Raw genomic sequence first — 57,671 nt, forward strand, 5'->3', positions numbered from 1 at the left:
AGCTTCATGTCGTGGTCGATGACGCAGACCGTGATGCCATGGCCCGGCAACTGGCGAACAAGGCCGACAAGGGCAGAGGTTTCGCGGTCGTTGAGGCCGGCGGCCGGCTCATCGAGCAGAAGCAACGACGGCCGCGTGGCCAGCGCCAGCGCGAGGCCAAGCAGGCGCAGGCTGCCGAAGGGCAGAACGCCGGCCTTTTCGCCGCCGAGCGCGCTCAAGCCGACGAAATCGAGCAGCGCCTGCGGCGTCGGCCAGGGATTGGCGGCGCCCCCTGCCCGCCTGTGCTCGCCGGCGATCTGCACATTCTCCAGCACGCCAAGCCCGGCAAAGGCCATGGCCTGCTGGAAGGTGTAGCCGATGCCCGCCCGCGATATGGCGTGCGGCGCCAGACCGGTGATGTCGCGCCCGCGAAACAGCACCGTGCCGCCGCTTGGCTTGTGGACGCCGGTGACGACGTTGAACAGTGTGGTCTTGCCGGATCCGTTCGGGCCGACGACACCGAGGATTTCGCCCTCCTCGACGGCGAGGTCGACGCCGGCAAGAGCCGTGACGCCGCCGAACTGCTTGCCGAGGCCGCTGATCGCCAGGATCGGGCTCATTGCCGCGCCTCCGAGGGGGCGGCATCGCGCTCCGCCTCCTGTTTCGGCTTGCCCGAAAATGCCACGCGGAGTGCTCGGACGATGCCACCGATCAACCCGTCGGGCAAAAGCATGATGACCGCGATCAGGCAGACGCCGTAGACGATGCGCGACTGCACCGGATCGAGGTTGAGCACTTCCGGCAGGAAGGCGACGAGGATGCCGCCGGCCAGCGGGCCCTCGATCAGCCTTGCCCCGCCGATCATCACCATCAGCGCCAGGTAGATGCTGGGGAAAGACGAGAATTGCGAGGGCGAGATGTGGCCGAGGAAATAGGCCAACAGCACGCCGGAGATGCCGGCAAAGACGCCGCTGACGACGAAGGCGCCGATCTTGTGGCGGCCGACATTGATGCCGAGCGAGGCGGCCAGCTTTTCGTTTTCGCGGATGGCGCGCAGCGTGCGGCCATAGGAGGAATGGATGATCGCCCAGCTCGCCACCGCCGCTGCCGTGACGAAAGCCACCACCATCAAATAGTAGCGCGTCAGATCGCTCATGTCGGCGCCGAACAGGGTGACCGGACCGGCGATGTCGAGCCCCGTGGCCGCACCGGTATAGTCGCCGCCATTGGTGAGCACGATGGCGAGCAGCTGGCCGAAGGCGAAGGTCATGATGACGAAGTGATGGCCGCCGACACGCAGCGAGGGAATGCCGACGATCATGGCGAAGACGGCACTTGCCAAGGCGGCCACCGGCAGTGCCGTCCAGAAGCCGACGCCGAAGTCCCGCGCGAGGATCGCCGCCGCGTAGGCACCGACACCGACCAGCGCCGCATGCCCCATCGACAGGATGCCGGTCTGGCCGAACAGGACCGACAGGCCGTAAAGCGCGATGACGTTGGTGCCGGCCGAAATCGCCAGCGACAGGAAGCGGTTCGAGGGCGAAAACAGCGGCACCGCCGCGATCAGCGCCAGGATGACCAGCACCGGCAGGAGCGACCGCAACGCATTGCCCGTCTTCATGACGCCATCCGGGGTCCGCTGGTGCCGCCGAACAGGCCGTGCGGCCGCACGATCAGCACCAGGATCATCAGCACGAAGGAATAGGCGTCGGTCCATTGCGAGAAGCCGTAGCCGGCGCTGAAGCCTTCGACGATGCCAAGGATGAGGCCAGCGGCGACGGCGCCATAGATGTTGCCAAGCCCGCCGATCAGGGCCACGGCGAAGCCTTTCATCACCATTGTGCCGCCGGTGAACGGCGTGATGGGGAAGAGAGCGATCAGCAGCGCGCCGCCGAGCCCGGCCAGCGCACTGCCGAGCACGAAGACGCCAGTGATGTAGCGGCGCACCGGAATGCCCATCAGGGCGGCGGTGTCGCGGTCCTCGACGCTGGCGCGCAGGGCGCGGCCATAGCGGCTGGCGGTGATCATGCGGAAGCTCAGCGCCACCACGGCAATGGTGATCAGAATGACCATGACGCGGACCGATGCGATGCGCACGCCGCCGACCTCCCACACCGTGGTCAGCGGCCGCGGAATGCTCTTCTGGTTGGGATTCCAGAACAGCACGACCACATGCTGCAGCACGACGATGAGGCCGAGCGAAACGATGAAGCCGTTGGTCGGCCGCTCCAGCGTGAAGCGGAACAGGCCGCGCTCGAGGATATAGCCCATCAGCCCGACCGCCAGGATCGCCAGCACCACAGCAATGGGGAAACCGAGGCCGGCGCTGACGGCGAGCCAGGTGACGATGCCGCCGATCATCAGGAATTCGCCATGGGCGAAATTGATGATGCCGGTCAGGCCGAAGATCAGTGTCACGCCGATAGCGATGAGCGTGATGACGCTGGCGATGGAAAGGCCGTTGAGGATTTGCTGGATGAAAATATCCACGGCGATCGAGACCTGTCTTGAAAAAAGGGAGTTGGCGGCTGATGCCGCCGCCAACCCTGGGATTAGGGGCTTAGCTCTTCGGCGCTTCGGCCGGCGGCTGCTGCATGGCGCAGGAGATGGCCCCGCCAGGTGCCGCGGCGCAGACTTCCGTTGCATGGGTGACCTGATGCGTCGGATTGAACGTCAGATCATCCGAGACGACGCCCTGGTGGTGGAGGTTGAGCAGCGCCTCGACCGTCTTGTCCGGATCGAAGCTGTCGGCCTTCTGCCAGGCTTCGACGAGGAAGTGCACATAGTCATGGTAGAGCAGCGACACCGACGAGGTCACGCCGTGCGGGGCGCCGGCGGCGAAGTAGGCATCGAAATAGGCCTTGGCCTTCGGGTTGGAGGACTCGCCCCAGCACACCGGCACGCAGCTCATCGCCACCGGTACGTCAGCCGAAAGCTGCTTTTCCTTCCAGATGCCGGGGTCGACGCCGAACAGGAAGTAGCTCTTAGCGGCGCCCAGTTCGAGCGCCTGCGGCAGTGCCGTCAGTGTTGAATCGCCATTGTACCAAAAGTGGATGATATCAGGATTGAGGCTCTTGGCCCGGGTCAGGAAGGGCGAGAAGTCGGTCGTGTCCGGCGGATAGAAGATGATGTCCGGGACATCCTGCCCTTCGGCCTTCAGCGCCTTGTAGTAGTAGGACGACAGGAACTGGCCGGTGGCATCGTTGCCGACGATCATCACCGACTTCTTCGGCTTGAAGCCAAGCAGCGGTTCGAGCAGGGACAGCACGCCGCGCGCGGTCGATCCGGAGCGCTGGAACTCCTGCGGTTCGGACTGGAAGAGATAGTGATCCTCGCCGCCCGGCTTGACGCTGTCGGGGTTGAGGATTTTCGCCAGCGTCGAATTTCCGGCGAAATGGATGATCTTGGCCGGCTGCGTGATCTTGGCCATGGCCAGCGTAAAGTCATGCGTTTCCGAGCCGAAGATCGCCTGCACCTTGACGTCGCGCACCAGTTCCTGGGTGGCGGCGATCGCGGTGGCGATATCGGTGCGGTCGTCGCGCTTGACCATTTCGAGCTTGTAGGTCTTGCCGCCGACCTTGAAGCCGCCGGCATCGTTGATCTGCTTGACGGCAAGGCCGACGCCCGCCGGCAAGGTATGGCCGGCGGACACGAACGAGCCCGATTCCGCCGCGACGACGCCGATCTTGACGATGTTGTCCTCGGCAAACGCCGGATGAGCGAACGCACCAAGGCACAAGGCCGCCGAGGCGGCCAGTTTAAGCACGGTTTTCAATTTGAGATCCTCCCGACTCCAAATCATTGCAGTCTTACCGGGTTGTCATACAACCCTGTAATCTGGTAAATCTTACGGACGGGGATGTCAATCGCATTGCCATGCGATAAGGCTGCCCGAAAATCAGAATCGCAGAGCCGGAATTGCCGGCGAAGCCGCAGTCAGGAACAGCAAGATGCAATCACGGAAATTCGGCCGCACCGGCAGATCAGTCAGCGAGATCGGCTTTGGCGCCTGGGCGATCGGCGCCGCCTGGGGCGAGGTCAATGACGACGATGCGGTCGCCGCCTTGCACGCGGCACTCGACGCCGGCGTCACCTTCCTCGACACCGCCGATGTCTATGGCGATGGCCGCTCGGAGAAGCTGATCGCCAGGGTGATGAAGGAGCGCGGCGGCGAGCGGCCGTTCATCGCCACCAAGGCCGGACGGCGGCTGCCGAAGCAGACCGTCGAAGGCTACAGCCTGGAAAACCTGACCGGCTGGATCGACCGCAGCCTGAAATATTTGGAGACCGACACGCTCGACCTGGTGCAGTTGCACTGCCCGCCGACCGACCTCTATTACCACCCGGAAGTGTTCGAGCGCCTCGACCGGCTCGTCGAGCAAGGCAAGATTCGCAATTACGGCGTCAGCGTCGAGCGTGTCGAGGAGGCCCTGAAGGCGATCCAGTATCCCAGCGTCGTCAGCGTGCAGATCATCTTCAACGCCTTCCGCCAGCGCCCGGCGGAACTTTTCTTCGCCGAGGCGAAGAAGAACGATGTGGCTGTTATCGCCCGCGTGCCGCTGGCCAGCGGTCTGCTGTCGGGCAAGTTCAAGGCCGACAGCAAATTCGAGCCCACCGACCATCGCCTGTTCAACCGCAACGGCGAAGCCTTCGATGTCGGCGAGACGTTTTCGGGCGTGCCCTATGAGGTTGGGCTCGCGGCGGTCGAGAAGATCCGGCCGCTGGTTTCGGGCGACGCGACGATGGCGAAATTCGCGCTGCGCTGGATCCTGATGTTCGACGCGGTGAGCGTGGTCATTCCCGGCGCCCGCAATCCGGCGCAGGCGCGTTCCAATGCCGAAGCGGCGGTGCTTGCGCCATTGTCCGATGATCTTATGGGCAAGGTGAAGGCCATATACGACCAGGACATCAGACCCTACGTGCACCAGCGCTGGTGATCGTCGACGCCATCGAGCCGGCCGCCCTTCCATCTGCCTCCGACGCCTCCCGTCACAATTCGCGAGAAGCCACCGCTACCTGATTTGACCGTCACGGCAGTCGGTCGGCGCGCCGGTGGGCGGCTCGGCGAAACCGATAGATGCCCGGAGTTATGACCGGAGCGGAATGGTCGGGCCGAGCGTAGCGCCTTGACCGAACGCATCTATTGCGTTCGGTGCCGGTATGGCCTCGCGTGATTGCGAGATAGCGATGGCATTGAGCGCAGTTTGCTACTTTATTATGCCGATCTTCCTGCGATCGATGGTGACGAAGACGGCACAAACCAGAACGGTCCCCTTGACGATATTCTGGAGGTACGGATCGACGCCGGCCATATTCATTCCATTCGACAGAAGCGTGATTATCAGAACGCCCAGCATGGTACCGACAACACTGCCGACACCTCCGGTCAACGGTGTTCCGCCGACCACCACCGCGGCTATGACGTCCAGCTCCAGCCCCTCCCCGAGTTGAGCGGTGGCGGCCATGGCGCGCGCGCCTTGCAGCAGGCCGGCAATGCCGCACAGGGCCCCGAGAAGCACATACATATAGATTTTCACGCGTGCGACCTGAATGCCCGTTAAAATGGCGACGCGTTCCCCACCGCCTATGGCGCGAACCTCGCGCCCGAACACAGTCCTGTTGATAATGCCATACGCGACAACCATCAGCACCAGGCCAATGATCACGGAATGCGGAATGCCCAAAGTCCGGTTGGTATAGACATTCAGGAATTGCTCGTCCTCGATCGAGACAGGAGCACCGCGTGTGAAAAGCAGCACGATGCCGCGATAGACCACCATCGCGCCCATGGTTGCGATGAAGGACGGCACCTTGCCTTTGGCCAGGAGAACGCCATTGACCAGTCCGGCAGCAGCACCGACAGCAATGGCGGGAATGATCGCCGCGGCGCCGAGGCTGTCAGCTGTCAACGCGGTTGCCAATGCCGCGAGCGCAACAATTGAACCGACCGAAAGATCGATTGAACCGGCCATGATGACGAAGGTCATGCCGAGCGCAGCAACTAGCAGCACCGTGCCCTGCTGAAGCACAATGAGAAAGTTGCTGAAGGTCAGGAAGCGTGGCGAGGCTATCGAGAAGGTCACAATGAGCAAGACAAGCATGGCAAGTGGAAAGCCGCGTTTGACGACTTCGAACCGGCTGGCATTGACGCCAGGTTCCCCGGTTGCGTTCGGTGTTTTGGTGGCGATCGAGGTCACGTTCGTTTCCATGGTCAGGCCATATGTCCAATGATGTCATGCTCGGTGGCATCGGCTGCCGTCTCGATGCGATGCGTAATTTGTCCTTGCCTGAGCACCAGCAAGCGGTCCGACATACCGATCAGTTCGGGCATGTCTTCCGATGACAGGATCACGGCGAGGCCCTGCGCCGCCTTCTGCCTTACGATGCGATAGATTTCCGTGCGGGCGCCGATATCGACCCCTCGCGTAGGATTGTTGAGCAGGAGCAGACGCGGCTGAACAGCCAGGCATTTGCCGATCACCACCTTTTGCAAATTGCCTCCCGAGAGTGACCGACAGGACGAATCGACGCTTTGTGTCTTGATGCCGATCTGGACAATGAGGTCACCCGCGATGGCAGTGGCAGCGGCGCGATCGAAGAACGGCCCATGATGCGGCGGGCGGGCCATCACCAGATTGTCGAGGATACTGAAGTCGGCGATCAGGCCTTCATTGTGACGGTCACCCGGCAGATAGGCCACGCCCTGTCCCCAGGCAGAAGTCGGGCTTGACGGCGCATATAAACTACCCGCAAGCGTCATCGAGCCACCACGCAAGGGCAAGTCGCCGCAAATGGCTGCGAACAGCGCTTCGGCGCCAGCGCCTTTCAACCCGGCAAGGCCGAGGATTTCGCCGGCACGCACATTCAGGCTGACGCCGCCGAGTTCGCGCCCGACGGCGACCTCGCAGGCTTCGAAGACAACAGGCTTGCTTGGATCTCCCGGCGGCCGCGGCGGATAGATGCTTCTCGCGAGCTCGCGCCCCACCATGCGGCGATGAATTTCATTGGGCTCGATCTCGGTCGTCCGATATGTTCCGACATATTGCCCGTCTTTCAGGATCGTCAATTCATCCGCGACGGCAAGCACTTCGTCGAGATGATGAGAAACGAAGGCTACGGTCATCCCCTGCCCCTTGAGTTCGCTGATGACGCGAAGGACAGCCTGAACCTCTCGATGATCGAGATAGGCGGTGGATTCGTCGAGAAGGAGGATTTTCGGATTTGTAGACAGCGCTCGGGCGATCTCGATGCATTTCAGCTCGCCGAGATTGAGGCGGCCTGTGTCGGCAGAGACCGGTATTTGCGCGCCGATCCGTTCCAGGATCGCTCGCGCCGCGGCTTCCATACGCCTGCGATCGATAAAACCGAGAGGGCCGGCGAACTGCCGCAGGCGATCGATGAAGATGTTTTCGGCGACGGTCAGCGAACGGTTGATCGTGATTTCCTGGTATACAAGCGATACGCCAAGGGCGGCCGCACCGACAACGCTTGGTGGAGCGTAGCTTGCTTCATCCAACGTCATGACGCCGCTGTCAGGCGGTTCTGCGCCGGCAAGCATACGCAAGGTCGTCGATTTGCCGGCTCCGTTTTCGCCGACGATGGCGTGAACCATGCCGGGCCGAAGCACCACGGATACGCCATCAACGGCACGTGTCTGGCCGTAGCTTTTGCGCAGGTCGCTCGCAGCAAGTGTCATGAATCGACTACGCCCAAATGCCAGGCAGAGCCTGCCTGCAACCGTGGGATTGCAGGCAGGCCCAATCGGACGTTCAGTTGCTATACTGCATCTCGAAAACGGCCGGCTTGGCGTCCTTGTTGTAGAAGCGGGAGTGCTGCCGGAAATCATATGTCGGCACGCCGCCGGGGAAGTCCTTCTCGAACTGCGCAACGCGATCCTTGGTCAGCGGCAGCAGCTTCAGCTTGACATTGTCGGCGCCCGCGGGAACCGGAATACCCTTGATCTGATCGAAAAGGGCGACAAGGGCGAAGCCACCCTGAAGCCAATGACCGCCAATATCGAAAAGCAGGTCGCCGGACTTTACCGCATCGACATTCTCGGGGTTGAGATCCATTCCGACGACCATAACGTCCTTGCCGGGCGCTTTCCCATGGTTCTTGAGCGCAGCCATCACGCCGGTCGCGGTGCCGCCATTCGCGGCCCAGACGCCGGTGATGTCCGGGTTGCCCTGGAAGAGGGATTCAAATGCGGTCTGTGACGTATCACGGACGAAATTGCCATCGACTTCGCCGGCGACGCGCACATCGGGCGCTTCCTTGAGAGCGTCTTCCAGCCCCTTGCGGCGATCAATGGCGACCGAGGTGCCGGCGGTGCCGTTCACCACGCCGATCACTTTCTTGCCATCAGGCCCCGGCTTGATCGCGGCGAACAGCGCCTTGGCCATTTGGTATCCGGCGTCCTCATCGCTCGGCCCGATAAAGGCGATGTAATTGGGGAAACGCTCGGTTTGAGGCGAAAAATCCGGATAGCTGTCGGTGAGGATGACCGGTATCTCGGCTTCCTTGGCCAGGGTAAGCCCGCGAGCGGCAGTGGCCCAATAGGGCGTGAAAACAATGCCGTCGACCTTCTGGGCCACCAAGTCCTCAAGCGACTTGACCATCTGGTCAGGCTTGTTGTCGGCATTGAGGACGACGAGCTTCACACCAAGCTCATCCGCTCCCTTCTTCATGAAAGCGACATAGCTGTTCCAGAATTGCGCATCCAGGGTCGGCACGACAACGCCGACCGTGGGTTCATCGGCAGCGACAGCCGCCGTTGACAAGAAGGCCGCGGCAGCGGCGCCGACAAGGGCCGATTTAAGCTTCGACAAGAAAGACATGGTTCCTCCAACCCGGTTCGCAACAGAGCCCAAACGCTCTGAATCGCTGACATAATTCCCATTTTTTTGACAAGAACTGCGCACTTGTCAGCGCCAATTGACGATGATTGACGATCATCGCTTATCACATATGGTCAAAATCAGTCAAAATAATTCTAATAAGGCCAAAAGCGATAGGAATTCGCTCATCGCCATGACAAACCAGTGGGCTCGCCGAATGAATTCGTGATATTCGCGATGCTGGGCTCGCCATGATTCCGGCGAGCGCGTTGCTTCACTGTGCGGAGATACGGACGTGGCAAGGAATGTTCGAAAATCAACGGTGGAAGATACCGGGCCCTCGGCGTCCGCCGGGTCATGGGAAGACGATGGCGGGCGTGGACGGGTCGATCTGATACCGGCCAAGCGCCATGCTTTCATTCTCGAATGCCTTAAACGGGAAGGAACCGTCGGCGTTCAGGAACTCATCGATCTCATCGGCGCGTCACCCTCGACCATACGGCGCGACCTCGAGACGCTTGAACGGCAGGGGGCATTGGAGCGAACGCATGGCGGAGCGATGCTTCAACGCACGGAACTCGCCACCTTCGAGCCAGATCTCGCCACTGCCGCACACTTCGCCAGGGCTGAGAAGGAGGCCATAGGCGCGGCCATGATGTCGGAACTTCGCCCCGGGCAAAGTGTCATTTTCGACGCAAGCACGACTGTCCTGGAAGTCGCCCGCGCCATCGCCGCCGCGCCCATCGCGCTTACGGCCGTCACCAACAGTCTCGCGATCGCGCAGATACTCGCAACCGTGCCGGGCGTACGCCTCGTCATGCTTGGAGGCACCTGCAAGCCGGGTTCTCTAACTCTGGTTGGCCAGCCTGGCGAGAATTTCCTGCGCACCATCCACGCCGATGTGGCAATTCTGGGCACTCATGCCATCACCGGGGACATGCTCACGGAGACCTCGCTTGAGGTCGCGGCGATGAAGCAGGCGATGATCGCCGCGGCGCGCCGGGTGGTCGTGCTTGCCGACAATTCCAAATTCACCACTCCCAATTTCTGCACCATCTGCCGCTTGGCCGACATCCACCAGATCATTACCGATGACGGCATCGATCAGGCCAACCTCACCAATCTTCGGACGCTCGATGTGAACGTCCGCGTCGTGCGCGTCAGCCGTTCGGGTTCTTCAGTTGAGCGTTCTTGAGACTGTGGATATCCGGATCATCGCGGACGACCTGACCGGCGCCCTGGACAGCGCGGTTTGCTTCGCCTCGCCAGGCCACGGTGTCGGCGTGAGCTGGCGACTGGATCGTGCGCTCTCGGGCCGTTTGGCTGTCGATATCGCCACACGTGAGGGTGCCGAGACAACGGCCGTCGCGAGACATTCGAGGTTCGCGTCGTGGCTTGCCGCCGGACAGCTGAGCTTCAAGAAGATCGACAGCCTTTTGCGCGGTCACGTCATCGCCGAAATAGAAGCCTGCATCGTCGAGGGCGGGTACCAGCGCGTTGTTCTGGCACCCGCGTTCCCCTTTCAGGGTCGCGTTACACGTCTTGGGCGTCAATGGCGGCTCGACCGGCCCGAAATGGTAGGTCCCGACATCGTCGCCGGCCTGGGTCAGCGCTTTTCGTCTGGCCGGTCGGTACCGGGCGCGCGGCCAGCTCATTTCATCACACTCTACGACGCCGAAACGGACAAGGACCTGGACGAAATCGTTGCAACGGCGAGCGCGCCGCGGACACTCTGGGTTGGTACGGGCGGCCTGGCTGCCGCGCTGGCACGGCACGTGGGCACGCCACACATGCCTGTTCCGGCATTACCCGTCCCGTTCCTGGGCCTTGTCGGCACAAATCACGAAGTCACGATGGCGCAGGTGGCCTGCTTTTCCGCCAGCCATGCGGACGCGCATATCGTCGTGGAACGCGACATCGACAAAGCGAAAAGGGATTTGGCCAAACGCATAAAGAGAGGCGCGCCATCGGTTGTCACCGTCGCCGCATCGGGTGATCGCCAAATGGTGGCGGATCATATCAGCAAGGTGTTTGCCTCGCTTCTCGACGGCTTGCCAATGCCTGGAACGCTGCTCGTCACCGGCGGTGAAACATTGCGATCGGTGTGCTCCAGCCTGGGCGTCGTCGAACTCACGGTCGAGAGCGAGATCGAGCCGGGGCTTCCGATCTCCAGAATAGAAGCCGGCGTTTTCAAGGGGCTGGCCACAATCTCAAAATCTGGCGCATTCGGCGACAGCGCCCTCTTCTGCAGGCTCGCGACTCCAGCCCATCGCTGATCAAGACCGTCGCCGATCAAAGGCATAGGGGGCAGATCATTCGCGCCGGTCAAATGACGTCAAACTACGGTTCAGCAGCCCGGGGATATGGGATCGCCCCTCGGAGCGGTTGAAAAACATGCGAATTTCCACCGCGCGGTTGATTACGAATGACCGCAAAAGAAAACTATTGCGCATTGATGGTTATAAGGATTAGAAGATGATCACAATTGACCGATTAGAGGCGTTCATGTCTGGTCCACGACTCGGCATCACAATGGGTGATCCTGCGGGCATCGGCCCCGAGATCATCGCAAAGGCATGCGCACGGCTGAAACCGCGCCTTGCCGACGGATCGTTGTCCCTTCTCATAATCGGCAGCGTCACCGCGATGCGTGCGATGGAGTCGATTTCCGGGCGCATCGAGGAGGAACAGCCGTCGGCTTCGGCCACCGGGGTTTTTCCGCCGGTAGCCATTCTCGAAGCCGGCCCCGAACGGACACCTATCGAGACAGGCGTCTTGTCGGCGGAAGGCGGGCGCCTCGCCTATCTGGCGATCGAAAAGGCCGTTCGCCTGGCGCAGGCCGGTTCAATTGCTGGTATCGTTACGGCTCCCCTCAACAAGGAAGCGCTCAATTTGGCCGGCTATCATTATGCCGGCCACACCGACATGCTGGCAGAACTGACAGGCGCCCGCGATTCCGTGATGATGCTTGCCCATGGCGATTTTCGGGTCAGCCATGTCTCGACCCATGTAGCGCTTGCCCAGGTTCCGTCGAAACTGACCGAACCTCGGTTGCGGCGGGTAATCCAGTTGACGGTCGAGGCATTGCGCGGCCTCGGCATTGCCCATCCCCGCATTGCGATCGCCGCGCTGAACCCGCACGCCGGCGAAGGCGGCATTTTCGGTCGTGAGGATATCGACATCACGACCCCGGTCGTCGCCTCCTACAAATCCACCGATTTTACGGTATTCGGACCCGTTCCCGGCGATACGGTTTTCGTCAAGCTGCGTGCCCGCCAGTATGACGCCGTGGTCGCGATGTATCACGATCAGGGCCATGTGCCGGTGAAGCTGCTCGGCTTCAACGTCGATCCCGCGACCGGTGAGTGGAAAGCGCTCTCCGGCGTCAATGTCACGCTCGGCCTTCCGATCATCCGCACCTCCGTCGACCACGGCACGGCCTTCGATATCGCCGGCAGGGGCATCGCCAATGAGGACAGTCTGGTCGAAGCGATCGAGTTCGCGGTCCAGATGGCTGCGGCGAAATCCACCCCTTAGGCGCCGGCACGCCTGCAACGCACGCAGAAGCGGATTGAACCATGGCAGTAGAAGACAAGAAATCCTATCTCATGTTGATCGACGGGAAGTTTGTCACCGGCGAAGCCGGTATGCGCCCGGTGATCAATCCGGCCAATGGCAAGGCCTTTGTCGACGTGCCCGAGGCAAGCCCGGATCAGGCTCGCCAGGCCATAGTAGCCGCCCGCAAGGCGCAGAAGGCCTGGGGGCTCAAATCACCTCTTGCCCGTGCGGCGATCATGAAGCGGATCGCGGTCCTGATCCGGCAGAACGCCCGGCATCTGGCCGAGGTGGTGGTCAGGGAACAAGGCAAACCGATCAATGAAGCAATCGGTGAAGTCGGCGGCGCGGCCGAGTTCTTCGACTACCACGCCGAGTTTGCCCGTCGCATTCAAGGTGAGATCCTGCCGTCGGACTACGCGGGAGAACAGGTCTGGATACAGCGTGTGCCGGTAGGCGTCGTCGCCGCCATTATTCCATGGAATTACCCGAGCGCTCTGGTCAGCCGCAAGGTGGCGCCGGCCATGATCGCCGGCGACACCATCGTCATCAAGCCGCATGAAGACACGCCCCTTTCGGCGCTCGAAATGGCCCGCATCTTTGTCGAAGCGGGCGTGCCGGCCGGCGTGGTGAACGTCATAACGGGACGAGGTGAAACAATCGGCGAAGTGCTCTGCACCGAACCCGGCGTCGACCTCATCACCATGACCGGAAGCGTACCGACCGGCAAGCGCATCATGGCGAATGCGTCGCGCAATCTGACGCCTGTTTCGCTGGAGCTTGGCGGCAAGGCGCCATTCATCGTCCTGGCTGATGCCGATCTCGAGCTGGCGGTTCGTTCCGCGGCCACGTCGCGCTACATGAATTGTGGACAGGTCTGCATATGCAACGAACGCACGCTCGTTCACCGTTCGATTTACGATCAGTTCGTCACACGCTTCGTGGAATTCTCCAAGTCGCTCGTCGTCGGCGATCCGATGCAGGCAAATACGGATATCGGCCCGAAAGTCAGCCGTGACGAGCTGGAAAAGGTCGAGGCGGTCCTTGCGGAAGCCGTCGCGGGCGGCGCGAGGCTTGCTCTCGCAGGCGGGCGCCCGACCAAGGCGCCTATCGATGGTGGCTACTGGCTCAATCCGACCGTGCTGACCGACGTCACGCCTGACATGCCGATAATGACGCGCGAAATCTTCGGGCCGGTCGTGCCGATCATGCCATTCGACACTTTCGAGGAGGCGGTCAGCATCACCAATGCCAGCAACTATGGCCTGTCGGCCTATCTTTTCACCAATGATCTGGGCCGCGTCATGAACGCAGTGAACGAGGTTTCGTTCGGTGAGATCTACGTGAACCGGATTGGACCGGAAATGCTGCAGGGTTTCCATGTCGGCTTCCGCGAAAGCGGCCTGGGCGGTGACGACGGCGTGCATGGGCTCGAGAGCTACATGCGCAAGAAGACGGTCTACGTGAATTACTCGGGTGCCGCCACGGCGGCGTTGATGCCTTACGGGCGCTGAACAGCGCCCGACCAGTACGACCAGCCAGGTCGCCACCGGCCGTTGCGGCCGTTTCATCTGATCGGGAGGAATGAAATGCACTATCGTGGATTTATGGCGGCCGCCTTGGCCTTGACGCTATCGGGATTGGCCGCATCGTCGGCGCTCGCCGATGACACCATTCCACCGGAAGCAAAAGCCCTGCTCGAGCCGCTGCCCTTGTCGCCGAGGGGCCAACCCGTCCCGGGCTTCCCGGACGGTCCGCCGGCGGTATCACCTGATGTGCTGAAATTCTCCGATCAGGACCTTGCCAAGCTCAAGGCGGGAAAATTTACCGCTGGCCTGGTGATGCACACCATGGATGCCGGCTGGCCTCAGTTGCAAGTCGCCGGAATCAGCAACACGCTCAAGGACCTGGGCATCGAAGTTGTCGGAACCACCGACGCCAAATTCCAGCCCGGGCAGCAGATCAGCGATCTGGAGCAGATGATCGCCCGCAAGCCGGACGTGATCTTCTCGATCCCGATCGATCCGAAGTCTGAGTCCGAAGCCTACAAGAAGGCGGCGGCGGCAGGCATCAAGTTGGTTTTCATGGACAACGTCCCGGTCGATATGGCGCCGGGCAAGGACTATGTGACCGTCGTCGCCTCCGACAACGAGAAGAACGCCTATTTCGCCGCGCAGGAACTTGTCGGGGCGATTGGCGGCAAGGGTGAGGTCGGCATCATCACGCTGGTTTATGATTATTACTACTCGGTCGCGGCCCGCAAGGTCGGTGCCTTGAAGGCGTTCGGTGAACATCCCGACATCAAGGTCGCCGATGTCGGCACCTTCACGGCGCCGGAGAAGGCTTACGAGGTCGCCACCGCAATGTTGACGGCGCATCCCGACATGAAGGGAATTTTCGTTGCCTGGGACACGCCCGCCCAACAGGTCGTGGCCGCGGCAAAGACGCTCGGCCGCGATATCGTCGTCACCACCAATGACATTGCAGCGGACAGCGCGCTGAACGTTGCACGTGGCGAATTTCTGGCCGTAGGCGCGCAGCGTCCCTACGACCAGGGCGTCGCCGAGGCCAAGGCAGCCGCGCTTGCATTGCTTGGACATGACGTCCCGCCATACATTTCGGTGCCGACATTGCGTGTCAAGAAGCTCGACCTTCTCAGTGCCCTCAAGGAGGTCACCAAGGAAGATGCTCCCGCCTCGGTGGTAAAAATCTGCAACGGCGAATGCTTCTAGCCACTTTTCGTCGGCGGGTCCCAGCTGCCCGCCGACGCTCACCAAGCGATCGAGAAAATCGTCATGGCCGAAGCCAAAACCTCAACGTCCCGGAACGCGATCGTAGCGATGCAGCGCATCAGCAAGTCGTTTGGCGCGAACCGTGTTTTGTCCAATGTTTCGTTCGAGGTCATGGCCGGTGAAACGCACGCGCTGCTCGGCGAGAATGGTGCGGGCAAATCGACGCTCATGAAGATCCTCATGGGAGCCTATCGAACGGACGAAGGCCGCATTCTGTTCGCCGGAGAGGACGTCACCGCCTTGTCGCTTCGCGAGAGGATCGACCGCGGCATCGCAATGATCTTCCAGGAACTGAGTGTCTTGCCGAACCGCTCGGTTGCCGAAAACCTGTTCATCCTTCGCGAGCCGCTCGCCTTCGGCCTGCGCGTCGACGCCAGAAAAATGGTTCGCGATGCCCAGGCTCTGATCGAGCGGTACGCCTTCTCGCTCGATGCGTCCGCGCGTGTGGGCGATCTGGCCTTCGCCCAACGGCAGATGGTCGAGATCCTCAAGGCGATCTCGCGCGGCGCCAAGCTGCTCGTAATGGATGAGCCGACTTCGTCTCTGACCATCCACGAGGAAGAAACACTTTTCCGCACCATCGGCCAGCTAAAGCAGAACGGGATCGGTATCGTTTACATCAGCCATCGCATGGCCGATGTGCTGCGGCTTTCGGATCGCATCTCGATCATCAAGGATGGGCGACTGGTTGGCCCGCTTGACCCGGACAGCACATCCATCGAGCAGATCGCTGCGATGATGTCGCGGCCAAAGGGCGAAGCGTCGTTGCCCACCGTGGCGGCGCCTGCGAAACGCCCGCCGGCAATGCCGGTCGGGACGCCGGCTCTTGAGGTCCGCGATCTGGCCACGTCGCGCAAGCTGTCAGCCGTATCGTTCTCGATCGATCCAGGCGAGATCGTCGGCCTTGCCGGGCTCGTCGGCAGCGGCCGCTCGACCTTGGGCAAGGCCTTATTCGGCATCCTCCCGGATGTATCCGGCCACATCACTGTCGCGGGAGAACCCGTTCGGCCGGGCAGCGTCAACGGGGCCATCGCTGCTGGTATCGCGCTTGTTCCCGAAGACCGTCGGCTCGAAGGGCTTGTCGGCGGGCGCTCGATCGAGGAGAACCTCTCCCTTCCCCGCCTTTCCGATTTCTCGCTGGCGGGTCCCTTTGGGCCGATGGCGAAGGCCCGGATAACCGCACTATTCCGACAATACCGCGACGACCTCAACATCCTGTGCCGCGGCCCCTTGCAGAAAGCCCAGGAGCTTTCGGGCGGCAATCAGCAGAAGATTGTCTTCGCAAAATGGCTGGCAATGAAGCCGAAGCTGTTGGTCCTCGACGAGCCAACCTCCGGGGTCGACGTCAATGCCAAGCGCGATATGCGCGAGCTTGTGCGCCGCACGGCCGGCGAAGGCGTCGCCGTGCTGCTCATTTCTTCGGAACTCGAGGAACTTCTGGATCTGTCCGATCGCATTCTGGTCATGGCGCAGGGGCTGATAACCCGCAGCATCGGCAGCGCGCACGACGAGGCTGGGCTGCGCGCGTTGCTGCAGGCCGAGGCCGCCAGACAAAGCAGCGCACGCGCCCAGGGAGTTGCAGCATGAAACCGTCCTCGATGCCGATGCGCTCAGCTGCGATGGATTTTTTCCGCGATCACATCACCTATGTGATCTTTCTGGCGATCACCCTCTATTTCGTCTTGTTCGCCCCCCACTTCGCGTCGGTCTCGACCGCAAGCGCGGTTCTGCGCATCACTGCCATCGTCTCCGTGATGGCGATCGGCATGACGTTCGTCATCATCTGCGGTGAAATCGACCTGTCGGTCGGGTCGGTTGCCAGCTTCTCAGGCATGATCGGAGCCTTGCTGCTCGATCAAAGTGTCCCGACCTATGTCGCCGCGCTTCTGGTGTTGGGCACCGGGGCCGCGATCGGAGCAGTGTCGGGCTTGCTGGTTACAAAACTGCGCATTCCATCGTTTCTCGTGACCCTTGGCATGTTGTCCATTTTTTCCGGGCTGGCGCTGACCATCACCGGCACCCGGCCAGTGTCGATCGTCGATGATGATTTTTCGAATCTGTTCTGGAACGGCAGTTTTCTGGCCGTTCAGGCACCGATCTGGTGGACGATGGTCCTTACGGCCGCCGGCTACTACCTGCTGCATCAGATGCCCTACGGCCGGCGTGTTTATGCAACCGGTGGAAATGCCGTCGCCGCGCGTTTTTCCGGCGTGCGCACGGACGGCGTCAAGATCTTCGCTTTTGTGTTGTGCGGCATGACCGCATCCCTTGCGGGCCTGATGCTCGCGGCCCGCTCCACGGCTGGCAATCCCAGCCTGGGAGCGGGTCTCGAACTGGACGTGATCGCGGCCGTGATCATAGGCGGGACAAGTCTCTTTGGCGGCTATGGATCAATCGTCGGCTCCGTCGTCGGCGCAATCTTCATAGGCATTCTCGGGTTCGGTCTTCTCGTGCTCGGTCTTTCGACCAGCATCCAGGAGGTCATCAAGGGAGCCATCATCATCATTGCCGTCTCGTTGAACCGGCGTTGAGGAGCGGATCCAATGATCGGACCACATGCACGCATTCCAGAATTCGGCCTCCGCGGCGGTAGCCGCGGCGCAGGAAAGTTCAGTTTCAGTTTGAAAACCAGCGTCGCTGGAGAAACAGGGAGGAAAGTGAAATGACCAGACGTATGACGCTTCTGATGTTGGGTGCTCTGGCTGCATCCACCGCAATGTTCACCAGTGCTTCGGCGCAAGACACCTACAAGCCCGGCTGCTATGCTCCTGCGCCAAACAGTGCCTCGGTGATCTCCTATCCGAAGAAGGCCGGACCCTACAAAATTGCCTTGGTCAACGGATATGTCGGCAACGATTGGCGTGCCAATTCCATTCAGACCGCCAAGGCCTGGGGCGCCCGTCCCGAAATCAAATCCAAGCTGTCCGAGCTGAAGATCGTTTCGGTTGGCAACGATTCCACCGCGCAGATCTCGGCGATCGACAACTTCATCGCCGCCGGCTACGACGCCGTGATCATCAATGCCGTCAATCCCACCGCCTTCGACGCAGTGGTCAGGCGCGCCAAGCAAGCCGGTGTGGTGCTGGTGACCTATGACAATGTGCTCGACTCCGACCAGGTCGTGCAGATCAACGAAGATCAGGTCGAGCTTGGCCGGATCAAGGCGCAGGCCGTGGTTGATGGCATCAAGGCCAAGAAGGGCAATGTTTCGGGTCAGGTTCTCGAAATCGACGGCGTACCGGGCAACAGTGTCGACCGTGACAACCAAGCGGGATTCAGCGAGGTCTTCTCCAAATATCCCGAGCTAAAGGTGGTCAAGGTCGAGGGCGACTGGGATGTGGGCACGGCCTCGAAAGTGACATCCGACGCCATTGCGACCAACGGCAATTTTGATGGCATTGTTGTTCAAGAGGGCTCGGTTGGCGCACTCGAGGCGATGGCCGCCGCGAAGCACCCGGTTGTCCCGGTCGGGTTCGATGCCGGCAACGGCACGCGCATGCTGGTCAACAAGGGTAAGTATCCTGGCATCACGGCTGCCCAGGCGCCGGCGCTGGCCGCTATGGCACTGGAGGCCTCGGTCGTGTTGCTGGAGGGCAATGCGCTGCCGCAGAAGGTGTTCCTGCCAATCCCCCAGAAGAACAATGCGGATCTGGCGGAAGGCAAGGATTTTTTCCCCGATCTGCCAAAGACCTTCTACACGGCCACCGGCTTTCCGCAGTGTTTCCCTGTGTTCACGCCCGATGAGCTGAAAGGCCAGACGGCCGAAAACGCCAATTGAGCCATGGCCCGAACCTGGCTGGCGTTTAGGCCGGCCAGGTCGGCAGCAACGGAGCAAGCATGGCCGATCGCTATGTTGAACTGAAATCGGTGTCAAAATCCTATGGCGGCGTTCCAGCGCTGACCGCAGTGGATTTCCGCTGCGAGCCGGGACGCGTGCACGCCATTCTCGGCGAGAATGGCGCAGGCAAATCGACTTTGATGAAGTTGTTGGCAGGTGTCATCCAGCCGGACGCGGGAACGATCTCCATCGGCGGGCAGACGGTGCGCTTCTCCTCCCCGCGGGAGGCGGCCGAACAGGGCACTGTCTGCATGTTCCAAGAGCTGTCGCTGATGCCGCATCTTTCGGTTGGCGACAATATCGTGCTTGCGGCCCCGCGCACCCGGATGGGGATGATAGAGCGCAGCGTTTATCGTGAAGCGCGCGAGGCCCTGGATCTTGTCGGGGCCAAGTCGATCCCGCTTGGCGCTCGCGTTTCGGGCCTGTCCCTGTCGGAACGACAGCTTGTGGAAATCGCCAAGGCCGTGTTCCGCAAACCTAAGCTTCTTATCCTTGACGAGGCGACGTCAGCGTTGACCAGCGAGCTCGTCGAAACGGTGTTCGGTGTCCTCAGAATGCTGAAGGAGCAAGGTGTCGCGATCCTCTTTATTTCGCATCGCATGCACGAGGTCGACGCCATCGCCGACCGCATATCCGTCTTCCGCAATGGCAGACATATCGAGACCTTCGACGTTGGCGCACGCACGACCGACGAGATCGTCGGCCTCATGATCGGGCGCTCGCTGGAAGAGCTCTTTCCACCACGCCGCGCGCCTGTGCCTGACACGGCGCCGGTCGTTCTGAATGTGTCGAACGTGAGCTGGGCAAGCCAGCTTGTCGATGTATCCCTGGCTGCGCGCGCGGGCGAAATTGTCGGGCTCGGCGGTTTGGACGCACAGGGCCAGCAGCAGATCATGCATGCCGTCTTCGGTGTACTGCGCGGCGTGACGGGCCGCATCACGCTCAATGGCAAGCGATTGAATGGTCTCAAGCCGCCGAGGGTGAAACAATCCGATATCGGTCTGGCGCTCGTGCCTGAGGATCGCAAGACCGAGGGGCTGATCCCCAGCATGTCTGTTGCGCAAAACATGCGCTTGGCGGTTCTTGGGCGGGCCCCCTTCGGCCTGCTTGACCTGGACGGCAGCAGCGAGGCCCGGCTGCAGGAACTGATCGAACGCCTGGCCCTGACCTACGGTTCGCTGGACGATCCCATCGCGACGCTGTCGGGCGGCAACCAGCAGAAGGTGGTGCTGGCCAAATGGCTTGTGCTGTCGCCCAAATGTCTGCTGCTGATGGACCCTACCCGCGGCATTGACCTGCCGACCAAGGCGCAGATCTACAGGCTGCTCACGGACTTGGCGGCCGAAGGAATGGCCGTGATCTTGCAATCAACCGACTATGAAGAACTCATCCACTTGTGCGATCGGGTGTACGTCTTCTACCGGGGCAGTGTGGCCAAGGAACTGACGGGGGATCACCTGACCGCCGATGCGCTCATAGCCGCCTCGATGAACGTGCACCTTCACGCCGGAGCCCAAGCATGATGACCTGGCTTCGCCAAAATGCCAGGGAAACGATCGCCGCGCTCGCGCTGGTGATACTGTTCGCTGGCTATATCGCCATTCATCCGCGCGGCTTTTCGACCTATGTGGTTACCATCTGGTCGAACCAGGGAACGCTGCTTGGGCTCGCCGCGATCGCCCAGTTCTTTGTCGTTTTGGTCAAGGGCATAGACCTGTCGGTAGGATCAATCATCGCGCTGACCAACGTGATGGGATCCTTCCTCCTCAACGGATCTCCCACGTCGATTGCCCTTGGTATGGCGGTGGTACTCACCGTCGGGGTGGCCTGCGGACTGGTCAACGGCATCGCGGTCGTCTACGGAGGGGTGCAGCCGATCGTCACGACCCTGGCGACGGGTGGCATATTCGGCGGCATCGCCCTGCTTCTGAGGCCAACGCCTGGAGGCAGCATTGATGAGACAATGTCGGACGCGCTCACCTATGCAGTGGCGGGCATCCCGGTCTCGGCGGTCATTCTTGTCATCGTTCTCGTCATATTGCTGATGCTTCTGCGCCGCACGGCCGTCGGCCTCGGCCTTTATGCTATCGGGTCGTCCGAACAGTCGGCCTATATGACCGGCCTTCGCGTGAACCGGCTTAAGCTCGTCGCCTATGGCAGCAGCGGCTTTGTCGCGGCTCTCGCCGGCACCTATGTCAGTATGGTTACGCTGACTGGCGATCCCAATATTGCGCCGTCCTACACGCTGAACTCGATCGCCGCCGTCGTGTTGGGCGGTGTTGCGCTAAGCGGTGGTGTTGGCAGCCCCCTCGGCGCGGTGATCGGCGCTTTGATCCTGAAGACCATCTCGTCGCTGATGTTCTTCTCCGGCCTGCCACCATTGGCGCAACCGTTCTTCGAGGGATTGATCCTCGCAACTGCAATTGCACTCGGCGCGCTCGGCGTTTTCCAGGTGCGCAGCCGGCTTGAGTTGTACCGCTGATGACTGATGCAACCGAGCGAACCGTCACCTCCCGCTGGCTCAACCGTGACCGCGTATCGGTGCTGCTGATCGGGCTGGGCTGCGTCGCTCTGCTGTTGGGCGGCTCCCTCTTGTATCCCGGCTTCCTGAAACCTGGCTACATCCTACAACAGCTTCAGATCGCCGCCTTTCTTGGCATCATCGCCACCGGTGCCATGCTGGTGATCCTGCTCGGCGAGATCGACCTTTCGGTACCGTGGACCATTACCGGCACGGCGATCGTCGTCATCTCGGCCTCCGGCAGCTCCAATCCCCTGGTCGCCAGCCTGGCAATTCCCCTGGGCCTATGCCTTGGCATTGCAGTCGGGCTCTTGAACGCCATCGGTGTTGCTGTCTTTCGCGTGCCTGCGATGGTCTGGACGCTGGCCGTCAACGCCATGCTGCTTGGCGCTGCGGTTTTCTACACGGGCAACAGCCGTCCCAACGGTGAGGTCCCCTGGCTGGCGACGCAGGCGGCGACCGGCCGGACCTTCGGCATCCCCAATGCTTTTCTCGTTTGGCTGGTGGTCGCCGCGATCACCGTCTGGGTTCTCAAACGGACCGTTTATGGAAACTATCTCTACGCACTGGGCAATTCGCGACGTGCCGTGTTTCTTGCCGGGGCTCGGGTTCGTCTGGTGATGGTGGCGACTTTCGTCCTTGCCGGGGTGTTTTCCAGTTTCGGCGCCATCCTCCTGCTGGGCTACACCAATCAGGCCTATCAGGGCATGGGGGACCCCTATCTCATGCCGGTAATCTCGGCCGTGGTGATTGGGGGGACCTCGATTCAGGGCGGCCGAGGGAACTATATCGGCACATTCGCCGGCGCGATCTTCATCACGCTTCTGTCGTCGATCCTGTCGGTTATGCAAATGCCCCCTGCAGCGCGCGAGATGATCTTCGGCGCGATCATCCTGGTCATGCTGCTGGTCCACGGTCTCACCAACAAGAAGGAAGGCGTCTGAAAGCCAATGGCGGTCAGCGATGCGCAGCATTCTCGCGACATTGAAATGTTCCATCAGGCCGAGTGCAAGCCCAAACGGCCGGTCGGCTGGCAAGGCAAACCCTAGCAAGCAAGGCCTGTCAAAATGACATACTACGAGGTTCTTGATGATCGCTTCCAGGATTTCATTATCTCTCTGTGCAGGCTCGAAAAACTCCATACTGGAATGCGCTGGGCCGAAGGGCCAGTGTACTTCGCCGACGGCCGCTTTCTGCTCTTCAGCGACATTCCCAACAACAGGATGCTGAAGTGGGATGAAGTGACGGAGACTGTTTCCGTTTTCCGCCATCCTTCGAATTTCTCCAACGGCAATACGCGCGACCGGCAAGGACGCCTGGTCAGCTGCGAACATGGGCAGCGGCGCGTCACGCGCACCGAGTACGACGGCAGCATCACGATCCTGGCCGATCGGCTCGAGGGCAAACGTCTCAATTCTCCCAACGATGTCGTGGTCAAATCCGACGATACTGTCTGGTTCACCGATCCGCCCTACGGCATCCTGAGCAACTATGAGGGCTACAAAGCACCCAGTGAGATCGGGGCCTGCAACGTCTACTGCCTTGATCCCAAGTCAGGTGCGCTGACGGTGGCAGCTGGCGACTTCGACAAGCCGAACGGCCTCGCCTTCTCCCCGGACGAGGGACGTCTCTACATCGCCGACAGCGGCCGTTCCCACGGCCGGGATAAACCGCACCATATCCGTTGCTTTGACGTGGGCGAAGACGGTCGCCTTTCGAATGGTTACATCTTTGCCGAGATCGATCCCGGCATCCCTGATGGTTTTCGGATCGATGTCGACGGCAACCTATGGGTGTCAGCTGGCGACGGCGTGCACTGCTTTGCGTCGGACGGCACGCTTCTTGGCAAGATTCTTGTCCCTGAGACTGTCGCCAATGTCTGCTTTGGCGGACCCCATCGAAATCGCCTGTTCATCGCCGCCAGCAGCTCGCTCTATGCCGTCTATCTCAACACAACAGGATTACAGTTCTGCTGAGCAAGGAAGATTCCATCCGCGCGGCGCCTGATCTCGTCAAGCAGCATGACCATCGGGCCCATCGCCACCTAAGGGATGGTGGACGTGTCATTACGATCGGCAGAAATGTCGCGATCCGTGCCGGTTCCGCTGGCGTCAGCGCCTACCAGATGAGCAAGGGTGCGGTCGCGGCTCTGGTTAAGGGCGTCGCGCATGATCTCGCGTCGCGCCGCGTTACGGTCAACAACATCCAGCCCGGCGCGATCGGGACGGACATGATCCACGGGGCGGCTGCAGGTGGCACCATCCTCAAGCGCACCGGCACGCCCGAAGAAGTCGCCGGGCTCATCTCATACCTCGCCCGCGATGAAGCGGCCTTTGTAACCGGCACCGGCATCACGATGGACGGCAGTTACGTCCTTTGAACACTCGGGGCCGTGCTGGCGCGGTAGTTCCGAAACGCGTCAGCAGGGCTTCGATCAGATTACAAGAGCGCTGCATGGTCACTGTCACGCTAATCTTGCCGAGTGTGCCCAGCACGACGTAAATTTCGCGTTCTTCAGGTCCGTCACCTTCTTCTCACGTGTTGAGACGGAATTCTGATCCCTCTGGCCACGCAGGCTGAGCGACGTTTTTCGCGTTGGCTTGGCTGGTTTGCCGGTTGAAGAAAATGCCCGGCGAGCAGCATCTGGCCCACGTGTCCTACCAGCGCGGGTGCGGCCAGGATTGTCCCGCGTATGTGGTTAGGCCTGGTGAATCGCTCCGGGCTGTTGCCGCTGGGTTACAGCCTACAACGGGAGGCGGTAGTAGGAGTATCCAGCGCTAGGTTCCTGGCTCTCTCTGGCGGGGGCATCTGGGAAACGGCGTAGTACGAGGAAATTGCCCGTCGACTTCGGTCGGCGGGCTTTTCATGTTCGATCAGTAGTGAAAATGAGCCGGAGCGTCTTCGTAGCATCAGGGTGATATGGCCAGAAAACTGACGCTTGTGTCTCGTATCACACCGGGTAGTCTCGGCGACACGTAGGCCAGACCGGCGAGGATCAGTGGTAGTAGATGCCGCCGTCGACGTTGAGCGACTGGCCGGTGACGAAGGCCGACAGATCCGAGGCGAAGAACAGCACCGGCCCGACGACATCTTCCGGTGCGCCGAGGCGCTTCAGCGCCGCGACATCTTCCCAATGGCGGATCGCCGCCTCGCTGCCGAGGTTGTTCTTGCCCATCTCGGTCAGGATGATGCCGGGGCAGATGGCATTGACGGTGACTCCGTCCATGCCGACTTCCTGCGCCAGCACGCGGGTGAGCGTGATCACCACCGATTTGGTCGCCGCGTAATGACCTTGCGTCGGCACACCCTGGCGGCCGGCGATCGATGCGATGTTGATCACCCTGCCCGATCTCCTGGCGCGCATATGCGGCAGCACGGCCTGGCACATCATCAGCACGCCCTTGGCATTGATGTCGAAATGCGCGTCCCAGCTGGTCTCGTCGAGGTCCTGGAGCAGGCTGGGCTTCAGGATGCCGGCATTGTTGACCAGCACGTCGATGCGGCCTGCCGCCGCAAGCAGCGCTTGCGCCATCGCCTCGATCTCGCGCTTCTTGCTGACATCCATCGTATAGACATAGGCCTTGCGGCCGGCGGCCTCGACCTCGGCCTTGGTCACGGCAAGCTCAGCCGCCTGCGACGGCAGGTCGGTGACGGCGACGTCGAAGCCCGCTTCAGCCAGCCCTTTCGCGAGAGCCCTGCCGATGCCCCGGCTGGCGCCGGTGACGAGAGCCGTCTTGCCCTTGGCTTCAGGAAGAATGGTCATGCTGCTTGCACCTTTGATGTCTTGACCGGCAGCGAGTTCATCGCCGAGACCGTGTCGTCGAATGAAACGAGTTTGCCGTCGGAGCCGAGGCCCATGGCCACCTTGGCGGCGACGGCGGTTGCGAAGCGCGCCGACTGTCTGAGGTCCCAGCCCTTGATGATGCCGACGATGATCCCAGCGGTGAAGGAGTCACCGCAGCCCGTGGTGTCGAAAACCTCGACGTCGAAGGCCGGCAGGTGGAAATCCTCACCATGCTGCGGCGAGACATGCACGCCGTCAGCGCCGAGCGTGATGATGCAGTTCTTCACGCCCCTTGCCTTGAAGAAGGCGGCAACGCGGGCCGGGTCGCGGTCATGCGCCATCTCGCCGGCCTCGTCGATGCTGGGCACGAAATAGTCGATGTAAGGCAGGCACGGCTCGACCAGCTTCCACGTCTCCGGCGTCGCCTGGATGAGATCGAAAGTGGTGATGCGGCCGAGTTCCTTGGCCCGCTTCAGAAGCTTGACCGTCGGCTCGCCATCAAAGCGCTTCAGCAGGCCTGTACCGCCGACATGGACGATGGTGGCGTCAAGCGCGGCATCGAGATCGGCATCGGCGACCTCGAACAAGGTCGCGGTGCCCGGCACATGCAAGGCGGGTCGCTCGCCGTTCGGCCGCACCGGCAGTATGGTGGAAGAGGTCTGAACGCGGCCGTCGCGCCGGACAAGGCTCGTCTCCAACCCGTACTTCCCGAGCTTGGCGAGGAACCAGTCGCCCATGTCGTCGGTGCCAAGCGTCGTGACGGCGCGTGTCTTCATCCCGAGGATGGCGCAGTCCATGCCGGTGGCCCCGGCGGTGCCGGCGACCGTCATGCGGATCTCTTCGATGAAGTCGGCACGCCCACCTTCGGGGATGCGCGACACCGGCCGGCCGAGAATGTCGAGGACGTAGAAGCCGATCGAGCTGACGTCGAATTGTGGCATGGGAGACGACCCTTTCGAACTCAATGCGAGGCGCGGCGCAGGCCGAAGCTTGCGGCCAGCACCAGGAAGACGAGCACGCCGATGCCGACCTGCTGCCAGTAAAAATTCCAGCCGACCAGCAGCAGCCCGTTCTTGACGATGGCAAGCAGCAGCACGCCGAGCAGCGTGCCGATCACCGAGGGCTTGCGCTCGCGGCTGAGCGTCGTGCCGATGAAGGTGGCGCCGATGGCGTCGAGCAGGAAGGCGTTGCCGGACAGCGGCACGTAGGACTTCACCGTCGCCGACAGCAGGATGCCGGTCACGCCGGCAAGCAGCGCGCACAGCACATGAACCATGGAAAGCTCGCGCGGCACACGAATGCCGGAATACCAGGCCACACCGGGCTGCGCGCCCATCGCCTGCACATAGCGGCCGAAGACCGAACGGTGTAGGAGAACATGGACCGCAACGGCCACGACGACAAGCACGATCACCGGCGTCGGCACGCCGAACAAATCGGTGCGGGCAATGGCGTTGAACTGGTCAGCGGCATAGCCGCTTGTGAGATAGATCGGCTGGCCGCCGCTTGTGGCAAGCTGCTGCGTGCTCTGACCGATGAACAGCACGCCGAGCGTTGCAAGGAACGGGCTGATGTTCAGCCTGGTGATGAGGATGGCGTTGAGGATGCCGACGATCAGCGCCGCGCCCAATCCGCCGCCGACGCCGACCACGCCGCCATAGCCGGTGGCAAGCAGCATCACGAAGACCATGCTGGCCATGTCTACGGAGACGCCGACGGAGAGATCGATGCCACCCGACGAGATGACGATGGTCAGCCCCAGCGCCACGATCGCCAGCATGACGACATTGTTGACCAGCACGTTGAAGAGGTTCGCCGGCGTCAAGAAGGTCGGGCTCGCCACGGCGAAGAAGATGACGATCGCCGCGAAGGCAATAAGCACGCTGTATTTGGCGAGGAAGGCGCGCAGGTTCATCTTGGAGCTGTCATTGGCCGAGACGCTCATCGTGAACCCTCCGAACCGCGGGCAAAGGATGTGATGGCGACCACCAGCAGGATCAGCGCACCCTGCACGCCATTGACCCAGTAACTGGAGACGTTGAGCAGCTGGAAGCCATTGGCGAGCAAGCCGATGAACAGCACGCTGAGCAGCGTGCCGCCCATGGTCGGCACGAAGCGGCGGGAAAAGACGGTGCCCAACAGTGCCGCCGCCAGCACCGACAGAAGCAGTTCGCCGGAACCGGGCGTGCTGGCTGACAGGCGCGAGACGGTGAGCACACTTGCCACCGCCGCGCAGAAGCCGCTCAGCACGTAGGTGAAGGAGACATAGAAGGGCACGCTGAGACCGGCCGCGCGCGCTGCTTCGGGATGGCCGCCGACCGCGTAGAGCCGCAGCCCAAACGCCGTGCCATGGATGATGGCGATGATGATCGCCGAGAACACGATCAACGCCCAGGCGAGTGCTGAGATGCCGAGGAAGCTGCCTGAGACCAGAAAGCCGAGCAGCGGGGAGGATGCGCCGACAACCGTGTTCTGGGTGAGCGTAAGTTCCATGCCGGCCGCGACGTTGAGCACGGCAAGCGTCGCCAGCAGCGGCAGGATGCCAAGACCGACAACGGCAAGGGCGTTCAGCGCGCCAACCGCCATGCCGACGGCGATGGCCGCGAGCACGGACAGGAAGTCGCCATAGCCCATCGACAACAGCGTCGCGTAGACAGCCGCGCATAGCCCCATATTGGCGGCGATCGACAGGTCTATGCCGCCTTCGGTGACATCGGAGCCGCCGCCAATGATGACGGACGTCATGCCATAGGCGAGCACGCCCAGGATCGCCGACTGCTCGACGACGTTGATGAGGTTGAAGGTCGAGGTGAAGCCCGGCGCGAAGACGACGAAATAGGCCATGATCGCGGCGAAGGCGGCAATCGCGCCGAGCCGCACGACGAGGGTGGCGAAGCGCCGGCCGGCACTTTTGCCGGTGGTGCGGGTTTCATCGGACGCGCCGGCCTCAGTGTGGAGAGTTGTCGCGCTCATGCCGCCATTCCATCAGCGTTCGAGCGGGCGCCTGAAGAGGCCGCGAGCAACGAGTCGCTGTTCATCGACGGGCCGGAGAAGGTGCCGGCAAGCCGGCCGCGATAAACAACCAGCACCCTGTCGCAGACGCCGACCAGTTCGAGCAGGTCGGACGACAGAAGCAGGATCGCCGCGCCCTCGCCCGACAGCCGGTTCAACAGATTGTAGATCTCGACCTTGGCGCCGACATCGACGGCCACCGTCGGCTCGTCCAGAACATAGACACGCGACTGGCAGCTCAGCCACTTGGCGATCGCCACCTTTTGCTGGTTGCCGCCGGAGAGTTCGCGCACCAGCGCGTCGCGATGCGGCGTCTTGATCGACAATTCCTTGATCAGTCCGTCGACCGCCTGGTTCTCGCTGTTGAGGATGACCAGCCCGCTCTTCGAATAGCGGCGCAGGCTGGCCAGCGAAATATTCTCGCGTACCGACAGGCCAAGCGCCACGCCATGCGCGCGGCGATCCTCCGGCAGCATGGCGATGCCGTCGCGTACCGCCTTGACCGGCGTCGACAGCGCGAGTTGCTTGCCCTCGACCGTGATCGAGCCGCCGTCGGCGGTCTTGAGGCCGAACAGGCATTGTACGATCTCCTTGGCACCGGATCCGAGCAGGCCGGTGAGGCCGACGATCTCGCCGGCGCGAACATTGAAGCCGATGTTTTCGAAACCGCCGCCGAGGCGCAGATTGGCGACTTCGAGCACCGGCGCGCCCAACGTGACAGAACGCTTGGGAAACATCTCGCCGACATCGCGGGCGATCATCATCGAGATGATCGCATCGATCGATGTCTCGCGCGGGTCGACTGTGCCTACATCGGTGCCGTTGCGCATCACCGTGACACGGTCGCAGAGCTTTTCGATCTCCTGCATGTAGTGGGAAATGAAGACCACGGCGATACCGTCGTCGCGCAGCCGGCGCAGCACGTCGAACAGGCTGTCGACCTCGCGCTTGACCAAGGCCGCCGTCGGCTCGTCGAGCACCAGCACCGAGGCTTTTTGCGCCAGCGCCCGGGTGATCTGCACGACTTTCTGCTGTGCCGTGGTCAGGTCCTTGACCAGGGTTCCCGCCGGCAATTCCATGCCGAAGAACCGCTTCAACAGATCGGCCGCCTTGCGCTCCATGGCGCGGCGGCTGACGAACGGCCCGAAGCCGATTTCGTGGCCGAGGAACACCGCCTCGCCGACCGTCGCGGTCGGCACCAGCAGCCTGTCCTGATGGATGAAATGCACGCCGAGCTTTTCGACCGATGCCGGCGACAGCGAGGTCACGGTCTCGCCATTGATGACGATGGTGCCGCTGTCCGGCTTGATGATGCCGGCCAGCACCTTGATGATCGTCGACTTGCCGGCGCCGTTCTGGCCGACAAGGCCGAGGATCGAGCCGCGCGCAATCTGAAGGTTCGCGTTCTCCAGCGCACGCACCGGGCCGAACCGCTTCGATATGTCCGTCATCGATACAGCAATTTCACGCTTTGCTGTCTGCATGGCCGTCAATCCTGGTTGATGATGGCGGGCAGCCACAAAGGCTTGGCTGCCCGCCGTTACGCTCAGCCTATTTAACGCCTGCCTTCTCGGCCGCGTCGAGGAAGGGTTTTCCCTTTTCGGCGGCATTTTCCTTGTTGATCAGCACCGCGGGCACGAAGGTGAAGGGCGCCACCTTCTGGCCGGCAAGATATCTGGCGGCATTGTCAACCGAAGTCTTGCCGATTTCATAGGGCTGCTGCGCTGCCACGGCACCGGCGGACGACTTCGAATCCATCACCATCTTGATGACTTCCGGGCTGCCGTCGATGCCGTAGGTCTTGACCTCGTTGCGGCCGGCCGCCTCGACCGCCTGCGTGGCGCCGATCTGCGGCACGTCCCAGCAGGCCCACACTGCGCCGATCGAACCCTTCTCGGGCGACTTGGTCAGCATGTCGGTGACGTTGGAATAGGCGCTCTGCACGGTGTTCGGGATGACGTCGCGTAGTTCCGGTTCGACGATCTTCACGTCGGGAAACGAGGTCAGCACATATTTCAGCTGGTCGTAGCGGATCTTGCAGACCGGCACGCTGTAGAAGCCGTTGAAGACCAGCACATTGCCCTTGCCGCCCATGTCGGCGACCATCTGCAGCGCGATTTCGGCGCCGATATTGTAGTTGTTGGAGGTGGTGTTGTTGATGGCGTGCGGTGTCGCGGTGTCGACGGTGAACAGCGGGATGCCGGCATCGCGGATCTTCTGCAGCCACGGGTTCAGCACTTCGAGATTGCCGAGCTGCTCGATGATGGCGTCTGGCTTCTGCGCGATCAACGTCTGCAACTGCGCGATCTGCTGCTGGTCCTTGCGGCCGGCGTCGAGCGCGATGACTTCGCCGCCCAGCTCCTTCACCCGGTCCTGGATGCCGCGGAAGGCCATCAGGTCCCAATAGTGATCGGTGCCGATAGCGGAGACGCCGATACGCTTGCCCTTCAGCGACAGTTCCTCGGCACTCGCGCTCGATATGGCAGCCAGGCTGCAAGCCGCCGCCAACCCCAAAGCGAGCGCCTTGACGAGGCCTTTCATGGATCCGGTCATTTCATTCCTCCCTTGTTGATCGCTCCGGGCCTTCCCGGAGGATTCTGCCAGATGACTGCGGCTCAGGCAGCAGCCTCCTTGTCGCGCAGGCCATAGCTGGCCATGCGCTTGATGACGTTTTCGATCTCTTCCTCGGACAGGATCGGCGGCTCGCCGATCTGCAGGGCGCCGTGATACTGGCGCGCCAGCGTTTCCACCTCGACCGCCAGCCACATCGCCTGGCTGAGGCTGGAACCGACCGCGATCATGCCGTGCTGTGCGAGCAGGCAGGCCTTGCGGTCGCGCAGCGCCTCTACCGCATGCGCCGAGAGCTCCGCCGTGCCGAAGGTGGCGTAAGGAGCGCAGCGAATGTCACTGCCGCCGGCAACCGCCACCATGTAATGGATCGCCGGTATCTTCCTGCCCATGATGGCGATGGTCGTGCAGTAGGTCGGATGCGCGTGGACGACCGCGTTGACCTCGGGCCGCGCCTTCATGATGTCGAGATGGAAACGCCACTCGCTTGACGGCGGCAGGCGCCCGTCGACCTCGCCGTCCCAGGCCATGAAGACGATGTCCTCGGGCACCAACGTCTCGTAAGGCGTGCTGGTCGGCGAGATCAGCATGCCTTCGCCATGGCGCCTGCTGACATTGCCTGACGTGCCCTGGTTGATGCCCAGCGCGTTCATCTCCAGGCAGGCGTCGATGATTGCCTGGCGTGCCTCTAGGTCCGAAACGGTCATGCGATATTCCAATCCTTGCTCGGCCCTCACCAGGCCGTGTAGCCGCCATCGATCGACAGGATCGCGCCGGTGACGTAGCTCGACGCCGGCGAGGCGAGAAACAGGATCGCCGAAGCGATCTCGTGCGGCTCGCCGAGCCGGCCCATCGGCGTCATGTCGATCCAGGTGTTGAAGAGTTCGGGCCGCTCGCGCATTTTCAGCGTCATCTCGGTGCCGACATAGCCGGGCGCGAGCGCGTTGACGCGAACGCCTGACTTCGCCCATTCGACGGCGAGCGCCTTGGTCATCATGTGCACGGCGCCCTTGCTCACCATGTAGGACGGCGCGGTCTGCGGACGGTTGATGATCAGGCCCGACATCGAGCCGAGATTGACGATCGAGCCCTTCTTGCGGGCGACCATGGACCGGCCGAAAGCGCGCGAGGCCCAGTAGACGCCGTTGACGTTGACATCCATCACCAGGCGCCATTCCTCGTCTGATGTGTCGAGCGCGGTGTTTAGGCGAGCGATGCCGGCGCTGTTGACTAGTATGTCGACCTGGCCGAAATCGCTGACGATCTTGGCGGCCTTCGCCTCGACGGCACGCGGATCGGTGACGTCGAGCACGCGGCCATCGACGCTTCCAACACCGGCCTTCTTAAGCGCCTCGGCGGCTGCATCCAGGCCCTGCGTATTCACGTCGAGCAGGACGATGCGCGCACCGCAGGTGCCGAGCGCCTTGGCGGCCTCCAGACCGATGCCGCTGGCACCGCCGGTGACGACGGCAACCTCGTCCGTCAGGTCGAATTGCGACCGGTAGTCCATGCAAATCCTCCATCAGGATCAGGCTTGGCGCGGGCAAAATCTTCCTCTCGCCGCCGAAGCGGCGTCGCAAGCCAGCCGGTCCTGATAATGCCTGGGTCAGGCTCCTCCCGGCCCCATGACGAGGACGTTACAGAAGCTTCCCTGGTCCGTCAATCTGGTTATAACCAGAAAACGGAATCTTTTTTGTGCTGTGAAAACTCAGGTGCGATCGACACCGTTCACCGTCGCGGACGGTTGCTCGACCGCCATGTGGATGCGGGCGACGGAGGAGTTGTAGAAGGCCTCGTAATATTCGAGCGCCGCACCGTCCGCGTCATAAGCAATCGACTCGATTTCGATCAGCGGCGTGTTGGCGGCAACGCCCATTTGCTCGGCCTCTTCCTTGGTAGGCAACGCCGCGCGCAGCCAGCGATCGGCGCGCTTCACCGTCAGGCCGAACACCGCGCGGATGGTGCCGAAAATCGACTGGTTTTCCGATAGGATGTTTTCGAGACCGGGCACCCGGTGCCCTGGCAGGCTGATGCGCGTCATGGTGATCGGCGCGCCGTCGGTCATGTAGACGCGGCTGATCCGGACCACGGTGCCATTGGCGGGAATGCCGAAGACTTTGGACTCCTTCTCGTTCGGCGGGCAGCGGTAGATTTCGAGCGTGCGCGTCGAGACCTTGTGGCCTTTCGCCGTCAGGTCGTCGAACACGCCGAGATTGGCGGTCATGAAGTCGACATGCTCGCGCGGTGCCGCGACGAACATGCCCTTGCGCGGCATCTTGATGATGCGGCCTTCGCTGGACAGCGAGCCGATCGCGGCGCGCACGACCGGGCGCGAGACGCCAAAGAAGTCGCACAGCGCCTGCTCGGAAGGGATGCGCGAATTGGCCGCCAGCAGGCCGGTGTTGATGGCTTCCTCGACCTGGTTACGCAATTGCACCCACAGCGGTGCGGCCTCGTCGCGATTCAGTTCGACCTTGGAACCGATCGTGCGGAACGCCTCGGCGGCTCCGGCATCTTCCTGGTCGTAGCGAGGACGCCCACGCATTCTGGTCGTTTGTTCCATTCAACCCGCCGCAAATCATTTTGCCGCGACTCAGAGAGCGGCAGCGTCCTCCCCTAGCGGAGGCCGCCTGCCATATTCACGCTCTCCGGCAAGTTTCGCAACCACAGCATGGCCGAAGCCCCCAGAAGCGGCCCGGGAACGAGCAGCAGGAAGGCCCAACGCCAGCCGCCGATGAGGTCGGCGAAGCGCGGTGTCAGCCAGATGGCCAGCACCGTCAGCGCGAAACCGGCACCGAGCTGCACCGACAGCGCCGTGCCGACGAAGCGGCGGTCGGCGAGTTCGGTGACGGCAGCGGAAAACTGCGCGGAATCGCCGACCACCGAAATGCCCCAGACGATGGCGACCAGCATGAACAGCCAGAGCGGCCCCGTGAACAGGAAGCCCATCAGGAGTGCACAGCTTCCCGAGACGATCATCATGCCGGCGGTGGTCGCCGTTCGGCCGATGCGGTCCGAGAGATAGCCTCCGAGCAGGCAACCGAGGATGCCGGAGGCCACGACGAAGAAAGTCGACAGCGAGGCGATAGCGGCCGTTCCAATCGCCTGCGCTTCGAAAGCGGCGCGCGTGTAGGCAAGCAGCCACGCCCACATGGCGTAGAGCTCCCACATGTGGCCGAGATAGCCGAGATTGGCGAGCAGCAGCGGCTTTTCGCGAAACACCTGGCCGATGCGCGACGGCTCGAACACCGCTTTGCCGAAGGGATAGGGTCCTTCCCTGGCAAACAGCAGGAACAGCAGCGCGCCGATGGCCGTCGCCAGGCTGGCGGCGGCAACCACCGGCCGCCAGTCGAGCGCGCTCAAGGCGGCACGGAAGAGATGCGGCAGCGCCGAGCCGATGGTCAGCGCGCCAATGACCGCGCCAAGCGCCAGCCCCCTGTCGCGCGTGAACCAGGTTGCGACCAGCTTCAGGGCCGGCGGATAGACGCCGGCAAGTGCCGTGCCGGTGACGATGCGCGCGGCAATGGCGCCGCCCGCATCGGGATGAAACAGCAAGCTGGCATTGGCGAGCGCGGCGACAAGTGCTGCGGCCGCCATCAGACGGCTGAGCCGCACCAGGTCGGGAAGGTTGACCAGGCTCGCCACCAGCGCGCCGATCACGAAGCCGACCTGGACACCGTTGGTCAGCCACGCCTCGGCGCCAGAGCTAAGAGCCAGTTCCTGCTTCAACTCCGGCAGGATGGCGGTTGCCGAAAACCAGGTGGTCAGCGACAGGACGACAGCCAGGCAAAGCAGCGACAGCACACGCCAGCGTTCGCTGTCGGCGGCCACGCCAGGACGGCTGTCGTCCATCGCGCTCATGCGCCTTGCAGCGGCACGGTGAACACCGTCGCGGTGCCGGTAAGACAAAGCTCGCCCTGGCCGTTGCGCACGGATGTCTCGATCTTGCAGATCGGCTTGTCGGGGCGCACCTCCTTGACCTCGACGCGTCCGGTGATCTCCTCGTCGACGCCGACCGCCTTGACGAACTTCCAGGCGACTTCGAGGAACACGGTGCCGGGTCCCGGCAGGTCTTCGGCGACCAGCGCGTTGAGGATGCCTGAGGTGACGCCGCCCTGGACGATCAGCTTGCCGAACACCGATCTCTCGGCGAGCGCGCGGTCATAGTGCAGCGGATTGCGGTCGCCGGTGATGTCGGTGAACGCTTCGATGTCGCTGGCGCGCGTGCGCCGCGTGCGTTCGGCGAAGGCGCCGACTTGCGGGCGGCCTTTCACCACGCCTGCCCAGCCGTCTTTCGTCTCGGTGCTCATTGCGGCTTCCTCCTCTGTTGCGGTTTCGACTGGTTTGAAGGCTGGCAGGACGCGGCCGCCGATCGCCGTCGGCGCTAGCTGCAACGCGTCCCCTGCCCTGGGCGGCTGTGCGCCAGGCAGGATGAAGCTCAGCATGGTCGGACCCTCGGCCAGTTCGACCAGCCCGACCACGTAAGGTGCCGCCGGCAACCAGCCGGCATGGCCCGGCTTGTGCACTTGCGAAAAGGATTTCAGCCTGCCCTTGCCCGACACCTCTTTCCAGACAAGGCGCTTGCCCCAGCAATGCGGGCAGATCGGGCGTGGATAGAACACGGCCTTGCCGCAGTCCTCGCAGTGCTGGATTTTCAGCCGCCCTTGCGCCGCCGCATCCCAGAATGGCTGGGTCAGCGCGGTGCTCGTCGGGGCCGGGGTCTTCAAGGCGTTGAAATCGATGGGCATCAGCCGGCTCCCAGCACGAGCGCGGTCGCCTCGCTCATCGTCGCGCCATTGCCGGTGACCAGCGCGAGGCCGGCCTTGCCAATCTGGCGTTCGCCAGCATCGCCGCGCAGCTGCCGCACCGCTTCGACGACATGGGTCATGCCGCCGGCAAGATCCGGCTGGCCGAAGCCGAGCTGGCCGCCATGGGTGTTGAGCGGCTTGTCGCCCCGGTGAGAGAGATCGTGGTCACGCAGCCATGCGCCGAACGCGCCCGCCGCGCAGAGCCCGGCATCCTCGATCGTCGTGGCGACCATGATCGTGTAGCAGTCGTAGAGCGACAGAAGATCCATCTCCTTGACGCCGGTTCCGGACTGCGCGAAGGCCCGGGCCATGGCGCTCTTCAGCGGACCGGAGGTCAGGCTGGGCGCCTGGCTGACCGCGCGATGCGTGACCTTCTCGCCGGCGCCGAGCAGATGCACAGGTCTTCTGGGCAGCGACAGCGCACGTTCGGCCGAGGTGACGATCACCGCCTCGCCGCCGGCAACCGGCATGACGATTTCGTAGAGATGCAATGGCGAGGCGATCATCGGCGAAGCCAGCACGGCGTCCGCATCCGCCGGTTTGCCGAAGAAGATTGCGTCCGGGTTGAGCTGTGCGTTGGCCCGTGCCGCCGCGGCGATCAGCGCGAAATCCCTGGCTGTCGAGCCATGCTGCGCCATATGGGCCTGCATCAGCAGCGCGTAGGAGATGTTGGCGCCCGAGGCGCCGAACGGCACGTCGAACTCGCGGATCGGATTGCGGTTGGGCGAGCGCGGTGCTGCCTCCTCGCGATTGTTGGCGAGCACGCACAGCACCGTCTCGCACATGCCGGCCTCGATGGCCGCCGCCGCGCGCCAGACCATCCCCGCACCCGAAGCGCCGCCGAGGTCGACGACATTGGCCATGGTCGGCGCCAACCCGAGATACTCGGCAATCGTTGCCGGGACATGTTGCGGCGTCTCGCCGACCTGCGGCCCGACCAGCAGCCCGTCGATCGCGCCCGGCTCCAGCCCGGCATCGAACACCGCCAGGCGCGAGACCTCCGCGATCATCTCCAGCGTCGTCACGCCGCTGGTCAGGCGCTGCGGCTTCAATTCGCCGATGCCGACGATCGCTCCCCTGGCCCGGCTCATGCCGCCTTGCTCCTGTCGAGCGCGCGGTATTCCTCGAGGCATGCAGGATTGGCAAGCGAAGCCATGTTCTTCACCGGCTTGCCCTCGAGCGTCGTTCGCGCCGCACCTTCCACCCTCTTGCCGTTGAGCGTGTAGGGCACGGCCCGCACCGCATGAATGCGATGCGGCACGTGGCGCGGCGATGCGCCTTCACGAATGGCGCGGCGGATCTGCGCGGCGAACTCAGGAGTCAGCTCAAAACCGTCGTTGAGCTTGACGCAAAGCACGATCTCCTCGTCGCCTTCGACCGGCGCGCCGAACACCAGACAATCCTCGATCTCGGCAAAGTCTTCGCAGGCGGCGTAGATTTCGGCCGTGCCGATGCGCACGCCGCCGGGCTTCAACGTCGTGTCCGATCGACCATGGATGATCCCCGAGCCATGCGGGGTCATCTCCGCGACATCGCCATGCGTCCAGATTTCCCGGCGTGCCGCGAAATAGGTGGCGTGGTAGCGCGCGTCGCCGTCCTTTCCCCAGAATGTCAGCGGCATGGACGGGAACGGTTCGGTGCAGACCAGGTCGCCCTGCCTGGCTATGACCGGCGCATTGCGCTCGTCCATGACAACCACCGCGAGGCCCAGCCCCTTCACTGTCAGTTCGCCACGGCGAACCGGATGGATCGGCGAACCGAGCAGGAAACAGCCGATGATCTCGGTGCCGCCCGAGATCGAGGCAAAGATCATATCCTGCTTCACATGGGCGTAGACCCAGTCGAACTGGCTGGGCGAGACCGGCGCACCGGCCGAGAGCAGGGAGCGCAGCGAGGACAGGTCGTGCAGACGTCCCGGCGCGTAGCCTTCGGCGGCCAGCGTCGCCAGATATTTCGGGCTGGTGCCGAAATGCGTGACGCTTGCACGCTGCGCCATTGTCCACAGCGGACTGGGGTCGAGGCCATCAGCGGTCTTCAGGATCGGCGCGCCGTCATAGAGCACAACAGCCGCGTCGCAGGCGAGGCCCGAGATCAGCCAATGATACATCATCCAGGCCGTGTTGGTGTACCAGCTCATGACGTCGCCGGGGCGGACATCGCCATGCAGCAGATGCTCCTTCAGATGCTGGAGCAGCACGCCGCCGGCGCGGTGGACGATCGCCTTGGGCGCACCCGTGGTACCCGAGGTGTAAAGCACATAGGCCGGATGATCGAAGGGCACGCGTTCGAAGGCCAACGGAGCGTGTGCGCCGAAATCCTCGAAAGCAATAGCCGCCGGCATGGCGGGCTTATCGTCGCCGGTCAGCACCAGCGTGGTCACCGTCGGCATCGCCGCGACGATCTCGGTTAGCCTGCCGGAGATGTCGTGCTCCTTGCCCGCATAGCGGTAGCGCGGTGCTGCGAACAACACCTTGACGCCGATCTGGCCGAGCCGGTCGACGATCGCCGCGGCGCCGAAATCGGGCGAGCAGGACGACCAGACAGCGCCGATCGAAAGCGTCGCCAGAAGCGCCACCAGGCCTTCGACCCGGTTGGGCAGGATGCCACCGACGCTGTCGCCGCTGACCACGCCGGCCGCGCGCAGGCCTTGCGCGGTGCTGGCGACGAGCCGACGCAACTCGCCAAGGGTGAAGGTGCGGAAATGGCCGCTCTCGTCGGCCTCGATGACCGCGACCCGATCATCGTCGCCCCGCAGCAGGTTTTCCGCGAGATTGAGCGATGCGTCCGGGAAAAACCGGCTCTGCGTCATCGGCTGCTGATCATCCCGCAGGAAAGATCGCGCGCCGGGATTGCCGATCACGCCGGCAAAGTCCCACACCGCCCGCCAGAACGCACCGGGATCACTGACCGACCAGCGATGCAGCGTCTCGTAGTCGCGCGGGTTGAAGCCGTTGGCCAGGCAAAAGCGCGCAAGGTTGGACGATTGGAACGCGGCTGGCGCCGGCGCCCAAAGCACGGATGACATGGATTTCCTCCCGGAATGCAGGCCGGCACGAAGCCGTCATCTTGTCTGCATGTTGCTTTCAGATTATTGGTTATAACCAGAATGTCAAGCGGCGAGCACAGCCTGTGTGCCGCGGAGGTGGAGGACGGGAAATTGCAGGATGCGGTGTATATCGTCGCGGCCAAACGCACGCCGATCGGCAAGCTCAACGGCGCGCTCGCCAGCCTCTCGGCGGCGGAACTGGGCGGGCAGCTCATTCAACCGATGCTCGCCGAAACCGGGCTTGCGCCCGATGCCGTCAGCGAGGTGATCATGGGCCAGGTGCTGACCGGTGGCGCCGGGCAGAACCCGGCAAGGCAGGCATCGCTCAGGGGCGGCCTGCCGGTCAGCGTGCCGGCGATGACGGTCAACAAGGTGTGCGGCGCCGGACAGAAGTCGATCCATCTTGCCGCGCAGGCCATACGCTGCGGCGACGCCGATTGCGTGATCGCCGGCGGACAGGACTCGATGACGTCGGCGCCGCATTTCATGTCAGGCATTCGCGGCGGCGTGCGCATGGGCGACCGGGTCGTCAAGGATTCGATCATCACTGACGGGCTGTGGGACGCCTTCCATCAGGTCCATATGGGCGTCACGGTCGAGTCCCTGGCGCAGCGCTACCAGATCACACGCGACGAGCAGGACCGTTTCGCGTTGCGCTCGCAGGAGAAAGCCGACGCCGCCATCCGCTCGGGAAGGTTCGGTGACGAGATCGTCCCTGTCTCGATAAAGACCAGGCAGGGCGATGTCATCGTCGGCCGCGACGAACATCCAAACCCCGCGACTACCCTCGAAGGACTTGGTCGACTAAAGCCGGTCTTCGATCCGGCGGGGACAATCACGGCCGGCAACGCCTCCGGCCTCAACGACGGTGCGGCAGCCGTACTTGTGATGTCGGAAACACGGATGAACGAACTCGGGCTAAAGCCACTCGCCCGCATCGCGTCCTATGCTTCGGCGGGGGTCGAGCCGATGGACATGGGGTTGGGGCCGGTCGCGGCCTCACACCTTGCGCTGGAGAAGGCCGGCTGGCAGGCATACGAGCTCGACGTCATGGAGATCAATGAGGCCTTTGCCGCGCAGGCCATCGCGGTCAACCGCGAGATGGGCTGGAACGAGGAGATCATCAACATCAGCGGTGGCGCCATCGCGCTCGGCCATCCGCTGGCCGGATCCGGCTGCCGCATCGTGGTGACGCTGCTCCACGAGATGACGAGGCGCAACGCCCGAAAAGGCCTGGCCTCACTCTGCATCGGCGGCGGCCAGGGCGTGGCGATCTGCCTCGAACGATGAAGCTGAACCTCTGCGCAGTTTTAGTCTGAGAAGAAACGGGCATGGTCTTGGCCACGCCGCCTATTAATTTCATGATCCGACGAACGGCAGCTTTGGTCAACGGCAAGGCTCAACTCTACGACCGACTTGCGGCGCAAAGTAGACCTGTCTTTGTGCACGCCGTTCTACGCTGTAGCCCTCTCCCCTTTCGAAGCGTCTTTACTCTGACCCGCCGCACCCACCGGTCGCTGAGATCGACGGAGATCTTGTTGACGTTGTCGTTCAATCCGGCGTCACGCGCGGTTCCGGTACGCCCAGCTATTGTCCCGACACGAGCGCCTCCGTCTCATCGGCGACGTTCGTGCCGGCCGAGCCAGATTTCCTTTTGAACAAAAGCTTAGACGTTCAAGCAACTGGATCGAAAGCCGCGGGAAAGGCAATTCTTTACGATACGTTAACCGCGTCGACACTTTGGCACGGATTTCCGTAACGGAAGCCAAAAACCAGGTGCATTGGTCGCCAATCCGTTTTAGTTTACATTCTATAAATGCGTTATTCGGCGAAGTTGAATTTGAATTAGCCACACTTTTTGTGGCCGATCCTCGCTGTAGCGACCCAATACAAAATTGAACTTGCAAAGATATTGCCTGTAAAGAGCGATGAGGCCGCCGCTCCGGTGGCCGGGGGGCTTTCGTGCATTTTCTTTTGCTCGTCTTGCTGAAGAAACACGTCTTCAATCCAGCGATCGCCCTGGCAGCGCTTCTTGTCTGCGGCGGAGGAACTAACCTTGCCGCAGCTCAGCAAATGTGCGGCCAGGCGCTGTCACAGTGCGACCTGCAGACCGACTCCGCATGCCTCGAACGCACTTATGCGTGCGGCGAATATGATACCGTTATCCAGTCGCTCTTCGTCGAGCGGTTCGAACCGACGCCCGACCAGAAATACTTCGTCGGTGCATCGTTTTACGGCCGCCACATCCGCGAGCGCGCCGCCGGCGTGCAGTGCGAGATGGTGAAGTTCGCGCGCGAATACCTGACCGACTACCTGTCCGGCGTTGAGGCCGAGTTCACCACCAGCGGCTCGTTCGGCACGATGCGCCAGATGGATCAAATCTATCATGCCGCGCAGATGCTGACCGACCTCGGCGACGTCACCGGCTGCCCGGAATCGGCGCTGACACGCGCCACGGTCGAGGACATCGCCCGTAGCGAGGCCGTACGCTATGCACGCTCGGTGTTCCTGCAGCCGCCGCCGGAAGCTCGTTCGTCGTTCGACACGCTGCAATTGGCGCTGAGAAGCTTCGTCAGTCGGGCGTCCGACCTCGAAACGGGGATCGCCCTGCGCCGCGTCGAAATCAAGTCGGCCGAAACGCATCTGAAGGCGATCCGCGCCATTTTCGCTGAGATCTTCGGACCGGTGACCGGGGCGGGCGCGACGCTGGTCGCCAACACCTCGATTCTCGACGGCCTGGCCGCGAATACGACGCAGATGCTGCGCTCGGTCGAAGTCTCGGAGGGAGAATTCAAGCGGGCGCTCGGCAACGTCACGCCAGAGCAATACGCCAATCTCAATCGCAACACGGTCGCCAGCGCGGAACATTTTCTCAAGGTCTCCGCCTTCCACATCAACATGATCGGAGTGCTGCTGCCCACCGATCCGGCAAAGCCCTTCTGGCGGCTGGACGCCGAGGTTCATGCCGACAACGCGGCCCAAGGGGCATTCAACGATCTCGCCAAGATAAAGGCAGACTGGAAGGCGCACGGTGCCGCGACCGGGATCTGCGCCCAGGCTGGCGCGGCAGACAGGGTGTGGTACTGCCGATGACAAGCCTCCGAGACATCGCGTTGTCTCTGATCGTCAGTTGCGTCCTGGCCGACGCGGCCAGCGCCGCATCGATCCTGGAGCGCGCCTACACTTCCGAGAAACTCGACGGCTTCTGGAACGCGACGCTCTCGAACGCAACGCCCGAGACGAGCCGGTTCAACCTGCTCGCCCCCGGTCCCGCCGCCGTCGAACCGAGCCACGAGGCAACGCAGCCCGATTTCGGCCTGCCCTTCGCCGGCGAGGTGATCGGCGAGGCGTCGGGCTCCTCCGGCGGCAGCCGCAGCGTCGGCTTTCCGATCATCCCGCTTTCGGCCGACGACGCCTCGGTGCTGATGCGACGGCTCGCGTGGTCGGAGATCTACCTAAGCCGCTACCGCTTCTTCGCCCCAATCTCGACCGATAGCGCCGAAGAGCTCGCCGCGCTCGTCGGCCGACAATACGCCGCCGCCGTAGAGGCCTATCTGATTACCGGGCGGCTTTACTTCTCCGGGGCCGACCTGCCGGAGAAATGCCGACACCTGACGCGGATGAACGAGATCAATGCTGGACCTTTGTCGGGCGCCAGCATGGATGCGCTGCCCGCGGCATGGCGTCCGCTGTTCCCGATCGTCGAGGCAGTGCGTGCTCGGCTCGGCTCGGACGCGCTGGCGAAACTGGTCTGTTCAGTCAGGCCGGTACGCGGCCGGGCCGAAACGACCGGCCTGATCGAGACGCGGGTGCGCGCGCAAATCGTCAAGGCGGTCAGGACGAAGGTCGACGACACGCTCAACCTGATGAACGCCGCTTCGACCGAATACCAGTCGCTGGTCAACGAGATGGACGTGTCGATCAAGTCGGCCGAGGTGATGGAGCTGGAGCGTGTGCTTGGCAACGCGCAGGCTAACATGGTCCTCGTCAAGGAGGATCAGCTGAAGGCAGCCGAGACGATCGCCGCGCTGCAGGCCGTCGACCTCTCCAGCCTCAACCAGCCGGAATCGCTAAAGGAGTTCGAAGACGGCAAGGCACGGATGACGCAGATCGTCGGGCAGATAGAAAGCGTCATGACGGCTCTGTCCGGGCTCGCGCATGTCGTCGACGATCCGGCGATCACCGCCGAGCTTTCTTCCTGCACAGGACTGGCCGGAGCGTATTCGAGGCTGGATCTCACGCTCGACACCGGTGCTCTGACCGCGAGGATCAACGGCCCCTACGAGGACTGCATCAACCATGCCCGGGCGGTGGTCGGGCGGTTCCAGAATCCATCGCTTTCCAAGGCGCAGATGGCCGAGCTTGCACGGCACGTGCGCCAGATTTCCGAGGTCTTTCTGTCGACGGGGCAACCATGAGACGGTTCTTCCTGCTTTGCGGACTGGTCGTCAGCATCGTTTTCGGCGCGGCGGGAATGGCGCGCGCGCAGGACTGCATGGCGCTCGATGTCGACGCGGCGGCCGGCCATGCCGGCGAGCTGACGACGCTGCTCAAGATCGCCAATTTCCGCGCCGACGTGAAATACATGGGTGAAGTCGCCACCGAGCTCGAACAGTTCCTGACGACCTGCGGCGACGAGGCGACCGGACGGCTGGCGATCGTGTGCGATTTCGACTGCCACCTGCAACTTGGACGCTATCGCCTGTTCCTCGCCGCCGACATGCCCTTCCTGTCGTCGGCAAGCGGCGTCAGCCGCAACGATACGCCCGTTTCGCCGCAATCGGCGCAGGAATTCGGCCGGCAAGGCATTGAGATCGTCGACCGAGGTCTTCGCATTCTCGCCCGACAACAAGGCGGTGACCAGGGCACCGCGGCGGGAGAAGATGCAAGTTACCGCACCTTCGTGCGGCAGCTGACGGCGCTGTCCTCGCTGAAGATCCAGCTGCTGATGAACACCGGGGACGTCTGGTACCAGACCGTCTCGGAAGCACGCGTCAAGGCGCTCGACTTCCTGGTCAACGATACGCTTGGCGCCGTCGGAGGCGCTGGCCTCGACAGCCAACCCAACCTCTCCAAGGCCTACACCAACTACGAGGCCGCGATGTGGGTGCTGGTCGAGACGCAGATGGATATTCCGGGCGAGTCCACCTACGACGACCTGCGCGCCGACCTGCTGCTGCAGCAGAGCGACCTCGATGCGCGCATGGACAGCGTGCGCAAGGGCTTCCTGTTCCTCAACATCGACCCGATGCAGTTCACGACGATTCCGTTCGAGGAACTGCAGCAGGCCCTGGCCGAGAGCGAGCAGCGGTTGACCGAGGTCGAGCGCAATGTCGAGGCGCTGGTTGAGCGGTGGTACGCCAACAAGGAAGGCGAAGCGACCCGCGCGCTCGACGAGGAGCGGACGATCCGCAGCCAGGAAGTCAACCTTATCGCCCACAAGATCGGCAAGCTGGAGCACGAGGCACAGACCTTCGCCACCACCGTCCAGCAAGAGATCAACGCGGTCGACGCCGAGAAGGACACGTTCGGCTATCGCCAGCAGATCAGATCGCTGGAAATCGAGCTCGGCACCAAGATCGCCGAGTTCGAAAACCAGCGCCGCCAGATCAATGACAGGCAGGAACTCGACCTGATCGTCCTCTCCAAGGAGGCCGAAGTCGAACGGCGCAACGAACTGCGCTGGCTGCTGAACTGGGAAATGACGCAGATGAACCTCGATCTGCAAATTTCCTCGCTCGAAAGCCAGATCACCGAATATGCCCGCCAGACCGAGCGCAACGCCAACCAGCTCGAACAGGCGGTTCGCCAGCGGCAGATCCTTCAAACGCAGATCACCAACAACCAGGGCGCGATCGCCCGCGCCAACGACACAATCACCGAACTGCAACTGCGCCAGACCGACCTCTATCAGCGGCGCCGGGCCGTCGACCGAGAGCAGCTTTGCGGCATCGAGAATCAGCTCGCCCTGATCGGAGATACAGCCGACCATCCGTTCACCCCGCTGCTCGCGGGCGAACAGCCATGCCAGACCGTGACGCCGGCCTTCACGCGCAACCAATACGTTGCCCAGATGTGCGGCCCGGACGGTCAGTCGGGCCTCCGGGCCCAGCTCTTGAACTCGCAGACACAAGCGAAAGCGTTCCTGATGAAGTGCGTCATCGGCAGTGCCGACTTCGCCGATGTCGAGCCGCTGATCGCCGACCAGCAGATGATCACGTCGAACATCTCCCTGCCGCAGGAACTTGCAAACGTCGATTGCGGTTCTTTTTCCCAGACGGAAACGGACTTCGCCAAGAAACTCTACGAAGCCGAGCGGGACCTCTACGCGAAGAGGAAGGCGGACCTTGAGGAGGCGCGCGACCAGGTCGACGGCCAGTTGTCGGAAGTGATCGCCTGGTTCGTGGCGTTCAACGGCACCACACAGGCCGCGCAGGTCATCCTGACTTCGGTGCAAGGTGCATATTCGATCGGCGCCGCGGTACCCGAAATCATCACCTGCGCCTGCGGTTTGGGCAGCGGGGTCGCGACTGTGGTGGACGTCGCCAAACCGATCAGGGCGGCGTTGGAGGCGGCCCAATCCATCCTGTCGACGATCATTAACACCGGCCAGATCACTCAGGCGAACATAAATGAAATCAATGCGCTGAAGCAGCGTCTCACGCAGCTCCGCCAGGCGATCGGGCAACTCGATCTCGACAAGGCGCTCAAGGCAAGGGCGCTGGTCGACACGCACTTCCAACTGGCCGGCCGGTTGGCGCAAGGGGCACAGGACATCAAGGAATTGGCGCTACAGGGCTCGATGGCGGCGGTCGACTGCCAGAGCCAGGATCTCAGCATCGACGAGCAGGTGGCGCGGCTCAAGTCCGACCACGAACGCATCCTCGCCGGGCTCGATCTTCAGGCGCGCGAGAACGACTTGCTGAGTTTCCAGATTACCGACCAACAGCGCACGATCGACCGGCTGACCAACGAGATCGCGATCCTCAATCTCGAACTAGACAAGCTGTCCCTGTCGGAAGCCCAGCTCAACCAGGACAACGCACGTGTCGCCGAACTGGTCGCGGCAACCAACAGCCGCATCGACCGCGTCCGCGCCGCGCAGACGACCGTGACAGGCCTCGCCGAGGAATCAAACGCCTCGACCAACCTGATCAATGAACTGCGCGACCGGCAGAAGGACAAAATGCTGGCGCTGAACGATGCCGAACTCGCCTTCGTCGAGCAGCGCATCACGCAGTCGCGCGGCAACACCGAGGAACTCGTCGCGGGTCTGAACCAGGCAAAGGATCTCGGTCTCAAGAGCCGCGCGCTGCAGGACAGCATCCTGAAATTCCAGAGCAACGTTCAGGCCGAGGTTACAAAGCAGCAGGAGGACATGACGAAGCTCGTCACACAGATCGACGATCCGGCGACGCGCAAGAATCTGTTCATCGCGACCCAGGACACCGTCGCCGATCTGATGAAGGGCATTCCCGAATATCTGGTGACTAAGCGGCGCGTGCTCGAGACCGCCAACCGGCTGATGCACCTGATGAGGCGCCGCTTTGAAGTGGTGCAGGCCTTCACCGGCGAGGCGGCGACAGTGCCCATGGTCTATGTGCGCAACGCAACCCAGCTGCAGGCGATGATCGACGACATCGTTGCCAAGCGCTTCTTCGACGAGCGGCAGATCAATATCGATGTCGCCCAGATCGTCGTGCCCGCCAATTCAGGTTTCGCCCGCAAGCTGGCGCTCGACGAGAATGTCGAGTTCGAGGTTTCGCCGTTCGCGTCGACCGAAGCGCTGATGAAGGCAAACGGCTATTTCGCGCTGTGGGCGCCCAACAAATTCCGCGAGCGCAAGAACCTGACCCTGATCGATGTCTTCGCCGGCACAGACTACCAGTGCACGGGAGCGCAGTGGAACCGCTTCGCCTTGCAACACCGCGGCAGCGGCTTGGTCTTCAAGCCGCTGACCAAGGGATCGAGCGAGGTCAGCGCAGACATTTCGGTTGGGCCGGAGCGGGTGGCGTTGCAGACCTTCTTCAACCAGGCCGACAGTGGCGACGAGATCAACCGGATCATCCGCTATTGGGTGCAGGATCGCTACCAAGCGCGCAAATTCCCGCGCGCGCCCGGACCGTCGAACGACACCAGCCTGATCCTGCCCTATCTCGGCGCGCCGCTGATCGGCTCGTACCGACTGTCGCTGCAGCCGAGCGATTGTCCGTTCGACGGCGCCGTGTTCACCCTCTATTTCATCTTCGCGAGCGCGCCATGAGAGCCGTTGGCGTCATAGCAGCGTTCGGCCTGGCGCTCAGCGCGACGGGAGCAGCCGCGCGCGACCTCTTCGTCGACAATCTCGCCGGCTATACGATCGAATCGCGCGTTCTCGACGCTCCCAACTGCGAGGGGCCGGCCATTCCGGACGGCATGCTGAAGACCTTCGAGCAAGGCCTCTGCGTCTTCCATCGCCCGGCCCGCAGTCCGGCCGACAGCCAACGTGCGGCCAACCTGATGCGGGAGGCGCAGACCCGCGGACTGCCGCCCGTCCACCAGCAACTTGCCGGGCTGATTTCAGGCTTGGCGAACTGTGCGGAGGCGACGCGCCATCTCGATGCCTACCGCGCTTCGGGCAACCAGAGCCGGATGGAGCAGACACTGTTCTGCCGCGACCGGCGCCACAGCCAGGCCGACCTGAACGCGATCGAATGGAACCATGCGCTGTTCGAATATGCCGACGGGCTCGCTTCGAACCGAACGCTCGATCAGAGGCTGGCCGAGATGAGCGTGTGCCAGGCCGGACCCTTGAGCGCCGATTTCGACGCCCAGTGCGGCCTGATCTCCAACCTGTCCGACACCGAGATCGATGCCTTCGCCGATGGGGCGGCGGGCAAGGTGATTGAGAGCTACTTCGCCAGCGTCGAGAGCCCGATCACGGCGATGTTCTCGCGCAAGCTGAAACGAGCCGAGGGCCTAGTGCAGAGTTCGCGCGCCGGCATCGATGACATCAATGCGGGCGCCGACACGGTGAACAAGGAATACGCCGCTTTGAACCAGGTCTATGAGGCGGCGCGCGACACCAAGATGGGGCCGATCTACAACGCCTACCGCGAGGCGATCCTGAGGGCGACCTCGATCCTCGACGAGTTCGACCGGTGGAAGGGCGGGCTGTTCATAACCTCGGAAAACATCAACCTGATGCCGAAGATCACCGAACGATCGGGCGAGATCGCGGGCGAGAAGACGCGCGTCGACGGCCTCGCCTTCGAGGCCAAGGCGAGCGCACTGGTCGGAGACATCAAGCGCATCATCAATGCCGATGCCGAGAACCGCGCCGCGGTGGCCGCCTTCTGCCGCATCTATTTCTGCGAACTGACCAACCGCCGCGCGATGGCCGACGTCATCCGAACCTGCCGTCGGCCGGCGCTCGCCAACAATCCGCTGTGCGTCGGCCAGAACGGGCAGATCACCAATGGAACTCTTACTGTCGACTTCCAAGGGCCGCATTCGATCACCGTCAAGGCGCTGTGCCAGTCAGCCGGCCTCGATCCGCTGATGACCGAAGTCAACATGGACCCCGCGCGCGCCGCAAGCTGCTTGAGCGAGTTGAGATGAGACGGGCGGTCGTATTGCTCACCCTAATCCTCGCAGGCGCGTCAGTGGCCCGCGCCGAGCCGCAGCTTGCCGCTTTCGTCACCGACCAGAACAACGACGTCTATGTCGCGCTTTTCGACGGCAAGGCGGTGGAACTCGCCGGCTGCTCCAGCGCGGGTCAGGCGAAAAGGTTGCTGCACCTGCCCGACACCGCTCTCGTCGCGGAGGCGACGCTCGCCAAGCTTCAGGCTGAAAACAGCTTTGGGGCGCAGCCTCGGCTGCCATGTCCTGGGACGGCGTTCAATATCGACTGGCAGGCGACGACCGCTATCTGGGCCGATGTCGAGGCATCCGGCAACTACTATCTCCCTTCCCCCTCGGGCACCGGCTATTTCGCCGTGCCCACCGCCTGCGCAGAGATCAAAGCGGCACTTGCCATCCGCGAGCGGCTGCAACTGCCGGGCGTACTCCAGGGTTTTGCCGCGCCGCCCAATGTCGGGACACCGTTCGTACTCGATTGCGGACGCGGCGATCTCGGGGGCCTATCGGATATTGCGGCGGCGAGCGTGGCCCGCTGGAGCCTGCACCGGTTCGAAACCTTCCTCAGCGCTGAAAGCATCGGCGACACGATCTATGTCGTGCGCTACACGCCACCGGGCGAAGGCGCTCGGCCCTCCTACCTGCCGATTGCGCGCCTCGACGGCAAGGCTACGCGCGACATCATCGCCGATGCGGCCGCAGCCGAAGCGGCGGAGACGAAGCTGCGAGCGTTCTTCGGTATCGCCGAGGCCGAGGCGGTAACCCTGCTCGGCGCCGACGCGGTAGCGGCGCTTCGTTCGGCGCCCTTCGTGGACCTGTGTCTGTCGAACTGCGATGGCTATCAGCGCGAGCACGCGGCCTTCGCGCAGCCGGGCATCGACCTCGGCCTGTCGCCGCTGTCCGCAGGCCTCTCCATCACCTCGCTCGACCCCCTCGGCAATGCGCGACTGGACTGGACTTTCGCGGAAGGGCGGGCGCTATCCTTCACGGGTTGCCCGCTTCTAACATCGGCGCTCGGCCTCTCCGCCCCCGGCATTGGCGACTGGATGGGCGAGACGGATCGCGCGCTGACCGCCGCTCCACCGCCGGGTACCAGCTTCGACTGTCGAGGGTCGGCCAGTGATACGTGCGTTCGCCGCATCAATGATGGCGGCACGCTGACGCTGGCGCAATTCTCCTCCGAGGGCGATTGCGCAGGGCGGGCGAATCTCAGGCTCGAACTGCCCGCATCGGTTAAGACGCCGCAGACACTGATCTTGAAGGGACTGCCGTTCAAGACGGTGCATATGGCGCCGGCCCCCGGCGTCGCCCGCACGCGGCTCGTCGGCACCGCCAACCGGGTGCCGGCCGGCACGTCGTCATGCATCCTGTCCGCCACCGGGGTGATCATCGTCGCGGACGGGTTGTCGCGGCTCGAACTCGAGCGGATCGACTTATCGCGGGCTGCCGATCAAGCGACGGATGAGGTCGTTGCCGTGATCGCTCAAAACGGCGCGGTCGCGCTCGACGATGTGACCATCGGCACCGTGGCGGATGGACTGTCGCCGATGGCGCGCGGCGCGTCGCTGTGCCTGGCCGACCTTTATGCGCGCGGGCTCAGGGTTGAAGCAGACATGCTGGCGATCCAGGGCGTTCGGGCGCGGCTGCTGATTTCGGCACAAGCGCCAGTCCGTTCCACCCTCGTCCGCGCGCGTTTCGGCGCGGTGCTCACCTCCGACAGCCTGATGCGGATGGACTTCACCGACATCGCCGCAGCCAATCCGCTGGTGCTGCGCGGGGCGGTCGTGGCGGGCCGCTCGGACGGGCTCGCGCCGACGGCGGCGGGCCTTGCGGTCGGCTCCGCTATCCAGCTCGAGCGCGGTTCGTCGGCGAATTTCACCACCTCTACGGTGTCCGGCTTCCGCTGCGCGGTCAGTTTCGCCGACAGCGCCTCCAGCGCCAGTTTCCTGCTGCCGGGCAACGACATCGCACACGACAACACCAGCCAAGCCTGCGGGCCAGGCCACTTCAGCCTGGTCGAATAGAGCGGAAGGGGAAAACCAGATGACCCGAATCGCCCAATCGCTGCTCCTGTTGGTGGCGCTGCTTGCGGCGATCACCGCAGGTCCTGCCCGTGCCGAGGAACCGAAGGTCGTCCTGTTCGAGGATCCGACGCTGAACGCCACTCGCTTGCACTATCCCCTGCTCATCTCCGAAGGACGCGGCTACCGCATCCGTTGCAGCGACCAGGCGGACGAAGAGGCGGTAATCCACGGACTAGGCTTCGCCACCGTGCCATCGCAAGTGCTGAGCGCCGTCGACAATGCGGTCGTCGCCGCCGACCCCGCCGCCAATCCGCTGTTGTGTCCATCCGCCGAGAACTACCCGATCAAGGTCTTCGCGCACGACGGAGGCAGCGGTATCGTCTACTACCTGCAGTTCCCGATCGATTTCGGGTCAACATCCTTTTCCGACCAACTTTACATTCCCGGCTGCGCGCCTTTGGTCGAGGGACTGGCGCTCAACCTCAACCAGGCGATCGACGCCGACCCCACCCCATTCTTCGCCGGAAAGGTCCATACCATCGCATGCGTCGCGGGACCGCCGCTTGTCGGACGGCCGACGACCTTTGCCAGTTGGTGCATCAAGGATAACCTTGATCCGGCCCAGAAGACGACGGTCGAGGAACTGCTCGAGCTGACACCTGGCGGTGCCTCCGCTCTTGGCAATCCGGCGGCGTGCGCAAGCGCGCAGGACTTTCTCGCGTCGAGTACGACACTCGACCTGGCCGGGCGACGGCTGACAAACCTCGAACCGCTGGCGACGCTTACCCATCTGACGCGCCTGACCTTGTCGGGCAATGAAATTGCCGACACGCGGGATCTGGGAAAGCTGACCAAGCTCACCTTTCTCGATCTGTCGCGAAACAGGATCAGCAACATCAACGTGGCGGCCGTGATGAAGGATCTGGCCGACGCCGACCTCAGTTCCAACCAGATCGCCGACCTGCGGCCGCTCGCCTCGGCACGGGCGCTGACACGGCTGGTTCTGGCCGGCAACAAGATCGTCGACGTGTCGCCACTGCGGTTTCTGCAAGAGCTCACCGCGCTCGACCTGTCGAAGAACCGGATCACGGATGCGCGTCCCTTGATGAGCCTGACCAAACTCGCCGCTCCGAACCTGCGCGCAAACCGCCTGGCCACGGCGCAGTCCGTCAGCGCCATCCTACCGTTCAATCCTTCGCTGGACGGCAATCCGGTCTGCATCAGTCGACCCGAGCAATCGACCACGGCCACCAGCAAGATTTTTGAAGCCTGCATCACGACGATCAAGGAGGGAGACGTGGTGATGGCCAATATGCAGACCGGCAAATGCCTGGCTGTTTCCGAGGGGCGCCTCGACAACAACGCGCCAGCCGTCCAGTTCACCTGCGACGGCGACCAGTGGCGTCGCTGGAAACTGGTCGAGACAGATGACGGTTTTCAGCTGCAGAACGTGCGGACCGGAAAATGCCTGACGATTTCCGGTGGGGTCAGCACCGGCAACAACATCCCGGCCCTTCAATTTGACTGCGACCGGGATCCGTCGCGGCGCTGGAAGCTGACCGCGACCGGCGATGGCTTCCAGGCTGAAAACGTGCAGACGGCGAAATGCCTGACCATCGCCGGCGGGGTGAGCACCGATGACAACGTCCCTGCCCTCCAGTTCAACTGCGACCGGGATCCGTCGCGCTTCTGGAGCATCCGGGCGGCTGACCCCGAAGTCATGTTGGTGAACCGACAAACCGAAAGGTGCCTTTCGGTTGCGGAAGGACGAACCGACAACAACGCACCGACGGTGCAATTCGACTGCAACGGCAGCAGTCAATGGCAGCGCTGGAGGCTGGTCGAGACAGGCGACGGCTCCCAGGTGGCGAACGTCCAGACGGGCAAGTGCCTGACGATTGCCGGCGGGATCAGCACCGAAGACAACATCCCGGCCCTGCAGTTCAACTGTGACAGCGATCCTTCGCGCCGCTGGAACCTGGTCGAGACCCGCGACGGCGTTCAGGCGGAGAACGTCCAGACCGGCAAGTGCCTGACGATTGCCGGCGGAGTCAGCAACTTGAACAACATCCCGGCCCTTCAGTTCAACTGCGACCGCGATCCGTCGAGCTATTGGACCATCAAGGCGGCGGACGAGAGGTAGCGCCGCCAGCGGTTCGGGCTGATTGAGCCTTGTCGATCAGCCTGAGCCTCGAAAGGAGACACAAGATGAACCGCATCGCCCAATTGCTCCTAGTTCTGGTCGTGCTCGTGGCCGCCGGGACTGGCATGGCTCGCGCGGACGAGCCGAAGGTCGTCCTGTTCGAGGATCCGACACTGGAGGCGAACCGGCTGCATTATCCGTTGCTTATCTCCGAAGGGCGTGGCTATCGCATCCGCTGCAGGGACCAGGCGGACGAGGAAGCGGTGATCCGTGGACTTGGCTTCGCGACAGTTCCTTCGGAGGTGCTGACCGCCGTCGACAGCGCGATCGTCGCCGCGGATCCGGCCGCCAATCCGCTGCTGTGCCCTGCGGGCGAGACATATCCGATCAAGGTGTTCGCCAACGACAATGGCAGCGGCCTTGTCTACTACCTGCAATTCCCCTCCGACTTCGGCGCGACGACATTTTCCGACCGGCTCTACATTCCCGGCTGCGCGCCGCTGGTCACCGAGCTGAAGCTCAATCTCGATCAGGCTCTGAATGCCGACCCCACGCCATTCTTCGCTGGCAAGATCCACACCATCGCGTGCCTCTCCGGCGCGCCGCTGGTCGACAATCCGACGACCTTCGCCAAATGGTGTGTCAAGGGCGACCGCACGCCGGCTGAAACGGCGACCGTTATGGCGGTGCTCGATTCAACGCCCGGCGGGGTCTCGGCGCTCGGCAACCCCGCAGCCTGCGCCGCCGCACAGACCTTTCTGGAATCGATCACGACGCTGAACCTGAACGGCAAGGGCGTGCAGTCGCTCGAGCCGATTGCAGTGCTGAAGAACCTCACCAGCCTGTCGATCGCCAACAACTCGATCGCCGACCCCGGGCCGCTGGCCAAGCTCAAAACGCTGACCTTCCTCGACATCTCCGGCAATCACATCAGCAACATCAGCGCGCTGACGCCGCTGACCGCGCTGACACGGGCCGACGTCTCCGACAACGACATCACCGACATCCGCGCGCTGTCGGCGCTGGCGTTGCTGACGAACCTCACGCTCGACGACAACAAGATCGCCAGCCTTGAGCCGTTGCAATTCCTGCAGGCGCTCTCGATCCTGTCCATCGCCAACAATGGCCTCACGGGCGATATGCTCGATCCGCTCAGCGCGCTCGGCGGCCTGACCAGCCTCAACCTCGCCAACAACAAGATCGAGACCTTCGCCAATCTCGGCAGCTTCCCTTCGACGCTGGCCATCAACCTCAGCGGCAATCCCATCGTCGCGAATGGCGGGCAGAGCTTCGTCGACCTGTGCGTGCTGCACCGCGACGCGGCGACTCCGCTTGGGCAAACCATCCGGGCCATGGTCGAGCTGGAGGGTAGCGGGACCTGCCTGGCGGTCGGCAACAAGCTGCTGGCGACCACCGCGCTCGACCTGTCGTCGAAGATCGTCAGCGACCTACGTCCGCTCGCCACCTTGCCGCAGCTCACCTCGCTCAACCTCTCAAGCAATGCCATCACCGACGTTTCGCCCCTTGCCGGCCTGACTAATCTCGGCACGCTCAACCTGTCGAAGAATTCGATCGCCAATGTCAGGCCGCTGGCAGCGCTGTCGGGGCTGATCAGTCTCGATCTTTCAGACAATCCCGTGCAGGCGAACGACTTCCTGTCGGCGTGCCTGATGCGCAACCAGACCGACTTTCTGACGCCCGCGCAAACTGCGGAAGTGAACGCGCTGCTGTCGATCTCTGGCAAGACCGTCTGCGGCAAGGCCTATGACGATCTCAATTCACGCCAGTTCGCCGATGCCAGGAACCGCGGGTTGACCAGCGTCTCGCTCTTCCCGGTGATGGGAAATCTGACCTCCATCGACCTGTCCGACAACCAGCTGTCCGACGTCTCGGCGTTGTCGGCGGTGCCGGGGCTGACGAAGCTTTGGATCCGCAACAACCAGATCCCGTCGATCCAGAGCGTGTTGCAGTTGCGCCGCCTAGAACAATTGAACATCGAGGGCAATCCACTGTCGAACCTGATCGGCATCGGGGTGCTCAACAAGCTGACAAAGCTCTATTTCTCGAACACGCACGTGCAATCCGTGACGCCGCTGGCGGACCTGCCGCTGCTCGACGACGCCGGCATGCGCAATCTGCCGCTGCAATACGCCAGCTTCGCTGAGTACTGTATCGTCTACCGGTTCGATTCGATTGCGCTCGGCGACGTGCGCGGCTTCATGGCGGCACTCGACAGCCGCATGCAGGCCGACCACGTCGATAGCGCCGATTGCAGCGCTGCGCAAAACTGGGCGCAGTCACTGAGCAGCCTGACGCTGAACAAGAAGTCGATCATCGCCGTAAACCCCGTGGTCTATTTCCGGGCGCTGGGCGAACTCAACCTGTTCGACAATGTGATCACCGACGTGTCCCCGATCGCTTCGCTGACGGGACTTCAGAAACTGAACCTCGCCACCAACCGGCTGTCGGCAATCCCGCGATTCGGCTCGAGCGGGCTCAAATACATCTATCTGAACGACAACCAGATCACCGATGTCGGCAATCTGTCGAACATGCCAGCGTTGTCGAATGTCGATCTACGCAACAACCGGGTCTTCAATGCGCTGCCGCTCGGCTCGCTTCCAGCGCTGTCGATCGTCGATCTGAGGGGCAACCGGATCGAGAACTTCGCCCACATCAATACGGTGATCGGAAAGTCCTATCTCGGCAACAATCCGATCTGCTCTTTCCCGCAACCGCTGGCGCCGCAAGTCGCCGAAGCCTGCAAACGCGAGCCGTTGCGCATCCTGGATGTCAACATTCATTTGCTCGACGAGATTGCCGTCCAGCCTTTGGTCGTCTGTCCGCGCCCCAACTGCCTGCAGCTTCAGCCGCACGTCATCGTGAGCCCGATCATTCATCAGTAATGCCTGCATACGGAGAGGTAGTCCCATGTTCGCAAAGACCCTTACCGCCCTCGCAGCCCTGACCGCCGCCACCGCAGTCCTTGGCTCCCCGGCCCGTGCAGAAGACAAATCCGCGACCTCGATCGTGCAGCTGCCCTCTGCGGGCGGCACAGTCACGCAGGAGGAAGGCAGCTTCGCGCTGAACAACAACACGGGATCGGCGAACTTCACCCTGCCGCTACCCACGCTGCCGACGCGCGGCCAGTTCGGGCCGCAAATGAGCCTCACCTACAGCCAGTTCGCGGGCGATACCGGCAACGGGCTAGGCATCGGCTGGCAGTTCAATACCCAGGCGATCGTCGTCAACGACGATCTCGGCACGGCCGTGCCCGGCACCAAACCGGGCGGCGATTTCTTCTCCCGCCTATCGTACATGGGCACGCGGCTCGTCTTCCTCGGCAACCAGAACGGCGTCTGGGAATACAAGCCCGAATACGCCGAGGATTTCGTCAAGATCCTCTACCACACCGGCGCGTTCGACGTCATTTCGCTCGACCTGTCAGGCGGCCTGCACACCGACACCATCCCCTCCGGATTCGAGGTGACCAACGCCGACGGAACGCGGCTGATCTTCAGCGGCGACCCTTCGGTGGCTGAAGGTAATTTCGACATAGCCAAGCCCTACGTGACGAAATGGCCGCTGGTGCTGCAGCTCAACGCCAACCGCGAAGCCGTCCGCTACGACTACCAGCGTTTCGGCGGACGCAGCTATCTGACGAAGACCAGCTTCGCTGGCGGCCAGAGCAGCTACCAGTTCGACCTGATCGAGACGCAGTCGACGCTCGTCAGCCACACCAATGGCAGCAAACAAGAGAACGCGCGACTCTACGGCAAGGTGACGGCCAAGTTCAAGGACACTGTCTACGCCCAATGGTGCATGGGGTATGTCGGCCGTGACACCAGTGACACCTCGAAGTTCGTCGTCCGGGCGCATCCGGACTGCCTGGCGAAGGCGCAGGCCGACCTGACGCCGCTCATCGACACGCAGTCGGTCAATGTGCTCGACCAATTGCGCGTGCTCTACCGCTATGGCGACACCAGCGGCGAGGCGCTGGCTCAATCGACGCTGAAGTTCCCGGACATCCATTTCGGCTATTCGTCGTGGACAAGCGCCGAACTGGCGTCGCGCCCCGTGGTGTTCGAAGCGCCGAAGATGGCGTTCGCCGGCGACATCCCTCCGCAGAATTTCGAATTGGCCGACCTCAACATGGATGCCCTGGTCGACATCGTGCAGACCAAGGATGACGGCGCGACCGTGCATCTCGGCAGCGGCGACCTGAACAGCGCCTTCGGCGACACAACCCAGCTCGTGCTGTCGCGTCCGACCGAGGCTGGACTGATGCGCCAGATCGCGCCCCGGCTCACCGACAATCGCTTCGCTTTTGCCGACATCCTTGGCGACATTTTCGTCGACATCGTCGAAATCGAAGACGGGCTGATGCACGTCTATGACGGCAAGGCCGACGGGACCTTCCCCTATCTCGGCCGCTCGATCCCGCTGCCCGGCGTCTCGCCGACGACATTCGCGGGCGGCAACGGCCGCTTCGCCGACGTCAATATGGACAGCCTGTCCGACATCGTCACGACGCGACTCAACGCTGATGGCCGCACCGAATGGCGAATATTCCTCAATCTCACCCGGCGCCAGGCCGATGGCGGCTACAACGTCAATTTCGGCGCGCTGACCAAGGCGTTCCCATTCAACAGCCAGGACGGCCAGATCCTCGGCCGCAACAATGTGCGGATGGTCGACATCAACGGCGACCGGCTGCCCGACCTCGTCGTCATCCGTCCAGCCGACCAAGGCTTCTGCCTCTACGAGAACCAGGGCAACATCTTCTCGACGGACCCGAATGCGCTGCTGTTTGGCGACGCCGCGATCAACGATCCGGTCTGCGGTCACGGCACCTTCTCGAAGATTGGCGGCATGCAGCCCGGCGATAACCTCGCCACGATGTGGTACATCGACGCCAATGGCGACGGCATCATCGATTTCGCGTCGATGGGCGAGCGCACCGACCAGATGCGCATCTGGCTCGGCTTCGGCGACGGGACTTACCTGAAGGATCCGCTCAGCATCGCGCTCAATCTGCGGGTTCAACTCGGCACGTCGACGCAGACCTTCGCCTCGCGCGTCGCTGACATCGATGGCGACGGCGAGAGCGAAATAATCGTATTCCAGAAACCGTCCGGCGACGAGG

At 62.8% G+C, this 57,671-nt stretch carries 43 protein-coding genes (2 of these 43 only partly in view); 23 read left to right on the forward strand and 20 right to left on the reverse strand.

Annotated features, from left to right (window positions below; genetic code table 11):
• From D3242_RS03040 to D3242_RS03055, 4 genes are all read right to left on the reverse strand, one after another.
• Positions 1–599 carry the 5' portion of an ABC transporter ATP-binding protein gene (locus D3242_RS03040; protein WP_019856605.1) on the reverse strand. It extends 124 nt beyond the left edge of the window, so 599 of the gene's 723 nt are visible here — the first part of the coding sequence; its start codon is at positions 597–599; the stop codon falls past the left edge of the window.
• Positions 596–1,600, reverse strand: coding sequence for a branched-chain amino acid ABC transporter permease (locus tag D3242_RS03045; RefSeq protein WP_064983458.1), 1,005 nt, complete (start codon positions 1,598–1,600; stop codon positions 596–598). Before D3242_RS03045 ends, D3242_RS03040 begins: the two co-directional genes overlap by 4 nt.
• A complete protein-coding gene (locus tag D3242_RS03050; RefSeq protein ID WP_019856603.1) occupies positions 1,597–2,469 on the reverse strand; it encodes a branched-chain amino acid ABC transporter permease in 873 nt (290 codons plus the stop codon). The genes D3242_RS03045 and D3242_RS03050 overlap by 4 nt, the downstream gene beginning before the upstream one ends.
• A 70-nt stretch (positions 2,470–2,539) precedes the next feature.
• Complete coding sequence (locus D3242_RS03055; RefSeq protein ID WP_223217943.1) at positions 2,540–3,745, reverse strand: ABC transporter substrate-binding protein; 1,206 nt, start codon at positions 3,743–3,745, stop codon at positions 2,540–2,542.
• A gap of 184 nt (positions 3,746–3,929) precedes the next feature.
• Here D3242_RS03055 and D3242_RS03060 point away from each other — a divergent pair, with 184 nt between their 5' ends.
• Positions 3,930–4,916, forward strand: a complete 987-nt coding sequence (locus tag D3242_RS03060; RefSeq protein WP_019856601.1) for an aldo/keto reductase — start codon at positions 3,930–3,932, stop codon at positions 4,914–4,916.
• Positions 4,917–5,186: 270 nt separating this feature from the next.
• Here the strand turns inward: D3242_RS03060 and D3242_RS03065 are convergent, their stop codons facing one another.
• Genes D3242_RS03065 through D3242_RS03075 form a run of 3 tightly spaced genes read right to left on the reverse strand, consistent with a single transcriptional unit; the run spans position 5,187 to position 8,816 of the window.
• Positions 5,187–6,176, reverse strand: coding sequence for an ABC transporter permease (locus tag D3242_RS03065; RefSeq protein ID WP_167470408.1), 990 nt, complete (start codon positions 6,174–6,176; stop codon positions 5,187–5,189).
• Positions 6,177–6,190: 14 nt separating this feature from the next.
• Positions 6,191–7,825 carry a sugar ABC transporter ATP-binding protein gene (locus D3242_RS03070; protein ID WP_081296042.1) on the reverse strand — a complete coding sequence of 545 codons (1,635 nt, stop codon included), beginning with the start codon at positions 7,823–7,825 and terminating at the stop codon, positions 6,191–6,193.
• Entirely contained in the window at positions 7,749–8,816 is a 1,068-nt protein-coding gene (locus D3242_RS03075; RefSeq protein ID WP_064983464.1) for an ABC transporter substrate-binding protein, read from the reverse strand. The genes D3242_RS03070 and D3242_RS03075 overlap by 77 nt, the downstream gene beginning before the upstream one ends.
• A gap of 322 nt (positions 8,817–9,138) precedes the next feature.
• Between D3242_RS03075 and D3242_RS03080 the strand changes: the two genes are divergently transcribed.
• From D3242_RS03080 to D3242_RS33855, 13 genes are all read left to right on the forward strand, one after another.
• Positions 9,139–10,011 (forward strand): DeoR/GlpR family DNA-binding transcription regulator, encoded by an 873-nt coding sequence (locus tag D3242_RS03080; protein WP_019856597.1) that lies wholly within the window; start codon positions 9,139–9,141, stop codon positions 10,009–10,011.
• A complete protein-coding gene (locus tag D3242_RS03085) occupies positions 9,998–11,092 on the forward strand; it encodes a four-carbon acid sugar kinase family protein (RefSeq protein ID WP_064983466.1) in 1,095 nt (364 codons plus the stop codon). The genes D3242_RS03080 and D3242_RS03085 overlap by 14 nt, the downstream gene beginning before the upstream one ends.
• Positions 11,093–11,321: 229 nt before the next feature.
• On the forward strand, positions 11,322–12,353 hold the full coding sequence (gene pdxA / locus D3242_RS03090) for a 4-hydroxythreonine-4-phosphate dehydrogenase PdxA (RefSeq protein WP_196774185.1): 1,032 nt from the start codon (positions 11,322–11,324) through the stop codon (positions 12,351–12,353).
• Between the two features lie 41 nt (positions 12,354–12,394).
• Positions 12,395–13,885, forward strand: coding sequence for an aldehyde dehydrogenase (gene aldA / locus D3242_RS03095; protein WP_064983469.1), 1,491 nt, complete (start codon positions 12,395–12,397; stop codon positions 13,883–13,885).
• Positions 13,886–13,960: 75 nt separating this feature from the next.
• Positions 13,961–15,103, forward strand: coding sequence for a substrate-binding domain-containing protein (locus D3242_RS03100; protein ID WP_081296043.1), 1,143 nt, complete (start codon positions 13,961–13,963; stop codon positions 15,101–15,103).
• A gap of 63 nt (positions 15,104–15,166) precedes the next feature.
• Positions 15,167–16,750, forward strand: a complete 1,584-nt coding sequence (locus D3242_RS03105; RefSeq protein WP_064983471.1) for a sugar ABC transporter ATP-binding protein — start codon at positions 15,167–15,169, stop codon at positions 16,748–16,750.
• Positions 16,747–17,694 (forward strand): ABC transporter permease, encoded by a 948-nt coding sequence (locus D3242_RS03110; RefSeq protein ID WP_064983472.1) that lies wholly within the window; start codon positions 16,747–16,749, stop codon positions 17,692–17,694. Before D3242_RS03105 ends, D3242_RS03110 begins: the two co-directional genes overlap by 4 nt.
• 131 nt (positions 17,695–17,825) lie before the next feature.
• Positions 17,826–18,941 (forward strand): sugar ABC transporter substrate-binding protein, encoded by a 1,116-nt coding sequence (locus D3242_RS03115; protein WP_064983474.1) that lies wholly within the window; start codon positions 17,826–17,828, stop codon positions 18,939–18,941.
• A gap of 59 nt (positions 18,942–19,000) precedes the next feature.
• Positions 19,001–20,524: a sugar ABC transporter ATP-binding protein gene (locus D3242_RS03120; RefSeq protein WP_064983476.1), complete on the forward strand. Its 1,524-nt coding sequence runs from the start codon at positions 19,001–19,003 to the stop codon at positions 20,522–20,524.
• Positions 20,521–21,483, forward strand: coding sequence for an ABC transporter permease (locus D3242_RS03125; protein ID WP_064983477.1), 963 nt, complete (start codon positions 20,521–20,523; stop codon positions 21,481–21,483). The genes D3242_RS03120 and D3242_RS03125 overlap by 4 nt, the downstream gene beginning before the upstream one ends.
• A complete protein-coding gene (locus D3242_RS03130; RefSeq protein ID WP_038644977.1) occupies positions 21,483–22,466 on the forward strand; it encodes an ABC transporter permease in 984 nt (327 codons plus the stop codon). The genes D3242_RS03125 and D3242_RS03130 overlap by 1 nt, the downstream gene beginning before the upstream one ends.
• A gap of 123 nt (positions 22,467–22,589) precedes the next feature.
• Positions 22,590–23,498 (forward strand): SMP-30/gluconolactonase/LRE family protein, encoded by a 909-nt coding sequence (locus D3242_RS03135; RefSeq protein WP_019856586.1) that lies wholly within the window; start codon positions 22,590–22,592, stop codon positions 23,496–23,498.
• Between the two features lie 14 nt (positions 23,499–23,512).
• Entirely contained in the window at positions 23,513–23,902 is a 390-nt protein-coding gene (locus D3242_RS33855) for an SDR family oxidoreductase (RefSeq protein ID WP_223217944.1), read from the forward strand.
• Positions 23,903–24,517: 615 nt separating this feature from the next.
• Here the strand turns inward: D3242_RS33855 and D3242_RS03145 are convergent.
• The 13 genes from D3242_RS03145 to D3242_RS03210 all read right to left on the reverse strand — a co-directional run bounded on the left by D3242_RS03145 (position 24,518) and on the right by D3242_RS03210 (position 38,719).
• Positions 24,518–25,285: an SDR family NAD(P)-dependent oxidoreductase gene (locus D3242_RS03145; RefSeq protein ID WP_064983481.1), complete on the reverse strand. Its 768-nt coding sequence runs from the start codon at positions 25,283–25,285 to the stop codon at positions 24,518–24,520.
• A complete protein-coding gene (locus D3242_RS03150) occupies positions 25,282–26,247 on the reverse strand; it encodes a carbohydrate kinase family protein (protein ID WP_019856583.1) in 966 nt (321 codons plus the stop codon). The genes D3242_RS03145 and D3242_RS03150 overlap by 4 nt, the downstream gene beginning before the upstream one ends.
• Positions 26,248–26,267: 20 nt before the next feature.
• Entirely contained in the window at positions 26,268–27,251 is a 984-nt protein-coding gene (locus D3242_RS03155) for an ABC transporter permease (protein ID WP_064983483.1), read from the reverse strand.
• Complete coding sequence (locus D3242_RS03160) at positions 27,248–28,279, reverse strand: ABC transporter permease (protein ID WP_019856581.1); 1,032 nt, start codon at positions 28,277–28,279, stop codon at positions 27,248–27,250. Before D3242_RS03160 ends, D3242_RS03155 begins: the two co-directional genes overlap by 4 nt.
• A complete protein-coding gene (locus D3242_RS03165) occupies positions 28,276–29,802 on the reverse strand; it encodes a sugar ABC transporter ATP-binding protein (protein WP_167470410.1) in 1,527 nt (508 codons plus the stop codon). The genes D3242_RS03160 and D3242_RS03165 overlap by 4 nt, the downstream gene beginning before the upstream one ends.
• Positions 29,803–29,869: 67 nt before the next feature.
• Positions 29,870–30,871, reverse strand: a complete 1,002-nt coding sequence (locus D3242_RS03170) for a sugar ABC transporter substrate-binding protein (protein ID WP_081296047.1) — start codon at positions 30,869–30,871, stop codon at positions 29,870–29,872.
• Positions 30,872–30,933: 62 nt separating this feature from the next.
• Entirely contained in the window at positions 30,934–31,593 is a 660-nt protein-coding gene (locus D3242_RS03175; protein ID WP_064983486.1) for an L-fuculose-phosphate aldolase, read from the reverse strand.
• A 26-nt stretch (positions 31,594–31,619) separates the two neighbouring features.
• Entirely contained in the window at positions 31,620–32,396 is a 777-nt protein-coding gene (locus D3242_RS03180) for an SDR family NAD(P)-dependent oxidoreductase (RefSeq protein ID WP_019856577.1), read from the reverse strand.
• Positions 32,397–32,594: 198 nt separating this feature from the next.
• Positions 32,595–33,431, reverse strand: coding sequence for a GntR family transcriptional regulator (locus D3242_RS03185; protein ID WP_064983488.1), 837 nt, complete (start codon positions 33,429–33,431; stop codon positions 32,595–32,597).
• Positions 33,432–33,502: 71 nt separating this feature from the next.
• The gene (locus D3242_RS03190) at positions 33,503–34,747 is read right to left on the reverse strand and encodes an MFS transporter (RefSeq protein WP_064983489.1); all 1,245 of its coding nucleotides are present in this window, start codon (positions 34,745–34,747) and stop codon (positions 33,503–33,505) included.
• A complete protein-coding gene (locus tag D3242_RS33860; protein ID WP_223217780.1) occupies positions 34,744–35,634 on the reverse strand; it encodes a MaoC/PaaZ C-terminal domain-containing protein in 891 nt (296 codons plus the stop codon). The genes D3242_RS03190 and D3242_RS33860 overlap by 4 nt, the downstream gene beginning before the upstream one ends.
• Entirely contained in the window at positions 35,634–36,785 is a 1,152-nt protein-coding gene (locus tag D3242_RS03205) for a thiolase family protein (RefSeq protein WP_064983495.1), read from the reverse strand. Before D3242_RS03205 ends, D3242_RS33860 begins: the two co-directional genes overlap by 1 nt.
• On the reverse strand, positions 36,782–38,719 hold the full coding sequence (locus D3242_RS03210; RefSeq protein ID WP_064983497.1) for an acetoacetate--CoA ligase: 1,938 nt from the start codon (positions 38,717–38,719) through the stop codon (positions 36,782–36,784). The genes D3242_RS03205 and D3242_RS03210 overlap by 4 nt, the downstream gene beginning before the upstream one ends.
• A 132-nt stretch (positions 38,720–38,851) precedes the next feature.
• On the opposite strand from D3242_RS03210, the gene D3242_RS03215 reads away from it, so the two are divergent.
• From D3242_RS03215 to D3242_RS03255, 9 genes are all read left to right on the forward strand, one after another.
• Positions 38,852–40,030, forward strand: a complete 1,179-nt coding sequence (locus D3242_RS03215; RefSeq protein ID WP_171880403.1) for an acetyl-CoA C-acetyltransferase — start codon at positions 38,852–38,854, stop codon at positions 40,028–40,030.
• A gap of 672 nt (positions 40,031–40,702) precedes the next feature.
• Positions 40,703–41,833, forward strand: coding sequence for a hypothetical protein (locus D3242_RS03220; RefSeq protein WP_223217781.1), 1,131 nt, complete (start codon positions 40,703–40,705; stop codon positions 41,831–41,833).
• A complete protein-coding gene (locus D3242_RS03225; RefSeq protein WP_147377447.1) occupies positions 41,830–43,158 on the forward strand; it encodes a hypothetical protein in 1,329 nt (442 codons plus the stop codon). Before D3242_RS03220 ends, D3242_RS03225 begins: the two co-directional genes overlap by 4 nt.
• A complete protein-coding gene (locus D3242_RS03230) occupies positions 43,155–47,003 on the forward strand; it encodes a coiled-coil domain-containing protein (RefSeq protein ID WP_064983500.1) in 3,849 nt (1,282 codons plus the stop codon). Before D3242_RS03225 ends, D3242_RS03230 begins: the two co-directional genes overlap by 4 nt.
• Positions 47,000–48,340, forward strand: coding sequence for a hypothetical protein (locus D3242_RS03235; RefSeq protein WP_064983501.1), 1,341 nt, complete (start codon positions 47,000–47,002; stop codon positions 48,338–48,340). Before D3242_RS03230 ends, D3242_RS03235 begins: the two co-directional genes overlap by 4 nt.
• Positions 48,341–48,354: 14 nt before the next feature.
• On the forward strand, positions 48,355–50,382 hold the full coding sequence (locus tag D3242_RS03240) for a hypothetical protein (protein WP_147377448.1): 2,028 nt from the start codon (positions 48,355–48,357) through the stop codon (positions 50,380–50,382).
• A 19-nt stretch (positions 50,383–50,401) separates the two neighbouring features.
• Entirely contained in the window at positions 50,402–52,525 is a 2,124-nt protein-coding gene (locus D3242_RS03245; protein WP_064983504.1) for an RICIN domain-containing protein, read from the forward strand.
• 65 nt (positions 52,526–52,590) lie between these two features.
• Positions 52,591–55,431 carry a leucine-rich repeat domain-containing protein gene (locus D3242_RS03250; RefSeq protein WP_064983505.1) on the forward strand — a complete coding sequence of 947 codons (2,841 nt, stop codon included), beginning with the start codon at positions 52,591–52,593 and terminating at the stop codon, positions 55,429–55,431.
• Between the two features lie 25 nt (positions 55,432–55,456).
• Positions 55,457–57,671, forward strand: the start of a protein-coding gene (locus tag D3242_RS03255; RefSeq protein ID WP_064983507.1) for an RHS repeat-associated core domain-containing protein. Its footprint extends 4,244 nt past the window's final position; only the first 2,215 of its 6,459 coding nucleotides appear in the window; it begins with the start codon at positions 55,457–55,459; its stop codon lies beyond the right edge, outside the window.

This window comes from Mesorhizobium jarvisii (genome assembly GCF_003601985.1).
Taxonomy (GTDB): Bacteria; Pseudomonadota; Alphaproteobacteria; order Rhizobiales; family Rhizobiaceae; genus Mesorhizobium; species Mesorhizobium jarvisii.

Excerpts from the sequence above, each read along its gene's own strand:
- D3242_RS03245 (WP_064983504.1), top strand. The coding sequence starts at position 50,402 with ATGACCCGAATCGCCCAATCGCTGCTCCTGTTGGTGGCGCTGCTTGCG.
- D3242_RS03175 (WP_064983486.1), bottom strand. The coding sequence starts at position 31,593 with ATGACCGTTTCGGACCTAGAGGCACGCCAGGCAATCATCGACGCCTGC.
- D3242_RS03190 (WP_064983489.1), bottom strand. The coding sequence starts at position 34,747 with ATGAGCGCGATGGACGACAGCCGTCCTGGCGTGGCCGCCGACAGCGAA.
- D3242_RS03250 (WP_064983505.1), top strand. The coding sequence starts at position 52,591 with ATGAACCGCATCGCCCAATTGCTCCTAGTTCTGGTCGTGCTCGTGGCC.
- D3242_RS03225 (WP_147377447.1), top strand. The coding sequence starts at position 41,830 with ATGACAAGCCTCCGAGACATCGCGTTGTCTCTGATCGTCAGTTGCGTC.
- D3242_RS03070 (WP_081296042.1), bottom strand. The coding sequence starts at position 7,825 with ATGATTTCCGGCAGCACTCCCGCTTCTACAACAAGGACGCCAAGCCGG.
- D3242_RS03235 (WP_064983501.1), top strand. The coding sequence starts at position 47,000 with ATGAGAGCCGTTGGCGTCATAGCAGCGTTCGGCCTGGCGCTCAGCGCG.
- D3242_RS03165 (WP_167470410.1), bottom strand. The coding sequence starts at position 29,802 with ATGCAGACAGCAAAGCGTGAAATTGCTGTATCGATGACGGACATATCG.
- D3242_RS03060 (WP_019856601.1), top strand. The coding sequence starts at position 3,930 with ATGCAATCACGGAAATTCGGCCGCACCGGCAGATCAGTCAGCGAGATC.
- D3242_RS03115 (WP_064983474.1), top strand. The coding sequence starts at position 17,826 with ATGACCAGACGTATGACGCTTCTGATGTTGGGTGCTCTGGCTGCATCC.
- D3242_RS03105 (WP_064983471.1), top strand. The coding sequence starts at position 15,167 with ATGGCCGAAGCCAAAACCTCAACGTCCCGGAACGCGATCGTAGCGATG.
- pdxA (WP_196774185.1), top strand. The coding sequence starts at position 11,322 with ATGTCTGGTCCACGACTCGGCATCACAATGGGTGATCCTGCGGGCATC.
- D3242_RS03210 (WP_064983497.1), bottom strand. The coding sequence starts at position 38,719 with ATGTCATCCGTGCTTTGGGCGCCGGCGCCAGCCGCGTTCCAATCGTCC.
- D3242_RS03230 (WP_064983500.1), top strand. The coding sequence starts at position 43,155 with ATGAGACGGTTCTTCCTGCTTTGCGGACTGGTCGTCAGCATCGTTTTC.
- D3242_RS03130 (WP_038644977.1), top strand. The coding sequence starts at position 21,483 with ATGACTGATGCAACCGAGCGAACCGTCACCTCCCGCTGGCTCAACCGT.
- D3242_RS03075 (WP_064983464.1), bottom strand. The coding sequence starts at position 8,816 with ATGTCTTTCTTGTCGAAGCTTAAATCGGCCCTTGTCGGCGCCGCTGCC.
- D3242_RS03100 (WP_081296043.1), top strand. The coding sequence starts at position 13,961 with ATGCACTATCGTGGATTTATGGCGGCCGCCTTGGCCTTGACGCTATCG.
- D3242_RS03110 (WP_064983472.1), top strand. The coding sequence starts at position 16,747 with ATGAAACCGTCCTCGATGCCGATGCGCTCAGCTGCGATGGATTTTTTC.
- D3242_RS03150 (WP_019856583.1), bottom strand. The coding sequence starts at position 26,247 with ATGCCACAATTCGACGTCAGCTCGATCGGCTTCTACGTCCTCGACATT.
- D3242_RS03135 (WP_019856586.1), top strand. The coding sequence starts at position 22,590 with ATGACATACTACGAGGTTCTTGATGATCGCTTCCAGGATTTCATTATC.
- D3242_RS03160 (WP_019856581.1), bottom strand. The coding sequence starts at position 28,279 with ATGAGCGCGACAACTCTCCACACTGAGGCCGGCGCGTCCGATGAAACC.
- aldA (WP_064983469.1), top strand. The coding sequence starts at position 12,395 with ATGGCAGTAGAAGACAAGAAATCCTATCTCATGTTGATCGACGGGAAG.
- D3242_RS03045 (WP_064983458.1), bottom strand. The coding sequence starts at position 1,600 with ATGAAGACGGGCAATGCGTTGCGGTCGCTCCTGCCGGTGCTGGTCATC.
- D3242_RS03155 (WP_064983483.1), bottom strand. The coding sequence starts at position 27,251 with ATGAGCGTCTCGGCCAATGACAGCTCCAAGATGAACCTGCGCGCCTTC.
- D3242_RS03185 (WP_064983488.1), bottom strand. The coding sequence starts at position 33,431 with ATGCGTGGGCGTCCTCGCTACGACCAGGAAGATGCCGGAGCCGCCGAG.
- D3242_RS03145 (WP_064983481.1), bottom strand. The coding sequence starts at position 25,285 with ATGACCATTCTTCCTGAAGCCAAGGGCAAGACGGCTCTCGTCACCGGC.
- D3242_RS03125 (WP_064983477.1), top strand. The coding sequence starts at position 20,521 with ATGATGACCTGGCTTCGCCAAAATGCCAGGGAAACGATCGCCGCGCTC.
- D3242_RS03180 (WP_019856577.1), bottom strand. The coding sequence starts at position 32,396 with ATGGACTACCGGTCGCAATTCGACCTGACGGACGAGGTTGCCGTCGTC.
- D3242_RS03205 (WP_064983495.1), bottom strand. The coding sequence starts at position 36,785 with ATGAGCCGGGCCAGGGGAGCGATCGTCGGCATCGGCGAATTGAAGCCG.
- D3242_RS03170 (WP_081296047.1), bottom strand. The coding sequence starts at position 30,871 with ATGACCGGATCCATGAAAGGCCTCGTCAAGGCGCTCGCTTTGGGGTTG.
- D3242_RS33860 (WP_223217780.1), bottom strand. The coding sequence starts at position 35,634 with ATGCCCATCGATTTCAACGCCTTGAAGACCCCGGCCCCGACGAGCACC.
- D3242_RS03120 (WP_064983476.1), top strand. The coding sequence starts at position 19,001 with ATGGCCGATCGCTATGTTGAACTGAAATCGGTGTCAAAATCCTATGGC.